Annotated in this window: 48 protein-coding genes and 2 pseudogenes; 17 read left to right on the plus strand and 33 right to left on the minus strand. The window is 68.2% G+C overall.

The window, feature by feature from the left end:
- Positions 1-506: 506 nt before the first annotated feature.
- The 4 genes and pseudogenes from IG65_RS39405 to IG65_RS0130035 form a co-directional block, all read right to left on the minus strand.
- Positions 507-581, minus strand: a pseudogene (locus IG65_RS39405) (SAM-dependent methyltransferase); the annotation flags it as partial.
- Between the two features lie 42 nt (positions 582-623).
- On the minus strand, positions 624-1370 hold the full coding sequence (locus tag IG65_RS0130025) for an SDR family oxidoreductase (protein ID WP_030518322.1): 747 nt from the start codon (positions 1368-1370) through the stop codon (positions 624-626).
- On the minus strand, positions 1367-2389 hold the full coding sequence (locus IG65_RS0130030) for a phosphotransferase family protein (RefSeq protein ID WP_030518323.1): 1023 nt from the start codon (positions 2387-2389) through the stop codon (positions 1367-1369). Before IG65_RS0130030 ends, IG65_RS0130025 begins: the two co-directional genes overlap by 4 nt.
- Positions 2386-3594 (minus strand): acyl-CoA dehydrogenase family protein, encoded by a 1209-nt coding sequence (locus IG65_RS0130035; RefSeq protein ID WP_030518324.1) that lies wholly within the window; start codon positions 3592-3594, stop codon positions 2386-2388. Before IG65_RS0130035 ends, IG65_RS0130030 begins: the two co-directional genes overlap by 4 nt.
- 131 nt (positions 3595-3725) lie before the next feature.
- On the opposite strand from IG65_RS0130035, the gene IG65_RS0130040 reads away from it, so the two are divergent.
- Positions 3726-4619 carry a helix-turn-helix domain-containing protein gene (locus tag IG65_RS0130040; RefSeq protein ID WP_030518325.1) on the plus strand — a complete coding sequence of 298 codons (894 nt, stop codon included), beginning with the start codon at positions 3726-3728 and terminating at the stop codon, positions 4617-4619.
- Positions 4620-4652: 33 nt separating this feature from the next.
- Here IG65_RS0130040 and IG65_RS0130045 read toward each other — a convergent pair whose 3' ends face one another.
- From IG65_RS0130045 to IG65_RS0130070, 6 genes are all read right to left on the minus strand, one after another.
- A complete protein-coding gene (locus IG65_RS0130045; protein WP_030518326.1) occupies positions 4653-6914 on the minus strand; it encodes a SpoIIE family protein phosphatase in 2262 nt (753 codons plus the stop codon).
- A gap of 40 nt (positions 6915-6954) precedes the next feature.
- On the minus strand, positions 6955-7587 hold the full coding sequence (locus tag IG65_RS0130050; protein ID WP_030518327.1) for a SpoIIE family protein phosphatase: 633 nt from the start codon (positions 7585-7587) through the stop codon (positions 6955-6957).
- Positions 7580-7996: an ATP-binding protein gene (locus IG65_RS0130055; RefSeq protein WP_369801617.1), complete on the minus strand. Its 417-nt coding sequence runs from the start codon at positions 7994-7996 to the stop codon at positions 7580-7582. The genes IG65_RS0130050 and IG65_RS0130055 overlap by 8 nt, the downstream gene beginning before the upstream one ends.
- On the minus strand, positions 7996-8370 hold the full coding sequence (locus IG65_RS0130060; RefSeq protein ID WP_030518329.1) for an STAS domain-containing protein: 375 nt from the start codon (positions 8368-8370) through the stop codon (positions 7996-7998). Before IG65_RS0130060 ends, IG65_RS0130055 begins: the two co-directional genes overlap by 1 nt.
- A gap of 12 nt (positions 8371-8382) precedes the next feature.
- Positions 8383-9276: an STAS domain-containing protein gene (locus IG65_RS0130065; protein ID WP_030518330.1), complete on the minus strand. Its 894-nt coding sequence runs from the start codon at positions 9274-9276 to the stop codon at positions 8383-8385.
- Between the two features lie 152 nt (positions 9277-9428).
- Positions 9429-9956: a MarR family winged helix-turn-helix transcriptional regulator gene (locus IG65_RS0130070; RefSeq protein ID WP_030518331.1), complete on the minus strand. Its 528-nt coding sequence runs from the start codon at positions 9954-9956 to the stop codon at positions 9429-9431.
- Positions 9957-10207: 251 nt separating this feature from the next.
- Between IG65_RS0130070 and IG65_RS0130075 the strand changes: the two genes are divergently transcribed.
- A complete protein-coding gene (locus IG65_RS0130075) occupies positions 10208-11884 on the plus strand; it encodes a fumarate hydratase (protein ID WP_030518332.1) in 1677 nt (558 codons plus the stop codon).
- A 47-nt stretch (positions 11885-11931) separates the two neighbouring features.
- Here the strand turns inward: IG65_RS0130075 and IG65_RS0130080 are convergent, their stop codons facing one another.
- Both IG65_RS0130080 and IG65_RS0130085 read right to left on the minus strand, forming a co-directional pair.
- Complete coding sequence (locus tag IG65_RS0130080) at positions 11932-13098, minus strand: zinc-binding dehydrogenase (protein ID WP_030518333.1); 1167 nt, start codon at positions 13096-13098, stop codon at positions 11932-11934.
- On the minus strand, positions 13091-13522 hold the full coding sequence (locus IG65_RS0130085; protein WP_030518334.1) for a tautomerase family protein: 432 nt from the start codon (positions 13520-13522) through the stop codon (positions 13091-13093). Before IG65_RS0130085 ends, IG65_RS0130080 begins: the two co-directional genes overlap by 8 nt.
- Positions 13523-13615: 93 nt before the next feature.
- Between IG65_RS0130085 and IG65_RS0130090 the strand changes: the two genes are divergently transcribed.
- Complete coding sequence (locus IG65_RS0130090) at positions 13616-14209, plus strand: TetR/AcrR family transcriptional regulator (protein ID WP_030518335.1); 594 nt, start codon at positions 13616-13618, stop codon at positions 14207-14209.
- Between the two features lie 51 nt (positions 14210-14260).
- On the opposite strand, the gene IG65_RS0130095 is transcribed toward IG65_RS0130090, so the two are convergent.
- Complete coding sequence (locus IG65_RS0130095) at positions 14261-14566, minus strand: putative quinol monooxygenase (protein WP_030518336.1); 306 nt, start codon at positions 14564-14566, stop codon at positions 14261-14263.
- A 56-nt stretch (positions 14567-14622) separates the two neighbouring features.
- Positions 14623-15417: a helix-turn-helix domain-containing protein gene (locus tag IG65_RS0130100; RefSeq protein ID WP_051757228.1), complete on the minus strand. Its 795-nt coding sequence runs from the start codon at positions 15415-15417 to the stop codon at positions 14623-14625.
- Positions 15418-15504: 87 nt separating this feature from the next.
- Between IG65_RS0130100 and IG65_RS0130105 the strand changes: the two genes are divergently transcribed.
- A complete protein-coding gene (locus IG65_RS0130105) occupies positions 15505-15870 on the plus strand; it encodes a nuclear transport factor 2 family protein (RefSeq protein ID WP_036526145.1) in 366 nt (121 codons plus the stop codon).
- 226 nt (positions 15871-16096) lie between these two features.
- On the opposite strand, the gene IG65_RS0130110 is transcribed toward IG65_RS0130105, so the two are convergent.
- Complete coding sequence (locus tag IG65_RS0130110; protein WP_036526148.1) at positions 16097-17311, minus strand: FAD-dependent monooxygenase; 1215 nt, start codon at positions 17309-17311, stop codon at positions 16097-16099.
- 344 nt (positions 17312-17655) lie between these two features.
- On the opposite strand from IG65_RS0130110, the gene IG65_RS0130115 reads away from it, so the two are divergent.
- A complete protein-coding gene (locus IG65_RS0130115) occupies positions 17656-18054 on the plus strand; it encodes a PPOX class F420-dependent oxidoreductase (protein WP_030518340.1) in 399 nt (132 codons plus the stop codon).
- A gap of 337 nt (positions 18055-18391) precedes the next feature.
- A complete protein-coding gene (locus IG65_RS0130120) occupies positions 18392-18655 on the plus strand; it encodes a hypothetical protein (protein ID WP_030518341.1) in 264 nt (87 codons plus the stop codon).
- Positions 18656-18735: 80 nt separating this feature from the next.
- Here the strand turns inward: IG65_RS0130120 and IG65_RS0130125 are convergent, their stop codons facing one another.
- A complete protein-coding gene (locus tag IG65_RS0130125; protein ID WP_030518342.1) occupies positions 18736-19947 on the minus strand; it encodes an FAD-dependent monooxygenase in 1212 nt (403 codons plus the stop codon).
- Between the two features lie 93 nt (positions 19948-20040).
- Between IG65_RS0130125 and IG65_RS0130130 the strand changes: the two genes are divergently transcribed.
- The gene (locus tag IG65_RS0130130; protein WP_030518343.1) at positions 20041-20802 is read left to right on the plus strand and encodes a TetR family transcriptional regulator; all 762 of its coding nucleotides are present in this window, start codon (positions 20041-20043) and stop codon (positions 20800-20802) included.
- Positions 20803-20913: 111 nt separating this feature from the next.
- On the opposite strand, the gene IG65_RS0130135 is transcribed toward IG65_RS0130130, so the two are convergent.
- From IG65_RS0130135 to IG65_RS0130145, 3 genes are all read right to left on the minus strand, one after another.
- Complete coding sequence (locus tag IG65_RS0130135; RefSeq protein ID WP_197039980.1) at positions 20914-21258, minus strand: helix-turn-helix domain-containing protein; 345 nt, start codon at positions 21256-21258, stop codon at positions 20914-20916.
- Complete coding sequence (locus IG65_RS0130140) at positions 21255-21638, minus strand: hypothetical protein (protein ID WP_030518345.1); 384 nt, start codon at positions 21636-21638, stop codon at positions 21255-21257. The genes IG65_RS0130135 and IG65_RS0130140 overlap by 4 nt, the downstream gene beginning before the upstream one ends.
- 117 nt (positions 21639-21755) lie before the next feature.
- Complete coding sequence (locus IG65_RS0130145; protein WP_030518346.1) at positions 21756-22511, minus strand: class I SAM-dependent methyltransferase; 756 nt, start codon at positions 22509-22511, stop codon at positions 21756-21758.
- A 237-nt stretch (positions 22512-22748) separates the two neighbouring features.
- On the opposite strand from IG65_RS0130145, the gene IG65_RS0130150 reads away from it, so the two are divergent.
- Positions 22749-23645, plus strand: a complete 897-nt coding sequence (locus tag IG65_RS0130150) for an LLM class flavin-dependent oxidoreductase (RefSeq protein WP_030518347.1) — start codon at positions 22749-22751, stop codon at positions 23643-23645.
- A 163-nt stretch (positions 23646-23808) separates the two neighbouring features.
- Here the strand turns inward: IG65_RS0130150 and IG65_RS0130155 are convergent, their stop codons facing one another.
- The 3 genes and pseudogenes from IG65_RS0130155 to IG65_RS0130165 all read right to left on the minus strand — a co-directional run bounded on the left by IG65_RS0130155 (position 23809) and on the right by IG65_RS0130165 (position 25796).
- Positions 23809-24540: a dienelactone hydrolase family protein gene (locus IG65_RS0130155; protein WP_030518348.1), complete on the minus strand. Its 732-nt coding sequence runs from the start codon at positions 24538-24540 to the stop codon at positions 23809-23811.
- 219 nt (positions 24541-24759) lie between these two features.
- Positions 24760-25461 (minus strand): annotated as a pseudogene (locus tag IG65_RS0130160) (cation transporter); the annotation flags it as partial.
- A 2-nt stretch (positions 25462-25463) separates the two neighbouring features.
- Entirely contained in the window at positions 25464-25796 is a 333-nt protein-coding gene (locus IG65_RS0130165; protein WP_030518350.1) for a helix-turn-helix transcriptional regulator, read from the minus strand.
- Positions 25797-25911: 115 nt separating this feature from the next.
- On the opposite strand from IG65_RS0130165, the gene IG65_RS0130170 reads away from it, so the two are divergent.
- Positions 25912-26247 carry a hypothetical protein gene (locus IG65_RS0130170; protein ID WP_030518351.1) on the plus strand — a complete coding sequence of 112 codons (336 nt, stop codon included), beginning with the start codon at positions 25912-25914 and terminating at the stop codon, positions 26245-26247.
- The gene (locus tag IG65_RS0130175; RefSeq protein WP_030518352.1) at positions 26244-26663 is read left to right on the plus strand and encodes a MerR family transcriptional regulator; all 420 of its coding nucleotides are present in this window, start codon (positions 26244-26246) and stop codon (positions 26661-26663) included. Before IG65_RS0130170 ends, IG65_RS0130175 begins: the two co-directional genes overlap by 4 nt.
- A 286-nt stretch (positions 26664-26949) precedes the next feature.
- On the opposite strand, the gene IG65_RS0130180 is transcribed toward IG65_RS0130175, so the two are convergent.
- Positions 26950-27162, minus strand: coding sequence for a DUF397 domain-containing protein (locus IG65_RS0130180; RefSeq protein ID WP_030518353.1), 213 nt, complete (start codon positions 27160-27162; stop codon positions 26950-26952).
- On the minus strand, positions 27159-28028 hold the full coding sequence (locus IG65_RS0130185) for a helix-turn-helix transcriptional regulator (RefSeq protein ID WP_030518354.1): 870 nt from the start codon (positions 28026-28028) through the stop codon (positions 27159-27161). The genes IG65_RS0130180 and IG65_RS0130185 overlap by 4 nt, the downstream gene beginning before the upstream one ends.
- Positions 28029-28365: 337 nt before the next feature.
- Here IG65_RS0130185 and IG65_RS0130190 point away from each other — a divergent pair, with 337 nt between their 5' ends.
- The 3 genes from IG65_RS0130190 to IG65_RS38115 are packed head-to-tail and all read left to right on the plus strand — an operon-like array spanning position 28366 to position 29275.
- Positions 28366-28719 carry a hypothetical protein gene (locus tag IG65_RS0130190; protein WP_030518355.1) on the plus strand — a complete coding sequence of 118 codons (354 nt, stop codon included), beginning with the start codon at positions 28366-28368 and terminating at the stop codon, positions 28717-28719.
- Between the two features lie 3 nt (positions 28720-28722).
- Complete coding sequence (locus IG65_RS0130195; RefSeq protein ID WP_030518356.1) at positions 28723-29070, plus strand: hypothetical protein; 348 nt, start codon at positions 28723-28725, stop codon at positions 29068-29070.
- Entirely contained in the window at positions 29063-29275 is a 213-nt protein-coding gene (locus IG65_RS38115; RefSeq protein WP_156055846.1) for a hypothetical protein, read from the plus strand. The genes IG65_RS0130195 and IG65_RS38115 overlap by 8 nt, the downstream gene beginning before the upstream one ends.
- Before the next feature lie 6 nt (positions 29276-29281).
- On the opposite strand, the gene IG65_RS38120 is transcribed toward IG65_RS38115, so the two are convergent.
- Positions 29282-29509 (minus strand): hypothetical protein, encoded by a 228-nt coding sequence (locus IG65_RS38120; protein WP_156055847.1) that lies wholly within the window; start codon positions 29507-29509, stop codon positions 29282-29284.
- 164 nt (positions 29510-29673) lie between these two features.
- Here IG65_RS38120 and IG65_RS0130210 point away from each other — a divergent pair, with 164 nt between their 5' ends.
- Positions 29674-30825, plus strand: a complete 1152-nt coding sequence (locus IG65_RS0130210) for a serine hydrolase domain-containing protein (protein ID WP_030518358.1) — start codon at positions 29674-29676, stop codon at positions 30823-30825.
- Between the two features lie 32 nt (positions 30826-30857).
- Here IG65_RS0130210 and IG65_RS0130215 read toward each other — a convergent pair whose 3' ends face one another.
- Positions 30858-31250, minus strand: coding sequence for a hypothetical protein (locus tag IG65_RS0130215; RefSeq protein ID WP_030518359.1), 393 nt, complete (start codon positions 31248-31250; stop codon positions 30858-30860).
- Between the two features lie 99 nt (positions 31251-31349).
- On the opposite strand from IG65_RS0130215, the gene IG65_RS0130220 reads away from it, so the two are divergent.
- Positions 31350-31808 carry a MarR family transcriptional regulator gene (locus tag IG65_RS0130220; RefSeq protein ID WP_030518360.1) on the plus strand — a complete coding sequence of 153 codons (459 nt, stop codon included), beginning with the start codon at positions 31350-31352 and terminating at the stop codon, positions 31806-31808.
- A 15-nt stretch (positions 31809-31823) separates the two neighbouring features.
- Here IG65_RS0130220 and IG65_RS0130225 read toward each other — a convergent pair whose 3' ends face one another.
- Positions 31824-32291 carry a nuclear transport factor 2 family protein gene (locus tag IG65_RS0130225; RefSeq protein ID WP_030518361.1) on the minus strand — a complete coding sequence of 156 codons (468 nt, stop codon included), beginning with the start codon at positions 32289-32291 and terminating at the stop codon, positions 31824-31826.
- A gap of 10 nt (positions 32292-32301) precedes the next feature.
- Positions 32302-32886 carry an NADPH-dependent FMN reductase gene (locus IG65_RS0130230; protein ID WP_030518362.1) on the minus strand — a complete coding sequence of 195 codons (585 nt, stop codon included), beginning with the start codon at positions 32884-32886 and terminating at the stop codon, positions 32302-32304.
- Between the two features lie 158 nt (positions 32887-33044).
- Between IG65_RS0130230 and IG65_RS0130235 the strand changes: the two genes are divergently transcribed.
- Together IG65_RS0130235 and IG65_RS0130240 are read left to right on the plus strand one after the other, a co-directional pair.
- Positions 33045-33533: a M15 family metallopeptidase gene (locus IG65_RS0130235; protein ID WP_030518363.1), complete on the plus strand. Its 489-nt coding sequence runs from the start codon at positions 33045-33047 to the stop codon at positions 33531-33533.
- Positions 33534-33752: 219 nt separating this feature from the next.
- Positions 33753-33995, plus strand: coding sequence for a hypothetical protein (locus IG65_RS0130240; RefSeq protein ID WP_156055848.1), 243 nt, complete (start codon positions 33753-33755; stop codon positions 33993-33995).
- 43 nt (positions 33996-34038) lie between these two features.
- Here IG65_RS0130240 and IG65_RS0130245 read toward each other — a convergent pair whose 3' ends face one another.
- The 5 genes from IG65_RS0130245 to IG65_RS0130265 all read right to left on the minus strand — a co-directional run bounded on the left by IG65_RS0130245 (position 34039) and on the right by IG65_RS0130265 (position 42785).
- Positions 34039-38259 (minus strand): TIGR02680 family protein, encoded by a 4221-nt coding sequence (locus IG65_RS0130245; protein WP_030518365.1) that lies wholly within the window; start codon positions 38257-38259, stop codon positions 34039-34041.
- Positions 38260-38261: 2 nt separating this feature from the next.
- The gene (locus IG65_RS0130250; RefSeq protein ID WP_051757229.1) at positions 38262-39704 is read right to left on the minus strand and encodes a TIGR02678 family protein; all 1443 of its coding nucleotides are present in this window, start codon (positions 39702-39704) and stop codon (positions 38262-38264) included.
- On the minus strand, positions 39704-41212 hold the full coding sequence (locus IG65_RS0130255; protein WP_051757230.1) for a TIGR02677 family protein: 1509 nt from the start codon (positions 41210-41212) through the stop codon (positions 39704-39706). The genes IG65_RS0130250 and IG65_RS0130255 overlap by 1 nt, the downstream gene beginning before the upstream one ends.
- A gap of 159 nt (positions 41213-41371) precedes the next feature.
- Positions 41372-42136 carry a DUF2127 domain-containing protein gene (locus tag IG65_RS0130260; RefSeq protein WP_030518368.1) on the minus strand — a complete coding sequence of 255 codons (765 nt, stop codon included), beginning with the start codon at positions 42134-42136 and terminating at the stop codon, positions 41372-41374.
- Positions 42137-42194: 58 nt separating this feature from the next.
- A complete protein-coding gene (locus IG65_RS0130265; RefSeq protein WP_231509526.1) occupies positions 42195-42785 on the minus strand; it encodes a hypothetical protein in 591 nt (196 codons plus the stop codon).
- Positions 42786-42919: the final 134 nt, after the last annotated feature.

A 42919-nucleotide genomic window follows, 5' to 3' on the forward strand; every position in this document is an offset into this window, starting at 1 on the left:
GCGACCACAAGACCTACCAGCCCGCCCCCGCAACCTGACCCCATCAGCAAACCCGGAAATCACCAGTAGGACTTGACAACCTCATTGAGATTCCTCCTCGCGTCGTCCGCAATCGGAACCACCGGCGAGCTGATGCCCGCCCGCCGGGTCGTTCCGCCGCTGTACCTCTCGCGGACAGACCCGCGAATACCTAGCAAACTCAGAAGGTATTTCCCGAGCGCTGAGGCGGGCAAACCCGTGTCCGGGGGTTGACAGGCGCGCTCGTCCGGTGCTGTTTGCTGGGTACGACGGGGGATTCAACGACGTCATCGCGGGTTTTCGGATGATCTTGATGTCGTTCGTGTTCCCGCGAGTGGGGCGATGAGGTCATCTACATCGCCGCATCATGTCCGCCCCTGAGCCGAAGTGAGTACCCACTTCCGAGAGCGATCGTCGGCGCGTTGCTCGCCGGAATGTCGAGATGTACGGAGGCAGCCGCAGCTAATTCTTGGCGAACTAGCTAGGTGATCCGGAACGATCCAGATCACCTTGCGCAGAAAGTAGGCGACCGCGCCGATATCGAAGATTTCCATCCGCAGTCGCGGCTTCTGCCGCCGGACCGGAATCCGGCGGCAGCGAGGTCGCTATGCGCGGTAGGCGTCGGTTCCCGCGCGGGACAGAACGATGTTCGGGACCACCGCTCGCGACGACAACCGCAGCAGGGCATCGACCATTTCGACGATGTCGCTGACGGCGAGCATCTGCTCGGGCGGGATGCGGTCGTGGATCCACGCGCTCATATCGGTGTCGACATAGCCGGGGGCGAGGGTGGTGGCGCTGATGCCGTTACCCGATTCCTCGGCGTTGAGGGTGGCGATCAGGGAGATGAGTGCCGCCTTGGCCGCGCCGTAGACGGCGAGTCCGGCTTCGGCGTAGACACCCGTGATCGACGACAGCGCAATCACTTTCGCGCCGCGGTCGGGCGCGGCCGCGGCGGCGGCGCGCAGCATCGGCAACGCGCCCTGGATGAGTTGCAGCGGCGCACGCAGATTGACCGCGAGGGTTTTGTCGAAGCGCCGCATGGACGTGTCGGCGACCGGACCGGCGGTGCCGACCCCCGCGTTGAGAATCAGCGCCGACAGGGTGCCGAATCGGTTCGCATGCTCGGCCAGCACCCGCTCGACGCCGTCGGTGTCGGACATATCGGCGGCCACGGCGACGACGTCGGTGGCGCCGGCCGCCCGCAGCTGCGCGGCGACCTCGTCGAGGCGGGCGGCGTCACGGGCGGTGACGGTGAGCGAATAGCCTTGTTCGGCAAGCCTGTTCGCGATGCCGAGCCCGATGCCGCGGGACGCCCCGCTGATCAGGGCGGATTTCCGATTTCCGGTCACTTCCGGACTCCTTTCAGTGCGCGCAGGCCGGCGGCCATGAATTCCGGTGTCGCCTCGGCCGCGCGTTCGGCGGCGGAGCCGGCGTCCGAGCCCCGCAGCGCGCGGTGGGTGATGCCTTCGCCGATGACGCCGAGCTTGAAATTGGCCAGGGCGAGATAGAAGCCCCAGTCCCCGAGATCGCGGCCCGACGCGAGGGCATAGGCCTGGGCGAGATCGTCGGCGCCGGGCATACGGTCGCTGGTCCACGCGGCCGGCGAACCGAGCACCAGATCGAAGATCGGCGCCCGGTACACGCACATCAACGCCACATCGGTCAGCGGATCGCCGAGGGTGGACAGCTCCCAGTCGACGACGGCGCGGACCCGCCCGGGATCGCGCGCGTCGAGAATGGTGTTGTCGATGCGGAAGTCGCCGTGCACGATCGAGGCCGCCGACCGGTCGGGCACCGCCGCGGCCAGCGCGGCGTGCAGGGCCGCGACGTCGGGAAGTTCGCGGGTCTTGACCCGTTCCCACTGCGAGGCCCACAGATTCACCTGCCGGGTGATGAATCCGTCCGGGCGACCGAATTTCTCGAGTCCGACCGCGTTCGGATCCACGGCGTGCAGCTCGGTCAGTACACGCACCAGCTCGTCGACGGCGGCGTCGATCTGGGTGTCGGTGAGGGCGGCGAGATCGTCCTGATCGCGGATGACGGTGCCGTCGACGAATTCCACGACGGTCATGGGCGCGCCGAGTGTGGCGCCGTCGGCGTCGAAGGCGACCGTCTTCGCCACGGGCACAGCCGATTCGCGCAGCGCGTGGGTCACCGTGAACTCGCGGGCCATATCGTGTGCGGACGGGGTGAGACCCGCGACCGGCGGGCGGCGCACCACCCACCGCGACGCCTCGTCTGCGGCGACGAAGGTCAGATTCGAACGGCCGCCGCTGATCAGCTCCACGCGCAGCTCACCGCGCACGTCGACGCCCTGCTCGCGCAGGAACCGCTCGAGCGCGGCGACATCCATTCCGGGCAGGCTCATTCGGCTGCTCGCAATGCCCGCTTCGCGGCGCCGACCGCACGTTTGGCGATCGCCCACCGGTGGACCTCGGATGGTCCGTCGTAGATGCGGAAGGGGCGCACCTCACGCGAGAGCCGCGCCAGTGGGAGATCATCGGACACGCCGAGACCGCCGCACATCTGCATACTGCGGTCGACGATCCGGAAAATGGCTTCGGCCGCAAAGGTTTTCGCGATCGAGGTGGCGTTGGCGGCCGGTTCGCCGCGGTCGAGTTCCCAGCACGCGCGGGTGAGCAGTGCTCGGGTGGCGGCGATATCGATCTCGTTGTCGGCGATCATCTTCTGCACCATGCCGAGATCACCCAGTCGCGAGCCGAAGCCCTCGCGCCGGGCCACGTGCGTTACCGCGACGTCGTGTCCGCGGCGGGCGGCGCCGAGCCAGCGCATCACATGCGTCATGCGGGCCGGGCCGAGGCGGACCTGGGCGTATTCGAAGCCGCGGTCGACCTCGCCGAGGACGGCCTCATCCGGAACCAGCAGATCCTCGAAGAACACCTCGCAGTGCCCGCCGACCATCGAGCGATCCAGCGTGTCGATATGGCGTCCGACCCGGATGCCGGGAGTCTCGGCCGGCGCCAGGAACATGGTCGCGCCGCCGCGCTGGCCCGGCTCTCCCGAGGTGCGGGCCATGATGATGAAGAAGCCCGCGCCGTCGGCGCCGGTGATGAACCATTTGCGGCCGTTGATCCGCCATCCGCCGTCGGCGCGGACCGCGCGGGTGGCCAGCGCGGACGGATCGGAGCCCGCGCCCGGCGCCGGTTCGGTCATCGCGAAGGCGGAGCGCATATCGCCGTGCGCGAGGGGCGCGAGGTACTGCTGCTTCTGCTCCGGGTTCGCGATATGCGCGAGCATGTGCACATTGCCCTCGTCGGGGGCGGCGATATTCAGCGCCGTCGGGCCGAACAGCGAATAGCCGGCCTCCTCGAAGACAGGTGCGCGGTCCGACATCCCGAGGCCGTGGCCGCCGTATTCGATCGGCGCGTGCGGCGCGAACACACCCGCCTCGCGGGCGGCCTTCTGTAGTTCGACGCGGAAGGTGTCGCCACCGGCGGCGGTGATGTCGCCGTCGTGCGCATCCTCGAGCGGCAGCACCCGGTCGCGGATGAAGGCGCGGGTACGTTCGGCCAGCTCGTGCACCTCGGGCGGCAGGGACAGCTCGATCGCCACGGTCCACTCCTCGATCTCAGTCGCCGAACGATCGCTCGGCGATCACCTGCTATGCAGACTCGCATGACACGATAAAGCCTGTCAATTCGGTGTTCTGTGCCAGCTCGCGCTGTTCAGGTATCCTGAACATCATGGATAGTGCCGAGCAGGATCGACAGGGTGTGGGCGGCCGGGTGCGGCAGGCGAGAACCGCTGCCGGGCTCTCGTTGCGCGCGACAGCGGAACGGATCGGCGTCAGTCCGGCCACGCTCAGCGCCATCGAGAACGACAAGACGGGCGTTTCGATCGCCCGGCTGCGCGCGTTGGCCGCGGCGCTCGACACCACCGTCGCGTGGCTGATCGGCGAAACTCCCGCACCGGCGCCACGCCCGCGCGCTCAGACGGCCGGCGTTTCCGAAGGGGGCGCGGCCCGCGCCTGGCGCGAGTTCCCGCCGCTGGACATCGATCCCGTCTTGGCCGCCGCGATCGATTCCTTCGTCGAGACCGGGTATCACGGCGCGACCATGCGGTCGATCGCCCACCGCGCCGGGATGAGTGTGCCGGGCGTCTATCACCACTACCGGGACAAACAGGAGCTTCTCGTCCGCGCCCTCGACCTCACCATGGACGAATTGCATTGGCGCACAGGGGCGGCGCGCGGCGAGGCGATCGGTGGCCGCGAGCGGCTGCTCCGCGTGGTCGAGGCTCTCGCCCTGTTCCACACCCATCGCCGCGAGCTGGCCTTCATCGGCGCCAGCGAGATGCGCAGTCTCACACCGGACAATCGCCGTCGAATCGCCGCCTCCCGCAACGAGATTCAGTATCGCCTCGACGAGGACATCGATGCCGCGCTGGCGGAGGCGAACCTGACCGCCGCCCACGCGCGTGTGGCCGGCCGCGCCATCGCCACGATGTGTACGTCACTGCCGCAATGGTTCCGGCTCGAAGGGCCCGCCACTCCCGAGCAGATCGCCACCGACTACGCGGATTTCGCCCTCGGCCTGCTCGGTATCGAGACGCGGAACGCGGTGCGGGCCATGGGCTGATCCGCCACGGTCGGTGCCCGCGGACCGGCCTGCTCAGACCCTGCTCGCCGCCGAGAACGTCACCAGGGGCAATTTCGCGGTCAACCGCACTCGCGTGCCCGACTCGGTCTGCTCGATCTCCACGTCGTCGGCGAGAGCGCGCATCATCGACAGGCCGCGTCCGCGGGTGCCCGGATCCTCGGGCTGCGGCCGCCACGCCCCCGAATCGACGATCTCCAGGCAGACCGCGCCGCGCACATGGGCGGCGGTGAGTGTCACGTGGCCGGAGGTGCCCGGGGGATAGGCGTGCTCGATGCTGTTCGTGCAGGCCTCGTTGGCGGCGGCGACCAGATCGGCGGCGAGGTCGTGACCGACGGCAGCCGCGGACAGCCACGACGTCAGCGCGCGGCGCGCACCCGAGAGCCGTGCGGGTTCGGCGGGTATGTCCAGGTGCAGTGGCCGGGGCGGCTGGCGGTAGACCACCATCGCGATATCGTCGTCGTAGCCCGCGTCGGGGCGCAGCCGCGACAGCACCGCGTCGGCCACCTCGCGCGGCAGTTGCGATGCGGCGCCGGACAATTCGTCGGCGATCTGGTCGAACCGGATGTCGATATCGATGCCGCGCTGCTCGACCAGGCCGTCGGTGAACAACACCAGCGTCGAGCCGGGTTCGAGCGCGGTCGTCGCCTCGGGCCGGTTCGGGATGTCGAAGGTGGCCAGCGGTACCGCGCGGCCGCCTTCGAGCAGCCGGCCGGTGTGCCCGGGCGCCGCCAGCACGGGCGGCATATGCCCGGCGCTGGAGTACCGCACCAGCCCGCGCGCCGGATCGAGGATGGCGGCGCAGACCGTCGTGCACATGGCGCCGGGAATGCGGGCGGCCACCGCGTCCAGTTCGGCCAGCAACTGAGCGGGCCCGGCGCCGCGCAGCAGCAAAGCCTGTGCGGCGGTGCGCAATTGGCCCATCACCACCGCCGCGGACAGACCGCGGCCGACGCAGTCGCCGACCACGATGCCCAGGGTGCCGTCGCGCAACTGCACCACGTCGTACCAGTCGCCGCCGATCTCGAGCGGGGGCAGCGCCGGTTCGTAGTGCACCGCGAAACCGGGCGGCAGTTCGATCGGACCCAGCATGGCGCGCTGCAGCGTCAGCGAGGTCGAGCGCGCCTGATCGAAGTTGCGAGCGCGCTGCACCGCCAGGCTGAGATGGCCGACGAGCAGTGAGAACAGCGCCCAGTCACCGGAACTGATCGCCCGCGGCGCGGCGAAGCGCACCCACAGTGCGGCATCGCCGGTTTCGCCCAGCGGCGCCACGATGCCCTCGGAACTCGCCGCGCCCTCGGGGATGGCGAACATGGCGCGATGCGGCCGCATCCGGGTCCGGTCCAGCAGCGCCCGCGCCCGCGCGTCGATCACCTGCCGGGAGACGGCGTCGCCGCCGGCCACCGGGCCCGAGACGTACAACTCCGGCGCGGTCTGGCGATTCGCCCACATCGACACCACGGCGGTTTCCGCGCCGATGGCCCGGCGCAGTTCCTCGAGACCCACCGACAGCACCTCGGCGACCGTGGTGGCGGCGCCGACGGCGGTGGCCAGCCGCGAGACCGCCTGGTCGCGGGCCTGTGCGTCGTGTTCGGCGGTCACATCGCGGATGGTGCCCACGAAGAGTCGCTCGTCGTCTTCCGGATTGCGCAACGAGTTGGTGCTGACCGCCAGCCACACCCGCCGCCCGTCGCGGTGGCGCGCCGGCATCACGAAGCGCGCGGCCTCGGTGCCCAGCGCCGGATGGTCCGCCGCGGAATCGCCGTCGGCCCACGGATGCGGCAGCGGATAGGGGGCGAAGTCGGGCCCGTATCCGGTCAGCGCGCCGAAGGACGAATTGACCTCGGTGATGGTTCCGTCGTCGGTGGCGACGAAGAACCCGTCCTGTAGCGACTCCACCAGTGCGGTGCGGAAGGCGTCGCGGCCCTCGAGGTCCTCGGCCCGCAGCCGCTGCAATTCGTAGCTGCGGGTGCTGTCGAGAAAGCCGCGGGTCGCGACATCGAGCGCGGCGAGAGTTTGCAGCAGGAATTCCAGCGCGGCCTGCGCGCGCTGGGCGGCATCACCGTCGAGGTGCTGCGCGGCGGCACCGGCGATCAGACCTTGTTCGTCGAGCAACCGGAAGTGGTGCTCGGTCAGATCGAGAATGCTCACGCCCTCGACGAGTGCGCGCCGGCCGAGTTCGTACCCTTCGGCGAGGGTGTTCTGGGTGGGTGAATCCATGTGCAGCCGAAGCGCATTCGCATACGCCTCGCGGAATGCGGCCAGCACCGCGCTCATGGCCGCACCTGTGGTGCGCTCGTCGGCCGGCTCGGCCGGCTCACGACGCACCCGCGATCGGACCGCGGTGGCGCGCGGCCAGGACCAGCGCGTCGTCGGTGTCCTTGACGTGATGGCGCAGGATGTCGTCGGCGATATCGGTGGTCGGCCGCGCCAGATCCAGGGTGTCGACGAAATCGCTGACGATGCCGTCGGTCGACATCACCAGCACATCGCCGGGCCGGATCGCCACGGTCTGGGTCTGCAGATTCGGCGGCAGCAGATAGCCGACGATGCCCCCGGTCAGCAGCGCCGTCGCCCGCACCGCGGGCTTGCCGGGGCCGATGGCGACCACCCGGGATTCGACGTTGCCGACCCCGAGCCACTGCAGTTCGTCGTCGCCGGTGAACAGCACCAGCGAGACCGCCGCACCCCGGGTGTCGGCCATCGCGCGATGACACAGCACCATCAGCACGTCGAGCGGTTCGGCGCGATTGTCGGCGAGGACCTGCGCGGCCCGGTCGGCGGCGTCGGCGGCCGCGGCCCCGTGCCCCAGCCCGTCGAGCACCGCGAACAGCACCGAACCGTCGCCGGCGTCGAGTACGACCGACCGATCACCGGAGACGCGCTGTCCCGGCAGTGCGCGGCCCGCCACCGCCCATTCGACAGTGCCGACGGATCCGTCCTCATGCACCGGTGGGTACCCACTTCCACATCTCCACCAGCGTTCCCTGTCCGGGCGCCGACTCCACGATCAATCCGTCCATCAGCCGTCGCGCGCCGGGTAATCCCAGCCCGAGTCCGCGGCCGGTGGAGTAGCCGTCCTCCAGCGCCCGGGGGATGTCCCGGATACCCGGCCCCTGGTCCTGGGCCTGCACGACCAGTGCCCGGCGGCCGTCGCGCTCCTGCACCGCGACCCGGATCTCACCGGTTCCGGCGTAACTCGTGATATTGCGGGCGATTTCGGAGATGGCCGTGGAAATCATGGTGATGTCGGTCAACGTGAAACCCAGCTCGGTAGCCAGCTCCCGCCCTGCCTGTCGCGCGGTCACGATGTCGCCCGACACCTTCACCGCTATCACCACGTTGTCGGAGGCCACGATCACCGACCGCTTCGCCGGCCGTTGGGCAGCTGTCTGTTGAGCCAGGCCAGCCCCTCCTCGAGGTCCAGAGCCGTGTGCATGCCTTCGAAGGTCAGACCCAGCTGGACCATCGCGAACGCCACTTCGGGCTGCAGACCGACGATCACCGTCTCCGCCCCCCGCAGCTTGGTCATGTGCGCGATGGTACGCAGGGAGCGCGCGGCGAAGGAGTCCATGACGTCGATGGCCGTGACGTCGACGATGATTCCCTGGGCACGGTACTTGCTGACGTAGGTCATCAAGTCGTCCTGCAGGCGTTCGGTATCGGCGTCGGTGAGAGCCGATTGCACGGACGCGATCAGGTAGGTGCCCTGCTTCAGAATGGGTACCGGCATGAGACGCCTTGACTACCGTCCGTCGCGGTCGGTGAGTCTCGAGATCTCGTAGCCGAGCAATCGCTCGGCCTCCTCGATACCACCCTGTAGGTCACCGACCGCGTTCATCTTCGTCAGATCGAGGCCGATGGTGACCAGCGCGAGCGCGATCTCCGACGAGAGGCCGGTGATGATGACGTTGGCACCCATCAGATTCGACGCGTCGACGGTCTGTACCAGGTGGTTGGCGACCGTGGAGTCGATCATCGGGACACCGGTGATGTCGATGACGACCACCTTGGCGCGGTTGGCGCGGATCGCGCGCAGGAGCTGTTCGGTGAGCTGCCGGGCGCGCTGGCTGTCCAGCACGCCGATGATCGGCAGAATCAGCAGCTGCTCACGCACCTGCAGCACCGGCGTCGACAGCTCGCGGATGGCTTCCTGCTGCTGGCGGATGACGCGCTCGCGCTCCTGCACGAACGAGATGGCCACGGTGTTGGCGATCCGGTTGGCCGCGGGCTCGTAGGCGTCGAGCACCCGCTTGAGCAGTTCGAAGTCGGACTGGTACTTCTCGAACAGGCTGCGCGCGAGCACATCTCGCAGCAGCAGCACGATGCCGACGACCTCGTCGGTTTCGACGCCTCGCGGGATGATGCGTTCGGACAGGTCGCGGGCGTAGGCCTGCAGCGCCTCGACGCTACCGGTCTGCAGCGCCTCGACGTAGTTGTCGTAGATGGAGGTGGCCTCGGAGAAGATCTCCTCCGGGGTCATCGCGGTCAGCAGTGCGGCATCCCCGATACGACGTGCCCATTCCTCACGTAGCTCAGTGCGATTCTGGCGCAGATGTTCGACCAGTTGCGGCAGCAGATTCTCGACCGGACCCGCCGGTATCGAATCCGGAGAGAGGCCGATGGACACGTCGGACATGAAAACTCGTGCCCCTTTCCTAAGGGAGGTCGGTTCGTCGGGGTCGCTCGCGCGTGGCTGCCGTCGAGAAGCCGCAGTCGAGCCTAGTCTCACTCGATACCCGCTGGCGAACAATCGAAACATGTCGCGGAGGTGTGTGCTCGGCCACCCCATCAGCCCGGCTGCGGACTGGGTTCGCGCGGCAGGGCGCCGCTGTGGTCGATGCAGGCCTCGACGCCCGGGTCCGGCGCGCGATGATGGGTGAGCAACGTGTCGTAGATGTCGGAGAGTGCGGCCAGCTGGTCGCGGTCGAGGACGTCGATCATATGCCGCCGCACGCTCTCGACATGGGCGGGAGCGGCGGTGGCCAGCACTTCCGCGCCCTTCGGGGTGAGTACGGCGGCGGTGCGGCGGGCATCGTCGGGGATGGCCTCGCGGGCGACCAGCCCGCGCTTCTCCATGCGGGTGATCTGGTGGGAGAGCCGGCTCTGCGACCATTCCAGCACCGAGGCCAGTTCGGCGAAGCTGCGCCGGTGGTCGGTGGCGTCGGCCAGCCGGGCCAGCACCGTGTACTCGACGTAGGTGAGATTCGAGGCGCGCAGCGAGTCGCGGCCGACGGCGGCGGCGATGAGATCACGGGTGAAGACGAAGCCGAGCCACGCACGCGTTTCGAGATCGTCGAGCCAACGGGGTTCGGTCACGATTCCTCTCCAGGGTTCTGCGTCGGTCATGGTATTGCCTTCCCGCTGTCGGCGATACCCGAGATCGCGGTATCGGATCGACACCTACACCCACCGCATTGAAGGTGCAACCTTTGTGCTCGGCAATGAAGATTAGGCTGGCCTGACCTCGGTGTGACGCGGTGTGCTGATTAGAGTCGGAGCGTTGTTTCGGCCGCGAGCGGTTCTCCCGCCGGCCGAGTGCACCCGCAGACACACAAGGAGTGCGATTCGTGACCGCGCCTGAGTTCCGCTATTCGGATCTGCTTCCCACCGGAGCCGACGAGACCCCCTACCGGTTGCTGACCACCGAGGGCGTCAGCACATTCGAAGCGGGCGGACGCACGTTCCTGCAGGTCGACCCCGACGTACTGCGGATGCTGACCGCCGAGGCGATGCACGACATCAGCCACTACCTGCGCCCGGCGCATCTGGCCCAGCTGCGCAAGATCATCGACGATCCGGAATCCTCCGGTAACGACCGTTTCGTCGCGCTGGACCTGCTCAAGAACGTCAACATCTCCGCGGGCGGCATCCTGCCGATGTGCCAGGACACCGGCACCGCCATCGTGATGGGCAAGAAGTCCGAGGGCGTGCTCACCGGCGCGGACGACGCGGAATGGATCTCGCGCGGTGTGTTCGACGCCTACACCAAGCTGAACCTGCGGTATTCGCAGCTGGCGCCGATCACGATGTGGGACGAGAAGAACACGGGCTCGAACCTGCCGGCGCAGGTCGAGTTGTATTCCACCGCAGGCGATCCCGCGCATCCGGCCTACAAGTTCCTGTTCATGGCCAAGGGTGGCGGCTCGGCGAACAAGTCGTTCCTCTACCAGGAAACCAAGGCCATCCTGAACCCCACCCGGATGCTGGAATTCCTCGACGAGAAGATCCGCTCGCTGGGCACCGCCGCCTGCCCGCCGTACCACCTGGCCGTCGTCATCGGCGGCACCAGCGCCGAATTCGCTTTGAAGACAGCGAAATACGCCTCCGCGCACTATCTGGACACCATGCCGACCGAGGGTTCGATGGCCGCGCACGGCTTCCGGGATCTGGAGCTGGAGGAGGAGGTCTTCAAGCTGACCCAGTCCTTCGGTATCGGCGCGCAATTCGGCGGTAAGTACTTCTGCCACGACGTGCGGGTGATCCGCTTGCCTCGCCACGGCGCGAGCTGCCCGGTCGCGATCGCGGTGTCGTGTTCGGCCGACCGCCAGGCACTGGCCAAGATCACGCCCGAGGGCGTGTTCCTCGAGCAGCTGGAACGCGAACCGGCGCAATATCTTCCGGAGCAGACCGACGAGATTCTCGGCGGCGACGTGGTGAAGGTCGACCTCAACCGGCCGATGTCGGAGATCCGCGCCGAGCTGTCGAAGTACCCGGTGAAGACCCGGCTCTCGCTCACCGGTCCGCTGGTGGTGGCCCGCGACATCGCGCACGCCAAGATCAAGGAGCGCCTCGACGCCGGCGAGCCGATGCCGCAGTACCTGCGCGATATGGCCGTCTACTACGCCGGCCCCGCCAAGACTCCCGAGGGTTACGCGTCGGGCTCGTTCGGCCCGACCACCGCGGGCCGCATGGACTCCTACGTCGACCAGTTCCAGGCCGCGGGCGGCTCGTTCGTCATGCTCGCCAAGGGCAACCGCTCGGCGCAGGTGACCAAGGCGTGCAAGGAGCACGGCGGCTTCTACCTCGGCTCCATCGGCGGCCCGGCCGCCCGCCTCGCTCTGGACTGCATCAAGAACGTCGAGGTCCTCGAATATCCGGAACTCGGCATGGAAGCGGTCTGGAAGATCGACGTCGAAGACTTCCCGGCCTTCATCGTTGTCGACGACAAGGGCAACGACTTCTTCGCCGAAACCCAGAAGCCGATCGCGCTGCGCGTGCGGACGCGCTCCAAGGAACGGGTCTGAGGTTCGGCCCGGGCCGCTGCCGATAGCGGCCCGGGACCGAGGTCCGGTTACGCTGCCGGACCACCGTGCGCGGCTCCGCCGGCCGCGGCATGGAGCGGTGCGCGGTGCAGGACCAGTTTGGTGGTGTGCGCGGTGTACGCCTCGGGCGCGTCGTCCCAGTCGGCCGTGAGCGTGGTGACCGTTTCGGCGGGAAAGTCGTGCCGGGCAACGAAATCCAGGAGGTCCGGCAGGATCGGCCGGACATGGGAGACGCCGATACTCACGGTGGCGTCGTTGGCGTACATGTGCATCAGCGGAACCTTGGTGCCGACCGGTAGGTAGTAGCCGACGGGCCGGCAGAAGCCGCCCGGTGCCAGTGAGCGCAGCGCGGCGTCGACGCCCGCGGCCGTGGATGTGCCTTCCACGGCGATGTCGTAATCGCGGCGGGGGATGTCGGTGCGCCGGATCTTGCCCTTTGCCGTCGTGGAATGCGCTCTGGCGCCGAGCTTTTCGGCGATGTCGAGCCGCTCGCGCCGATGATCGACATAGTCGACGACCTCCGCGCCGTGGCGGACCGCCAGCCCGGCCGCGTACAGTCCGATGCTCTGGGCCGCGCCACCGAGCACCAGGACCTTTCCGCCGGGCCGAATACGCAGACCCGGAATCACACATCGCCAGGCGTCGGCGAGGTTGTCACTGGCGGCCGCGACTCGCAACGGGTCGACGCCGGCCGGAAGCGGAACGAGCATGTGGTCGGCGAACGGAATCCGTAGCAGGTCGGCGACCATCCCACCCCAGGGGCCGCTCGCCGGGCCGAATCCGAATGCCGCCAGGGTGGAGGTGCGCGTGGTGGAGCATTTCGCGGTCAGTCCCAGCCGGCATTCACGGCATTCGCCGCACGATATCGCCCACGGGACTACGGCCAGGTCACCGCGACGTAGGGTCGTGATGTCCGCGCCGACCTCGACGACCTCGGCGACGCATTCGTGCCCGATGCCGAACGGGCCCCGGAACGGGACCGGCCCGCAGATACTGCCCACGACCGGATCGATCAGCCCTGCCCGGATGCCGAACTGCATGGCCCGGGACACATGCCGGTGAATCGGCAGGGTGTCGCCGTCGCATCGGCCCGCCACGATCGGGCGCACCAGCGCGTCGCGCGCATCGCGCAGCACCGGTGCGGGCCGTTCCCGCCACTCCAGCCGCCCGGCTCGAATGAACTGCAGCTCACGCATTGTCGCGCTGTCCCTGTGCGAGCGCGGCCAGCTCCTTGAATTTCACGATGCTTCCGCCGGCGCCCCAGGTGCCCTCCGGTTGCTCGTGGATCAGCACCCACACCCGCCAGGCGTCGCCGTCGGCGAGACCGGCCGCGGTGAGCACCTGCTCGGTGACGTCGGTGACGAGTCCGGCTTTGCGGCGTGGCGACAGGCCGCCTTCGGGAACGGTCACATCCACCCGGAAGCGCGGCAGGTCGTCTTCGAGTGCGGCGAATCCGCCGGCGGCCACGTCCTCGACACGGCACCACGCCTGCGCCCGGAAGAACGCGGTGTCCGGCGCTCCTTCCCACTTCAGCAGCGTTTTCGGGAGTGATCGCAACAGCTCGTCGCGCGCCGGGCCGGACAAGGCTCCGGCGGGCGCGGTCAGGTGAATCATCGGCATCGATGTGCTCCTTCGCTTCGGGTAGCGGCTTATAACGACCGTTATAATCGGCGCACGCTACTATATGACGGGCGTTATAGACAAGGAGGTAGGGTGGCGGAATCTCAGGATGCACGCCGGAAGTTGGTGGCCGGCGCGGCCGATATGATCCGGCGGCGCGGCCTCAACGCCACCAGTGTGCGCGAACTGGCCAAGTACGCCCACGCGCCGCTGGGGTCGACGTATCACTACTTTCCCGGCGGCAAGACGCAGCTGGCCACCGAGGCCGTCACCTTCGCCGGCGACCTGACCGCCATGCTGTTGGTACGCGAGCTCGGCAACGGACCGGTCGAAGGATTGCGCGCGTTCCTCGCCACGTGGCGAAAGATTCTGGTGGACAACGACTTTCAGGCAGGGTGTCCCGTACTGGCGGTCTCGGTCGAAGAGCTCGCCGACGTCGAGGAAGGCCCTCGCGAAGCGGCGGCCGCCGCCTTCGCTCGATGGACCGAACTGCTGAGCGCATCGCTGCGCGACCATGGAGCCGATGAGGCCGACGCCGAACGTATCGCCACGCTGACCGTCGCCGCCGTCGAGGGAAGTGTGGCGATGTGCCGCGCCGAGCGCAGCACCAGAGCGCTCGACCGCATCGGCGCCGAGCTCGAAACGATCGTCGCGGCTGCGATAGCGGGGCCCCGCAGCGAGGGGTGAGCGCACGACAAACGCCGCGCGGTCCGGTCACCGCGCGGCGCGAGGGAATGGTTAGAGGGCGCCCTTGTCCGGGTCGCCCGCGGGGATTGCTTCGAGGACCTGGACGTCCAGCGAGCCGGTGACCAGGCCTTCGAGTCCTTCGTTCAACGCTTTGAGGCTCGGCCCGGCGCCGTGTGCGCCCAGGGCCGCCATGTCGCGCCACTTCTCGATGAACACGAAGCGGTCCTTGCCCCGGTGCAGGGCGTAGAACTCACACCCGTCCTCGTTGTGGACTTCCGGGATGAGACGGGTCAGGAGTTCCGCGACCTCGTCGAATTTGTCGGGCTTCGGGGTGATGGTGGCAACGATCACAGGCATGAAGCGGAGAGTATCAGCCGGCCTCGGCAGGCGGGCCCGAGTCTCGGGCGGGCCTGCTATCGCGGATCGTCGGTTGTTGCGCTCGTCTGGAAGAACCGGCGGGTCGCGAGGTCGGCGGGGAAATAGGCTTCGACGGCGATCTCCTCCAGCGTGATGTCGAACGCCGCGCCGAAGGTTGTGACCGTGTTGATCAAGCACAGCTCTGTCCCGCGATGCGCGAGCTGGATGTGCAGGGCGATCTCGGTGGGGTCCGGAGGCTGAGGTTCGTGCGCGGGGCCGAACTCCGCCAGTTCCGCGTACAACGCGTGCAGCTGCGGATCTCCCGTGCGTGCGGCCTGGTGGGCGAGCCGGGGCAACAGATGCCCGCGCACCTGGTCCAGATTGCGGATCCTCGGCGCCAGCCCGTCCGGATGCAGTCCCAATCGCATCATGTTGATCGGCGGGCCCAGCAGCGCCGGGTCGGCTCCGTGCAGGAATACGTCGACGGCACTGTTGGCCAGCAACAGATTCCATCGACGGTCCACCGCGAGCGCCGGATAGGGTTCGTGCCCCAGCAGCACCTGCTGGACGGTCTCCCGAGCTCGGGCCAGATCGGGGTCGTGCAGGGGTTGCTCCCGGAAGACCGGTGCGTGCCCGGCGGCGACCAGCAGTCGATTGCGTTCCCGCAACGGCACCCGCAACTGCTCGGCCAGATGCAGGACCATCGCGCTGCTGGGAATCGTCCGTCCCGTTTCGACGAAACTGATGTGCCGAGGCGACACCTCCGCCTGAATGGCCAGATCCAGCTGGCTCAACCGGCTGCGGTGCCGCCATTCGCGCAGCAGTTCCCCGATCGGCCGGTCGCTCGTCATGCTCAGAGTCTGCTCGGTCACCGAGCGTCGTCGCCATTACACCGCATGTAATCGACGCGCCCCGCGCACCTGAGCAACAGTCGTCGCATGGACAAGACCGACAAACAACTCGTCGTCGACGGCTTCCGCGAGTTCGCGGCAGGAAACATCGATGTCCTCCGCGCTCTGCTACACGAGAACTTCATCGAGCACAGCCCCGGAAACCCCAGCGGCCGAGACGATTTCATCGAATTCATCACCACCGCCCCTGTCGCCGGCGCACACCTCGAACTCGCGCGGGTCATCGCCGAGGACGACTACGTGGTACTGCATTACCGCATGTCCCCCGGAGGCGATGAGCCCGATGTCGCCGTCGTGGATATCTGGCGGCTCGAGAACGGGCAGATCATCGAACACTGGGATGTCGTCCAGCCCGTCCCCGAACCCGATCAGATCCCGAACGGGATGTTCTGAACAGCGCCTCATCGCCAGTCCGGCCGGCATGCTCCAGCGCCGCAGCCCCAGTGCCACATCGGCTTTCGGGGTAGTCGACTCGCGGGACAGCGGTCCGCGGATCGAGGAGTCCGCCCTGATTCCGTTGTGCGAGCGCCTGTCCGCCCATTTCGGGCCGGCCGCAGAGCCGACCCAGTCCTCCGATGCGGGGGAGCGGGCGGGAGGGCGTACTCGACTCGGCAGGGGCCTACCGGGGTTTCGCTGCTGAGGTGATCCGCACTCCGGAGTCGGGCACCCCCGCGTAGTCGGGCAGGTCGACGCCGTTGAGCGCGCGTTCGATCAGGTCGGCGAACCATTCGCCGGTGAAATCGGGGCTCGGCTCGGAATCGGGCGTCGGGACCTCACGGCTGCGCGCGTGCAATCGGCCGATTTCCTGGTTGGCCTCCACGTACGGGCGCATCTGTTCCTCGTAGCGGGCGAATCCGATTTTCGGGTCCCAGTCGGCGGCCGCCAGTTCTCCGGCCAGCAGGTAGGCGCCGACCAGGGCCAGCCCGGTGCCCTGCCCGGACAGCGGTGAGGAGCTGAACGCCGCGTCCCCGAGCAACCCCACCCGACCGCTGGACCATCGGTCCATCACGACCTGGGCGACCTGGTCGAGATAGAAGTCCGGGGTGTCGTCCAGATGCTCGAGGATGCGCGGAGTCAACCACTCCATGCCGGCCATCCGTTCTCGGAGCAGGCGCTTCTGGGCCTCGACGTCGCGGTAGTCGACGTCGAGGTCGGCGGCGGTGAAGGAGAACATGGCCATGGCCTTGGTGGCGTCGGGGATTGGTCGCAGACCGGCGGACCGCCCGGACTCCTGATAATCGATCAGCCAGCGCTCGAGCCCGAACTCGTTGGGCACGGTGTAGAAGGCCAGTGCCTGCCCGAGGTGACGGATGAACTGCTCGCGCGGGCCGAAAACCATGGCGCGCAACGCCGAGTGCAGTCCGTCCGCCCCGATCACCAGGTCGAAGCGCCGCCGATCGCCGCCCGCGAAGACGACGTCGACCCCGTCCGCGTCCTGGGTCAGTTCGGCGATCCGATCGCCGAAGAGGTACTCGGCACCGTCGCGGGTGTCGTCGTAGAGCACCCGGGACAGGTCCCCGCGCAGGATTTCGATCTCGGAGATGTATCCGTCGCCGCCGTCGTCGTCCGCCCGAAAGGTCTCCAGCACTGTGCCGTTCGCGTCCACGGTGTACGCGCCGGCGGTCTCGGTGCGCGCGGCGCGAACCGCCGCGTCGAGTCCCATCCGCCGGATGACCTCTTTGGTCACTCCGCGCGCGTCCACGGCCTGACCGCCGGGTCGCAGTCCGGGCGCCCGCTCCACCACGGTCACCTCGGCGCCCCTCCGGACGAGCCAGTGGGCCAGCGCGGGCCCGGCGATGCTCGCCCCCGTCACCAACACTCGGGTCACGCTCACAGCGCCTCCTGCGCACCCGTGCCGGTCACTGAGCGGTTCCTCTGCCCCCGCTCGGGTCCGTGAGTGTCCATCGTTGCCTCCCTGTGCTTGTTCCGGCGCTGGGACGGGCCCAGTGCTGTCGGTATCCAGTGGTGTCGACGGCGGGGCCGCGGAGAATTCATCGGTGCTGCCGAGGTCGTTGTGTTCGCTCGGGCGGAACAGCCTGTCGAGCTTGATGATTCGAGCGTAAACCTCTGCTCGCGGACTGGAATCTAGCAATACTAGACAATCTATCGAGCGAGATGTTACCGTCGCTCTAGTCGCTAGCGCTGATAGATATTCGAGTTCACCGAGGAGTAATCGACATGACCTTCACCATCAAGGAGCAGAAGTTCCTCGCCGAGGCCGGAATCGGCCGTCTCGCCACGGTGTCGCCCGACGGCGTCGTGCAGAACAACCCGACCAGCTATCGAGTGAACGCCGACGGCACCGTCGACATCGGGGGTATGCGCATGCGCGCCAGCCGGAAGTATCGCAATGTCGAGGCGGGCAGCCGCGTGTCGTTCGTCGTCGACCAGCAGGTGTCGTTGGAGCCCTACGAAATTCGCGGCATCGAGGTGCGCGGCACGGCCGTTGCGCTCGACGACGAGGAGCCTCCGTTCCCGCCCCAGGAACGCGCGGTCATCCGCATCATCCCCGAACGGATCATCTCCTGGGGCATCGACAGCGGATCCTTCGACTTCACCAGTCGCAAGCCCGAGTAGTCGATACGGTGCGCGCGTTATGCGTCATCGCAGGACGTGCGCAGTATGGTCCGGCCTTTCGAGTCGGCTCGGCGCCCTACGGGACCGGGATCATGTGCGGGTGCAGCACGGTGCCCGGGGCTCGCGAGAGGTCGTGCCGGCGCGCACGCGGCGCCGCGATGCCTGCACAGGCTGCGGGTAGTACGACGGGGCACCTCGCCGGTCGATGTCGCGGACGGGCCCGGTCGCGAGGTTTCGGGCGGATGCCACACGCCGCGCCACGCGGACCGATGTCGAACGCCGACCCCGATGATCGCAGAGCCTGTGTAAGAGCGGGACGGACGGGAATCACGCCACTATGACGGAGAACACATCGGATGCCTCGGAGTCGACCGCCAAGCCCGCCGAGACGGCCGCGCCGGAACCGGATCGGGAAACCCGCGAGCGGGCCAAGAAGGAAGCCGACAGGCTGGACAAGATCTACGAGCCCGGCGCCCGGGCCAGCGTCGTCGTACCCGGTACCGACGGCATGGTCGCCGGTACCGCCTTCGCCGACTCGGTCGACGAGCAGGTCACCGAGAACAAACCACCGGACGACCTTCGCAAGGACAAAGATTCCTGATTCCGGCTGAACACGGCCGGCGTCGACGAGGGACCAGCGGGCGCGAGGCGAACCGCGATGGCACTGTGCGCCGAATCGGTTCATTCCGCGACCGTCGCTGCCGGCGGCCTGTAGTCCGGGAGCTGCTCGACGGACTTGGGGGCCATGATGCGTTCCATTCCGGCCATCGATTCCAGGAGCGGCAGGCGTGTGATGAGGTTGCGCACGGCGATGCCGACCCGTGTTTTGGGGGCCATCAGTCGCAGGTTGGGGCCGATTTTTTGTTTGCGGTCGACCAACGGCCGGTGGGCCCGCTCGTACCGGTGGAAGGCGATGCGATGGTCGCCGCCGGCGGCTGCGAGCTCACCCGCGAGCCGATAGGCCCCGATCAACGCCAGTTCGGCCCCGGCGCCCGAGGCCGGAGACGCGCAGTAGGCGGCGTCGCCGACCAGCGCGACCCTGTCGATCGACCAGGAATTCATGCGAACTTGGCCGAGCGTGTCGATGTAGGCGTCGGGATCGGCGAGTACGCCCTGCAGCAATTCCGGTACGTGCCAGGCGTTTTCGCCACGGAACTCGGTGGCGAGCAGCGTCCGCGCTGCCTCCTGGTCGCGCGGGTCGATATCGCGCCGCGGACTGCGGAACATGAGATACGCCTTGGCCTGTGTGTGGTTGCCCGAGCGGTAGATCCCGGCGAAGTGTCCCGGCGTATTGAAGACCGTCATCGACCGATCGGGTCCCAACGCCGAGTCGGTGTTACCGAAGGCGAAGTAGTGGTCCATGTGCCGCACGTGGTCGGACTCCGGGCCGAAGGCCAGTCGCCGGACCGTCGAGTGCAGGCCGTCGGCTCCGATCACCAGGTCGAAGCGTCGCGTCGGCGCATGCTCGAAGGTGACGGTGACACTGTCGTCATCCTGCTCTAGCCCGCGGATGGAGTCGCCGAAGATGTACTCGACGTTGTCGGCGGTGATGTCGTGCAGGATCCGGACGAGATCGCCACGCATGATCTCCGCCTCGGTGCTGCCGTACTTCTCCTTGATTCCCTGCATGTCGATCCGAGCGAGGTCGCGTCCGTCGGCGCGGACGAATCTCATCCCCGCGACGTCGGCGGCGGAATCCCGCACACGCGCCATGATCCCCATTTTCTCGGCCACGTCGATCGCCTGATCGCGGATATCGACCCCTTGGCCGCCGGTCCGCAACCGGGGTGCTCGTTCGACCACGGTGGGCCGAAATCCATGCCGTGCCAGCCAGTACCCCAACACCTGTCCGGCGATACCGGCGCCGGAAATCAGAATCCGCTCGTTCTTCACCGCGTCCTCCTTGTCGCAAAAATACTGACCATTGGTCAGGTCTCAACGATAAGGTGCTGACCGTCGGTCAGTCAAGGGATAGGATCGGGGACCGTGACCGACGATTCGCGTGCTCGAATCCTGCGCACCGCGCTGGTGATGTTCGCCGAGCGCGGCTACCACGCCGTCTCCGTGCGGGAGATCTCGGAGCGGGTCGGCCTGACCAAAACGGCTGTGCTCTACCACTTTCCGAGTAAAAGCGACATCGTCGTCGCCTTGGTCGAGCCATTGCTCGCAGACACCGAGGCCATGCTCGAATCGGTCCGATCCATCCGGGATGCGGACGCGCGACGGTGGGCAGTGGCCGAAGGGCTCATCGATACCTGGCTCCAACATCGGCCATTGCTGCGGATACATATGCAGGACCAGGCGCTGTCGGCCGATACTGCCACCTACCGGCGGCTGCGTGACATCGCCCTGACCGCGCAGGCATTGCTCGCCGGGCCCGACGCGGATTTCACCGCCCGGGTACGGGCCGCGCAGATCTACGCGGCGCTCAGCGATCCGGTGGTGTTCTTTGCCGACCAGAGCGAAAAACGTTTACGCGCGGCCATTCTCGACGGGGTGCGGCGACTGCTGGGTGGGGCGCCGTCCCGTGTCACTGCTCGCACGTCCGGGCGGCCCGCCGACCCCTCACGGCGCCGGACCGGTCGCGGCCGACCGGGTGCGATGACCGCCGCGATGGTCGAAACCGCTCGGCGAATGCGCGATTCCGGCGAATGTACCGTCGACGAGATCGCCGCGACCCTGGGTGTGTCCCGTGCGACCGTCTATCGGAATCTCACAACCTCCGGCGACGGCCCACCCGTCTCATAAATTGATTTTTGATACGTGAAGGCTGCTTTGAGGATTCCGGCGCGATGTCGACCTCGACGGCCCGGTGCGGTATCCGAATGAGCGTTACCGCTGCCCTCTGGCCCGGAGTGGTTACTCGTCCATCGTCATGCGCCACTCCGTCGCCCACTGCGTCAGCGGTGTGAGCCGCTCGACGAGCGTGCGCCCGGCGCGGGTCAGCCGATAACCCTCCTGGTGTTCGACCAGGCGCGCCTCGGTGAGTTCGGACAGCCGGCGGGTCAGCACGCTCGAGGAGAGGTCGCCGCATGCGGTGCGCAGTTCGCGGAAGGTGAGCGGACCCGAGGCCTGATCGAGTTCCCAGATCACCCGCAGCACCCAGCGCCGCCCGAGCAGATCGAACAGCGCCATGATCGGACGCCCGGTGGTCGATCCGCGCACCGGATGCCCCGGACGTGGCGTTTCGGCCGCCACGGTCATGCCGCCTGCGGTGGGGGTGAATCTTCCAGTCGCCGTGCCATTTCCGCGATGGCCGCGCGCAATGCCCGATACGGCCGCAGGAACAGTGTCACATGGGTCAAGCTGCCGGTCTCGGAGAGTTCTTCCCGCAGCACACCCTGGAGTTCTTGGTCGGCGAATCGGGCGGTGAAGGCGAACATCCGTTGCTGCCCGTCGGTCCACTGCCGCGTCTGCTGCACCGAGTCGAGCACCGTCGCGATCGTGGCCAGCAGATGTGCCGCGCGGGCCCGCCCGTGGTAGTCGGCGACCGGGCTCGAGAAGGTCACGCCTTCGGCGAGCAAGGCCGGCAGTTGCGTGGTGTCTTTCGATTGCCACACCGGCAGGATGAGACTTTCGGTCATGCCTCTATTTTAGAGGCACGCTGGAGCGGGTGCCAGTCCCTGCGCCGGGGGATCCTGGTCGGGAATCCGGGGCGTCGTCCGGACATCCAGGACTGGCCGCGCCCGAGGCTGCGGTTGTCAGTCGGCGTGCAGGACGAAGAACAGGAAGCACAGGAATCTGTTGTCGGTGCTCTCGCCGAGCACCTCGGGGATCAGGTCGCGGGCGGCGGGCAGGGCCGGGGGTTCGCTGATGACGCCGATGCGGAATCCCGCTGCGGTGAAGGCGTCGGTCATCGCGTGTAATGGCCGGTCCCAGAAGCTCAGCCGGGCGGTCCGGCCGCCCATGGTCCATTCCTCGATCCGGTTGCGGACCTCGAAGTAGTTGGTCGGGTCACCGGCCAGGCGCTGCCCGAGGAAGTTGGCGAAAGGATGCTCGACCGAGACTATGAGTCTGCCGCCGGGGACCAGCACTCGTCGCAACTCGGCGAGAGTCGGTCCCCAATCTCGCAGATAGTGCAAGACCAGAGACGCGACGACATCGTCGAACGCGGCGTCAGGAAAGGGCAGCGGATCGGCCAGGTCGGCGACTCGCACATCCGCGTCGGCGCCGAGGTGCTGCCGGGCCTGCTCCAGCATCCCGGCGCTCGCGTCGATGCCGGTCACGACGGCGCCACGGTCGCGCAGCGCGGCGAACAGGAGACCCGAGCCGCAGCCGGCATCGAGGATCCGCCGCCCGGACACGTCCCCGGCGAGCTCCAGGATCGCGGGCCGGTTGTAGTGCGCGTGCAGGAGGCCGGTCTCGTTTTCGGCCGCATACCCCTCGGCGATGCTGTCGTAGCCGCTCACCGCGGCCGGATCAGCGGTGAATGCATGGCCTTCCGGAACCGAAGTCATGCGCTCCATCCTGACATGTCAGGAGTATGCGCTGTAAAGCCCTGTGAGCCAATCACTTCGGATGGCCTACTATCCCGCGCGACGCCGCGGAAGAGCGCCTTCTGCCGGGATCGGTCGCGTGAGTCGTGTAGCGAACGCCATGGCGCCGGGCGCGGTCGAGGACGAACCGCATGTGAAGCTCTGAGCGATATCGGGGATCGCGTGACCGGGGCCGGGTGGGTCTGAGAGGGTCGCCCCATGAAGATCGGTGTCGCACTTCCGCAGATGGCTCCCGGCTACGGACCGGGTACGACGCTCGACTGGGCCCGGCGAATCGACGCGGGCCCGTTTTCGAGCGTCTCCGTGGGTGAGCGGGTGACGTTCTCGAATCCGGAGATGGTCGCGACGCTGGGCGCTTGCGCCGCGGTCACCGAGCGTGTGCAGGTCCTGGCGAACCTCTGGGTGCTCCCACAGCACCCGATGGCGATGGTCGCACAGCAGATCGGCACCCTCGACCAGCTCGCGAACGGCCGTCTCGAGGTAGCCGTCGGTGTCGGCGCTCGCGAGCACGACTACCGCGCTCTCGGCGCCGAATTCGAGCGACGACACCAGCGACTCGACGACAAGGTCGCCGAGCTGAAGTCACTGCTGGCCGGCGAGCCCCCGTTCGAGGGCGCGGACCCGATCGGGCCGGCGTGCGTGCAGCCGGATGGGCCGGTCATCCTCGCCGGCGCGATGGGGCCCAAGGCGATGCGCCGGGCGGCGCGGTGGGCCGACGGCATCTCCGGCTTCAGCATCTCCGGCGACGCCGAGGAGATCGCCAAGGTGGGCGGGCTCGCCGACCGATGCTGGGCCGAGGCCGGTCGTACGACGCCCCCGCGCAAGGTCAGCGGCTGCTTCACTGCCTTGGGTGTCACCGACGCGTCCGAGGCGCTGCGTTCTTTCACCGCTCGGTACCTCGGGTTCCTCGGATCCGACCTGGCCGACATGGTCGCCGCGTCGGCGCGGGCGTCGAGTCCCGAGGCGCTCGCCGGCATTCTCGACGGCGCGCAGCGGGCCGGGTGCGACGAGTTCATCCTGGTTCCGGCCGTCACCGACCTGAACTTCCTCGAGGTCGCGTCCGAGGTGGTCGCCACACGGGCTCGTCCTTCATGACACCGAGCGATCTCTTCTTCCACCTGGGAGCTGAGCAGAGACGACAGGTTCATCTGTCGCTGTGTGAGGATGCCCTGCCGATCTGGACCGGATACGTCAGGAGGGAAGGTGCTGCACTGAACCCGACCGGCCGGCGCCTGCCGGTCGGGTCAGCCGCACAGCATCACTTCATATGCCGTGCGAAGAATTGGTCTCCGTAGTCTCCCTCGAAGTGCGGGACGCCGGTATGCCCGCCCATGTTGGCGTGCAGCGTCTTCTCCTTCGAGCCGAAGGCGTCGAACAGGTCGAGGGCCTGCTGCCGGTCGTTTCCTTCGTCGTCCCACTGCAGCAGGACCAGCAGTGGGATGGTGACCTGCCGGGCCTCGTCGAACATGCTGCGGGGCACGAAACTTCCGGCGAACAAAACGGCAGCCACGATGCGTGGCTCGACGACCGCCAGCCGGAGCGCGATGGCGATCACCCCTCCCGAGAACCCGACCGGCCCGCCGATCTCGGGCAGCGACAGGAGGGCGTCCAGGGTGGCCCGCCATTCCGGTACCGCCTTGTCGGCCAGCGGTAGGACGAGCCGGTCCACGATTTCGTCGTCGACCGGCTCGCCGGCCTGAACCGCCCGGCGCAGATCGGCGCGGGCCTGCTCGGCGTCGGGGGAACGGGGCCGGTCACCGCTGCCGGGGAGTTCGATCGTGGCCGCGGAGTAGCCTTGCGCCACGGCGCGCCGGGCCCGGCCTGCCAGACGGGGATACATCTTGTCCAGTCCGCCGGGATGGCCCAGCAGGATCAGCGGTGTGGGTGCGGGGGCGGATGTCGGCGTCCACAGGGTGCCGGGGATCTCGCCGAGGGTGAACCGGCGTTCGAGGACGTCGTCGTCGAGACGCTGTTCCGAGGTGAAATGCATGGTCGTGCCTTTCGGGAGTGCTTTCGCGGCGCTCCCGGACGACCTATCGCCCGACCGTGACCCCTGAGGGGAGCACCCATGTCGATACTGCGTTCACGGGTACCACCTCCTCGTTCTCTTGCACGGCTCCGGGAAAGGTAGCAATGGTCCCGGTTGTCCGGCAACAGGTTTTCGCGCCGATGTGCGGCTACGTACACGCGCGATCAGGGGTGCTCGGTCGCAGTCGCAGGTGTGGTCGTCGCTCTGCTGTGGGCCGAGGGGGGCCGGGGTGGGGCAGCAGGTGTCGCCGCGCCAGGCGTTCGCACCCTCCTTCACCGCGATCAGGGCGATGACCAGTGCGGCGATCGGATCGGCCCACGACCATCCGAACAGGGCGTTGAGTAGTAGACCGACGAGCAGGACCGCGGACAGATAGGTGCAGAGCAAGGTTTGTTTGGAGTCGGCGACCGCGGTGGCGGAGCCCAGTTCGCGACCGGCGCGTCGCTGCGCGGCCGACAGGATGGGCATGACAACCAAACTGACTGCGGCCAAACCGATTCCGATGGGGGAGTGGCGAGCTTCACCGATTCCGAGTAGGCCGCGGACGGAGTCGACGGTGACGTAGAGCGCGAGTGCGAAGAACGAGAACGCGATGATGCGCAGCGCGATCTTCTCCCGGGCCTCCGGGTTCGGTCCGGCGAACTGCCACGCCACCGCGGCCGCGGAAGACACCTCGATCACCGAGTCCAGTCCGAATCCGATCAGCGCGGCCGAGGACGCCCGGCTGCCCTCGGTGAGCGCGATGATCGCCTCGATGACGTTGTAGGAGATGGTCGCGGCCACGAACCAGCGGATCCGCCGCGCCAGCACGGCACGCCGCTGCGACGACGGGCCGACCGCCACGGCCGACGGCACACCCGGTATACCCAGCGACTGCGACATCATCAGCAGCCCTCGGTCTCGGCGGCGAGGCAGCAGGCCGGATCGACCGCGAGCACCAGCCCGAGCAGGTCTTCGAGGGCGGCGGCGATGCGGTGGTCGGCAAGTTCGTAACGGTTACGCCTACCCTCGGGGACAGCTACGACCAGCCCGCATCCGCGCAGGCACGCAAGATGATTGGACAGAATCTGGCGAGATACCCCGATCTGCTCGGCCATCTCCGCCGGATAGGCCGGGCCGGTGCGCAGGCTCAGCAGGATCCGGGTGCGGGTCGCATCCGACAGGGCGTGCCCGAGGCGGGCCAGCGCATCGGTGTGGGCCACAGGCAAGGTCTGCATAAGGCAGACGGTACATCGAAATCTGTATACAGAAAAGAGTGAATTATTGCTGGGTGGTCTCCGGGTGAATCTCGAGCTTGCATCCGGTACCGGGGTACAGGCTTACCGTCGAGATATGACGATTTCTCCGGTTAAGGACGACTGGGTGCCGCCGGCATGCACCCTGCCCACGGCCGAGCAGCCGATCCGGGTGGCCGAGTTCGATCGGTTTCTCGTTGAGGCGGTCCGTGCTGTTCGTCGACCGGGCCCTCACCGGCTCGACCTGATCCTCGCCGCCGATGCCGCGCCGCGGGCCCGGGACCTCGCGGCGCGGGAGAGTAGCTGCTGCTCGTTTTTCACGTTCGACTTCGGCGCCACCGAAGAAGGGCCGGTGCTGAGTATCGTTGTCCCACCGGCCTATACGGCGGTGCTCGACGCATTCGCCGCCCGCCTCACCGGCGGTGCGCGGTGACCGGGCTGCGCACCGGGGAGCTCGCGGCCGCGGCCGGAGTGAACACCCAGACCCTGCGGTACTACGAACGCCGCGGCCTGCTGGCCGAACCGCAGCGCACCCTCGGTGGGCACCGCCTGTATCCGGAGGATGCGGTGACGGTGTTGCGGGTGATCAAGGCCGCCCAGCGGCTCGGATTCAGCCTTGACGAGGTCGCCGACCTGCTCTCCGGTACCGGCCACCACCGGCGCGACGCCGGATTGCGCACCCGTGCGCGCGTCAAGCTTGCGGAGGTCGATGCCGAACTGGCCGAACTCGGCGCGGTCCGCGACACCCTGCGTGCCGCGTTGGCCGCCGGGTGCGAGGACCTGCTCACCTGCAGTGAGACACCCTCCTGCCCAGTGCCTTTCGAACTTCCGTCCGACTCCGGTACTTAGCGGATCGGTAGGATCGACAGTCGCGAATGCCGACACGACGATGCCGCGCTGAACCACCTCCATCGGCGCTGGGGCAGTGTTACGTCTAGACCGTCCGAGCGCTCCCGCGGTGGTATTGGGCGCCGGATCGGCCTGGAGCTCGCCGAGAACCGGTGCCGGTGGCAGCCCGCCCTGCTGTGCCAGCAGGACTGTGGCGCAACACTTTTCAGACTCGCCGATTCCTGAAACAGGAATCGTGCGGAATCACCGACTGCGAGCCGCCCGGCCGATTCGCTGCGCCGGTCGACTACGCCTGTGATCCGTCGAGCCCGCCGTTGCCCACGATGCTGGTGAAGGCGTCCCACTCAGCGGGGGTGAACACGAGGGCTGGGCCACCTGGGTTTTTGGAGTCGCGGACGCCGACCGCGCCACCGTCGAGGAATGCGACCTCGACGCACTCCTTCGTGCCCCCGCTTCGCCTGCTCTTGAACCACTTCGCCCCGGATAGATCAGCGCTCACCCTAGATGCTCCTTCGCTATCTGCCGTAACGTGATCCTGCTGCGTGCCGCATCCAGTGCGGCGGACTGCATGACCTCGTATGCTCCAGCGTACCGACGGAGGCTAGCGGGTTTCTCCAAATACAGGTCACCCGTGTAGGTTTCCGCGTACACGACGTTGTGGTTGGCGTGGCCGAAGCGCAGCATCACGAATGGACCGATCGCTTCGCCTACCGGTACGCCGGCGGTGAATGGAAGAATCCGAATGTCGATATTCGCGCGCGTACTTATATCTGCCAGGTAGCGCACCTGGGAACTCATCACTTTGCCGCTTCCGACGACGCGACGAAGAGCCGCCTCATGAACGATGAGCTGCAATCCAACCGGCCGGACCTTGCGAGTGACGAGTAGTTGCCGTCGCATTTTGAGGTGGACATGCCGTTCGATCGTGTCATCCGTGCCGCTCGGCAACGCGTTTCGCGAAAGGACCCGGGCATAGTCGGGGGTTTGAAGTAGACCAGGGATCAGTTCGGGCTGGTATGTCGCAATCTCCTGTGCGGCGGTTTCCAATCCCACATAGATGTCGAAGTCGGCCGGAATCAGATCGTCGTATTCGTGCCACCAGTTCTGTGTATCGGCCTGCTGGGCAAGACCTTTCATCGCCTTGAGCTTCTCCTCATCGAACTCGTACAGCCGGCAGTACGCCTCGATCTCGGGAACCGACAGTTTCTGGGTGAGCCCCTTCTCGATGCGCATCAACGTGGGTGCCGAGCGTCCGATATGTGCCGCGGCCTCGGCCAGGCTCATGCCGGTTTCCTCCCGGGCCTGCCTGAGGTAGTAGCCGAGCTGGCGTTTCGGCAGGGACAGCGGTTCCCCGCGTTCGGCCATCGAATGCCCCTTTCTATGCGTTGCGAAGTGAAATGGTGCCTCTGGATTCCTGTAATCCGTCCTGGCGCTTTGCGGCACTTCCGGCGGGATTTCATGTCGCGCACGCGGACCAGGCCGGTCGATGGTGTTCTGTTGCTGCGACCACGACCGACGCGAAAGCATGACCGCTCCTGCGGTCGGCACAAACAGAGGAACCTGACGAATCGCTAGTGCGGCTACAGGTGGAGTGCGCCCCCTGTGCCACGGCTACCGCACATGATAGCCGAGTCGTATCCGCCCGGCGAGCGCCGGTCGTGAATTGCGTTTCAGCCCAACGTCTTCGAAGGAGATGCCACCAGTGCCGTACCCGCCGATCGACGAGGATGCTCTCCTCGCGCTACCGGATATCTGCGACCTCTCGCAGATCGAACTGGCCCACGATCTGATGCAGCATCACCGGAACTGCCGTATCGAACTGTGCGCGTGGAAACAGGTGGCCTATCGGACCCTGGTGCATGTCCGGCGGATCGAGCCGCCGCGGTTGAGCCCGCGCGAGCGTGCGCATCGGCGCGGCATCGAATTCCCGGTCGGCAGTGACGTTTCCGGTCTACCGCGACAGCGCGACGTGCCGATCGAAACCTTCCAGCAGGTGCTCGCCGGGCTGAACGAACTCGCGAACGATCTGTACCCCAACACCATTCGTGACCGGTGAGCGATGGGAACGTGGAACGCCCTGTCGAGCGTCGTCACGGTGCTGGCGGGGTGCGGCGTCGTGCTGCTCGCCGTCGGATGCTTCTGGCCGAGCGATGATTCTCCGCGTACCGGGCACGTCGAGCGATGGAACGGCGCGAACTCCGGGTCGCCGATCGCTCGGCTCACGGACTGGAGCTGTGCCCCGCCCGCCCGGTCCTTCACTACGGCCGAGGCTCACCACTGGATGCAGATGCATCGCGATCACGACTGCCCGCGCAAACGTGAGGCCTTCGCCGCGCTGGTCGCGGCCGGTCGCATTCGTCCCGATTCCACCCGCCCGAACACTTTCAGGAGCGAAGACGATGAGTGATAGTGAGACGAATACCTCGGCATCGCAAGCAGATCCGATGCCGGAACGCATTCCCGAGCTCACGGCGCGCGCCGAAACCGCCGGCTACTGTCTCCTCCGTAGCGTCCGCCCGCAACCGGAATGGAAACTGCTGGACAGGGAAAGCGGGGAAGAGGTCTTCTGCACCGCTGAACTCGACGCGATCGAACAATGGCTCGAGTCGTGATCCGTACTATCGCGACGTCGATGTGGCCGCACGCCGCCGACCACGCCCCGCGCGGTGGCGGCCGGAAGGTGCGACCCCGCCCTGGCGCACCAGGCGCCGCCGGGTCACCTCGTCGGTCCGTGTGGGGATTCTCCGGGTTCGTCCCGGCGCCAGGGAGGCGACTGCGACCAGTGCGCTCGCCCCCAGTGCGGCGGCCAGCGGCACCAGGGTGTTCGCGGTCAGCGGAAGAGCCATGACTGCCTCCTCGTCGTCGGGTCGGCAGAGCACACGACCGATTCGCACGCTATCGGGTGATTCGGACTCGCGGCAGAGCGACACGCCGCCGCGCATTTCGCCCGGTGCGCCGGGTTCGGCGGCGAACACCGACGCCAGTCTCTGTAACGTGTTCTAATTCTGTGATGACCGGCCTACAGGGATGGGTGGATCCGGCCTTCGAGGCGGTCCGCGAGGTGTTTGCCGCCAACCTGGGCGAGGGGCGCGATCTGGGCGCCTCCGTGGCGGTGTGTGTGGACGGGCGCGCTGTGGTGGATCTGTGGGGTGGTGTCGCAGACGAACGCACCGGGCGGGCGTGGGAGCAGGACACGGCCTGCGTCGTCTTCTCCTGCACGAAAGCGGTCACCGCGACGGCGGCTCTCGCCGTCGCGCACGACCTCGGCATCGACCCGGACGAGCCGGTCGCGGGGTGGTGGCCCGAGTACGCGGTCGCCGGCAAGGAATCCACGACGCTCGCCGACATGTTGACCCATCGCGCCGGGCTGCCCGTCTTCGAACAGCCGATCACGGTGGCCGAGGCCGCCGACGCGGAACTGATGGCACGCACCCTCGCGGCGCAGCGCCCGATGTGGCGGCCGGGTAGCGAACACGGTTATCACGCATTGACTTTCGGCTGGCTCGTGGGCGAACTCGTACGCCGCCATACCCAGTCGACGGTCGGTGAGTATGTGCGCGGCCACTTCGGTGCGGATCTGCGTATCGGTGTATCCGCCGACGAGGCCGCCCGAGCGGCACGCCTGGCCCGCCCACCCGCCGCCGAGATGGTGTGGACCGACGACAGCGGGCCGATCGATGCGGACGCGGCGGCCCGCGTGGCGGAGGCGTATCGTGATCCGGATTCGCTGCTGATGCGCTCCTCTTCCAATCCCACTGCGGCATACAATAATTCGGATGTGCTGGCGGGTGGGTGGCCGGCGTCGGGTCTGGTCGTCACAGCTCGCGCTCTCGCCGGCTTCTATCGCGACCTCGTCGCGGGAACGCTGCTGCCGCAGGCGGTCCTCACCGAGGCCACGCGGGAGCGGGTGCGCGGGGTGGACGCGGTGCTGCAACTCGAGACGGCGTTCGGCTGGGGATACATGCTGCCGTCGCAGAACTTCGTCCTGCCGGACACCGCGGCACCCACCGCGTTCGGACACCCCGGCGCGGGCGGCTCGATCGGCATTGGTGATGTCGCCAACCGGGTGGCGATCGCCTTCGTTCCGAATCTGCGCCGCGACTGGCTCGCCGGTGACCGGCGAGCCTACGACCTGGTCGCCGCCGTCTACGACTGCCTGTGATCGTTGCCGGAAGGCTTGGCCGCCGGCAGGATTCAGGCGAATGCGGCCGCTCTGCGGAGGGCGTCGAGGGTGGTCTCCGGTGAGGTGTTGAAGCAGAACCGGATTCCCGGCGCCGCCTCGGCGAGGAGATTGACCACGCGCTCGAAGAGCAGGGTGTGCTCGGGTATGGCTCGCACCGCCCCGCCCACCATGACGAGGTCGAACGACCGGGTCGCCAGCACTGCCCGGATGTCGTTCTCGGCCTCGTCGGGCGACGCGGAGACCAAGCACGGTGTGATGTCGAATTCGGTGTCGCGCAACGCGGCGTTGGCGGCGTCGACCCTGGCGGTGAGTTGCTCCTCGTCCAGATCGGGAAGACGACTGTAGTCCAGCGCTCGTGGATGCAATCCGATGGTCAGCGCGCGGAGCCGGGCGGGATCGGTCATCGTTTCTCCTCCGAGAAGGGGTGAGAGCGTGTCCACGTGGGACGATGGGCCTGTTCGGCAATTTAGCTTTGAAAGCAAAGGTATTTGAGGGAGAAGGGTATGTCAACGGAGCACGACGGGCTGTCCCTGGACGAGAGCGTCCGGGCGATGGTGCTGCTCATGCCGCGACTGGTCGGCCGGGCGAAACGCCTGCCGGTGCCCGACGCCCTGCGATCGTTCGATCTGGCGCCGCGCCATCTGTCGTTGTTGACGTACGTGCTGTTCGACGGGCCGCTCACGGTCAACGAGCTGGCGAGGCGACTGGAGGTGGCGCCGACCACCGTGAGCCTGATGATCGGCGACCTCAGCCGCCAGGGCGTCCTGGAACGCCGCACCGACGACAACGACCGGCGGCGCACCCTCGTCGCGATCGCCGACGCGCACCGAAAGGCGGTGGCGGACTGGCTCGGTGGCGCGGATCGGGGGTGGCGCGCCGCGCTGGGCCCGCTGACCGCGGAGCAGCGGGCCCTGGTCATCGCGACACTGCGCGCCTACGAGGAAGCGGTCTCCGCCGGCTGACGTCGAAAGGGCCTGTCAGGGCTCGAGATCGACGACCCCGGTGCCGCTCGCGATGTCGAACGGCACCGACACCTGGTCGTGCACGATCAGCCAGGTGCCGTCGATCTTGCGCATTCCGTAGGTGACCCGGACCCACATACCGCTGTTGGCCACCCCGTTCTTCATCGTGCCGTGCAGCCGGGCGAAGGCGTGCCCGAATGCCACGTCCTCGCCCACGGTGAACGTCAGATCGCGAATCTCGTAGTCCACGTTCTCGAAGAACAGGAAAACCTTGGCCCAGTTGTCGAGTTTCGCGGCGATCCCGACGTGCTGGAGTGGCGGTTCGACATCGAAGGACACGACGTCGGTCGCGTACGCCTGCCGCACGGCGTCGAGATCCTTGGCGCGCAGTCCGTCGGCCACCCGGTCGATTTGGCGGCGGATCTCGGCTTCGTCGGCCGCGAGCCGGTCGGCGCGGGACTGAAAGTCGTTGGATACGGTCATGTTCGGCTCCTCAGGAATTGGCGAGAGTGGTTTCGGCGCCGGCCCGCAGCGGGGCCAGTGCGGTGCTCCACGCGACGACTTGGTCCAGTGTTTTGTCCAGCGCGGCGGCGTGATGGTCACGCGGGGTGAACGTGGTGTGGTTCTCGAAATCGGTGAGCACCGAGATCGAGACCTGGTAGCCCACATCGGCCATCCCCAGCGAGCTGCAGACCGCCCGCAGCTGCACGACCGCGCGGGCGCCGCCGTTCGCGCCGTAGGAGACGAATCCGACCGCCTTGTCGACCCACTCGGCGAAGACGTGATCGAGGGCGTTCTTCAGCACCCCCGGCATCCCGCCGTTGTATTCGGGGGTCACCAGCACGAAACCGTCCAACGGTGCGATCCGCTCGGCCCAGGCCCGGGTGTGCGCGTGCACCGAGGGGCCGAACACCGGCGGCACCGGCTCGTCCAGATGCGGCAGCGGGTGATCGCGCAGATCGATCAGTTCGAACTCGGCATCGCCGCGACGCGATGCCGAGTCCAGAACCCACTGCGCGATCTGGGCACCGTTGCGGTTGGGGCGGGTACTGCCGAGGATGATGCCGATTCTGGTCATGTCCGGAGCTCCTGGATGGCTGAAAACTGGTACGTCCTTTCGACGACGCAGCCGTCCGGAATGTCAGGCGATGGTTGTGCCCGGCGGCTCGCGGGCGTGACGGTGGGCCGGGACCCGGTTGCGCGGTGTGGGGATCGGCGCTGGTTACGATCGGCTTCATGCTGCGAGGACTTGCTGGTACAGCCGTGGTGGTCGGTGTGGCGCTGGGCGGTGCCGCCGGACCGGGTCTGGCCGAACCTGCCCATACCGCGTTCGCCGCCGGCACCGAGGGACTGGATCCGCTGCTGGCCGCCGCCTACACGATGGCCGAAAGCCAGGCCCACCAGCAGGGTGTTCCGCTCGAGATCGTGTCCGGGCACCGCACCCGCGACGAACAGGAACAGCTGTGGGAGCAGGGCATCGCCACCTACGGCGGTCCCGACGCCGCGCGGCGGTGGGTGCTGCCGCCGGACGAATCCACGCACGTGACCGGTAAGGCCATCGACGTCGGCCCGCAGCAGGGCGCGCAGTGGTTGCAGGACAACGGAAATCGGTGGGGGCTGTGCCGGACGTTCGACAACGAGTGGTGGCACTTCGAGTTGCAGACCTTCCCCGGCGGCGCCTGCCCGCCCCGGTGGCCCGACGCCAGTGTCCGTCCGCATCGGTAGCGCGAAACTCGCGAATCGGATAGCTACCAATCGGTATTCAGCAAACTTTCGGAGACACGCCGATTGTCCTGTCCAATACCGGTGTGGCGCACTCGCGGATGGGGCACTGTAAATGTCTGGCGGTTTCCCGGCAGACGGGCCGGGACGCTCGAAGCGATGGAGGTTCGGGTGCAAGGGCGGGTTCCGGTACGGCGGAGCGGTGCGATACGTGGCAATGCGGTGCACAGCGAGACCGGACCGGACATACCCACGGTCCAGCTGATCCCCGAGACCGGTCTGGCCTCCATACCGTGCGGATGGCTGCTGCCGGAACTGCCCACCGCCCTTCTGATCGCGGTCTTCGTCGGCACCGGCTGGGTCGGCTACGCCGCCTCCGACCGGCCGATTCCCGATCCGCCGCTGACCGTCGTGGTCGCACCCGGCGACCGGGATACGCTGTCGGTCACCTTCGGCGACCGGTGAGCCCCGCCGGGTGCGAATGTGCCCGGCGCGCAACGAATCCCGTTCAGCTGGTCGGTTCCAGCGCCTCGTCGAAAGTGATGCCGCCCTCGACGGTGTGCGGGGTGCGGCGCCGGTTGGGCGAGCCCAGGGCGGTGGTCAGATCGGAGCCGTCGTGTTCGGCCAGCAGCGCCGAGGAATCCCATACCAGCAGCGTCGCGCTGACGGTGTTCTCGGCCGCCGAATGCGCGAGATCGTAATGCGCGCACGCAGGCACGTGATCGTAGGTGATCCACAGGTCGTAGCCGGTCATGAACAGGTCGAGATCGAAATCGACCGACAGGCCGAGCAATTCGCTGCGACCGTTGTCGTCGACGCCGGCGAACGCCTCGTCCAATGCGAGCAGTCGCGGCGCCTGCGGATCGGCCGAATCCAGCATCACGTGCGCGGCGGCGAACAGCGGAAGATGCAGCGACACCGACTGTTCGCCACCCGAGAGCGCGCTGTGCCGCGCGACGGTGAGCCGATCCTCGGAGCCGTCGGCGGTCACCAGAGTGAATGAGAACACCCGCCAGGTCCGGTAGTCCAGCGTGGTGGCCAGAATCTCCGGATAGGACCGTTCCGGATGCGCCGCGCGTGCCGCCCGGATCTCCGCAGCGAAATGCGCACGCACAGTAGCCAATTCGTCGGGACCCAGATCGGCAGCGGCGCGGTCCAGCAGTTTGCACACCGCGCGCGCCGACTCCGACAGATTGTCCGCCAGCACCCAGTGCACCCCGATGGTGTTGCCCGAGGACATGCGCCGCTGCTTCATCTCCGCGCCCATCCGGCCGATGAGATCGCGGGCGTCGCAGGTGCGTTCGTGGATCTGCTGCGCCAGCCCGGTCAGCAGCGCGTCCTCGAGAATGCGCCGCTCGGCATCGGTCAGCAGCAGTTCCTGATCGGTGCGGGCGGCGGCGATGCGGTCGGCGAAATCGGCCAGTGCCGCCATCCCGTTGTCGTCGTGCACCTGGACCACGGTCAGGCCGTCGGCCGCGTCCCATTGCAGGCGGTAGTCCTGGCGCGCGGAGGCCAGGGCGGCGTCGAATTCCTGCAGCGCCGCGGTCACCGCGCTGCGCGTCGACTTGCGGGCGGACTCCCCGGCGCGCACGGAAGTGGTGGCGGCGCAGAGGTTGTCGAACAACTCGTGCACCTCGACGGGCAGGACGGCGGTCTCGTTCTCCGGCCCGCCGGATTCGATCCGATACAGCAGCTGATCGGCGGTCGACCAGGCCGCCGGCGAACTCGGCCACCGGCTCTCGGTGGGCGCGCCCAGCAGCGAGAGCAGATCGGGCCGCGCGTAGGGCGCGAGTTGCCGGACGTCGGTGAGCAATTCGGTCAGCGCGGTGCCGAGCGACTCGTGGGCGGCGCGATAGGCGCCCTCGGCCGAACCGACCGCTTCGATCGCCTCGGCGGCGGCCTTGCGAGCGGCCCGCTGTTCGGCGCGGGCGGCGTCGATGCGCTCACGGGCCTGCTCGAGTTCGCGGTCGATATCGGCGGTGTCGGCGCCCAGCGCCTCACGCAGCGTCTCGAGTTTGCGCAACTGCTCCTCGTACCCGGCCCTCGCGGCTTCGGCCTCCTCGGCGAAAGCCTCTGCCAGATCCCGGGATTCGGCGAGCCGGTCGCTGGCCTCGCGGGCGCGTTCGGCCTCGCGCTGCTGGTCGCCGCGCAGCCGCAGCAGGGCGGTGCCGGTGTTCTCGAAATGGCGGACGGCCGCGGCGAGCGCGTCCAGCTCCGCGGGATCGCGAGGCGCGTTGCGAGAGGCGGCGACCGCGCGCACCTTCTTGTCGGCCGCGGTGAACGCCGCGACCGCCTGGTCCAGATCGTGTTCGGCCTGCGCCGCCGCCTCGGTATGCGAGCGCAGGACTCCCGCCGCCTCGGACACCGAACGCAGCGCGGCGATCACCGCACTGCTGCGCGGCAAGTCCTTCGCGGCGGCCGCCAGCCGGGCCAACTCGCCGGAGGCCTCATCGGCGTCCGCACGAGCGGTCTGTTCGGCCTGTTCGGCGGCGGCGATCTCCTCGGCCAACTCGGCCAGGCGCCGCTCCCGGCGTCGGGCCCGGGCGGTGGCGCCGATGAATTCGGCCTGCTGCTTGTGGTGACGGCCGAGCTGCACGCCCTGCCGGAAACCGCCGTCACCGCCGACGGCGACCAGGTCGCCGACATGGGAGTCGTTGTCGCTCAGTGCGATAGAGGCCAAGATATCGGTGAGGTGGGTGCGCGAGACCGCGGCGATCGGCGAATCGGCATCGTCGCTGACACCGTCCTCGACGACCAGCACCTGCGCGAGAGTGGGACCATCGGGACGGGCGGTGTGCGGGAGCGGCGTCAGGTAGATGTCCGAATCAACCTGCGGCGCTTCGTCATTCGTACCGACCCAGGCGTCGAGCAAGCCCGCGGCCTGTAAAGCCGCCTCGATCCCGGCGGCGCGCTCGGCACCGATGTCGTCGGCGAAACGCACAAGCCGCCACAGCGGTGCACCGGGACGCGTCGCCCGGGCCTCGGTGCGGCTCTGCGGCGCCGGGGGCGCGTCGTCCTGTTCGGCCGCGACCCGCTGCTGTTCGGCACGCAGCGCCGCGGCGCGATCGCGAGCCTGATCGGCGCTCGCGCGGGCCTGACGGCGGCGATCCCGCAGCGACTCGGTGAGCGATTCGGTGTGCTCGGCCAGCACCTGCGGCAGCGGCGGCGCATCGTCGCCGCCGGCCTCGGCGAGGGCGGCGTCGAGCGCCTCGAACAATCCGGCGGCCACGGGGGAGTACAGCTCACCGTGCGTGTTCCACCAACTACGCAGGGAGGCAGCGGTATTCGCGCGTGCCAGCGCCACCGCGGCCTCCGCCTCGGCCAATTCGGCGGCCGCGGTGTCGCGCCGGCGGGCCGCACGCTCGAGGGCTCGTTCCGCGCGGGTGCGGTCGGCCGCGGCGGCATCGGCCACCGTCATCGCCTGGCGCACCGCGCGCACATCGGCGTCGCGTTCCTCGGCGTGGCTGCGCACGGTGGTGGTGAGTTGTTCGGTGCGCGCCTGTTCCGGCAGGGCGGCCCAGGCGATTCCGGCCTCCTCGGCCGCCGCGCGCAGTTCGTCCTCACCGCGGGCCAGAGCCGCGGCGGCGGTGGTGACCGCGGCGGTGGCGCGTTCGTATTCGTCGCCGCGCTGGTCGGCCGCCTGCTGGGCCTTGGTCGCCTTGTCGCGGTGGACCGCCGCCGAGGTCTCGAGCCGTCGCACGGCATCGGCCAGATCGTCGAGCTGCTGCTTGCCCTCGTAGGCGCTGGACCGCTGCAGCGTCTCCCGATCGGTCAGGGCCTGCTCGTAGGCGCGATCGGCCTCCTCGGCGCGATGCTCGGCGGCGTTGCGCTCGGTCTCGCGCCGCTGCCGCAGTGCCGCGGCCGCGAACAGCGCGGTGCTGCCGTGGGTCACCGCGTCCAACCGCGAGCGCACCTGATCCACATCCGACTTCGCCTGGACCGCAAGGTATTTGCGATAGACGTCGACGAAGGTGCGAGTGGCGGAGTCGGCGGCGACCAGCCCCTCGAGCGTGCGGCCGACCTCCTCCATATCGCTGAACGAGCGGGCGGCGTCGAGGATCAGCTGATCGTCGAGCGGGCGCAGGCCGTCGGTGAGGGCCTGCGACAGTCCGCGCGGATCGAGGTTCTTGGCCAGCTGCGGTCGGCGCAGCGTCAGGATCAGATTGATCAACTGGTCGTAGCGCTGCACACCGAGGCCGAACATGCGCGCGTCGATCGCGGCGCGGTAGTCGACGGGGCGGTCCACGATCGCGTCGGTGCCGATCTGCTCGGCCAGCTGTTTGCGGGTGAAGGGCCGGTCGTCGGGTCCGATCAGCGAGAAGTCCACGCCCACCCGGCCGTCGGCGACGAAATACCACCGCGTCACCTTGTCCGAGGACCGGGTCGCGCGCATGCCGATGCCGACGGTGACCACCTCGGGGTCCGACCAGCGCCCGCGCGCGAATTCCATCCAGACATAGGAATAAGCCGAATCCTGTTTGCGATAGAGCAGATTCGACTTCATCGTGCGCTCTTCACCGGCGAACGGATTCAACCGCCGCGGTTCGATGCGGCCGTCGAAGACGAAGGGGAACAACACCTCCAGCGCCTTGGTCTTGCCGGAGCCGTTGGGCCCGCGCAGCACCAGCCGCCCGTCGGCGAAGCAGAATTCCTGATCGCGGTAGTCCCACAGATTGACGATTCCGGCGCGGGTGGGAATGAAGCGGACACCACCGTGAATGAGGTCCATGGTTACTCCGTCCCCTTTCCTGAGGTACTGGATCCCGCGGCGCCGGCCGGTGCGGTCGCCGGTTGCCCGGTGGCGTGCGCGCCCAGCGATCGTGCCGAGGCGAACAATTCGGTTTCGGCCCGCGTGCGCACGGTGACCACCGCGCCCCGATAGCGGGCCAGCGCGGGCAGTGCCAGGACACCGCCGTCGACTATCTCCACGAGAGACAGCCGCGCCAGCAGACCGACCACCTCGGTGGTGAGCCCGCCCACGTCCGCTTGCCATTGAGCGGCGAAGGTCGAACCGTACCGCTCGGTGAGCGCGTGCACCGTCGCGCGAATCCACTCGTCGTCGACGAACGGATGGGTGATCGGCTCGGGACCTTCCTCGTCGGCCGGATCATCCGCGTCGCCGGGTTCCTGCGGCGCCGTGACCAGCGGCGCGAAGACCGTGGCCGCCGGAATGGCGGCATCGAGACCGTCGGCGATGCCGGTGGCGGCGGGCGGGCGCGGTTGCCGGGGCAGCGGATTGTCGATGTCGAGGACCCGGTCGGCGATCTCGCCGATCAGCAGCAACGCGACCTGCGCGAGGGTTCCGGTGCTGGGGAAGCGCACATCGGAGAACCGGCCGGAGGTGTCGATCAAGGCCACGCCCTCACCGCGGCGTTCAGCGCGCAGCCCGGTGAGCAACTCCACTTCCGCCACGATCTTCTCGCTGCCCAGCGCGGATTGTTCTGCCGCACCGAGGGTTTCGGCGTAGACGACCGGCAGTTCGATCAGCGCCCGCCGCACCCGGCGCGCGGCCGCGGCGCGCGATGGCACGGAAGCCGTTGCGGCGGAATCGGTGTCGTCGGCGAGCAGGGTGCGCACACTGTGCAGGTGCTGCAACGCGCGCGGCGGCCGGAAGATCGCGAACACCACCGAGCGGTCGATGTCGTAGAGTGCCTCACCCGCTTCCGGGTCGGCGGCCCAGCCACCGGCGTCGCCGTCGGCGAGGGTCAGGGCGCCGCGGGCGGCCAGCCAGGCCACCGCGTCCACGAACGCATCCCGGTCGGCAGCGCGTTCGGTCGACAGGTCCAGCCCCTCCACCCGCACGGCGTAGGCCGCGACCTGATCGGCCAACTCCGACAGCGTGATCTGATCACCGGCGCGACCGAGCGCCGCCAGGGCGAGCGAGAGATAGGCGTAGCGGCGACGGTCGAAGACACGATCGGCGGGGGTACGGGCGGGACGGCCGGTGTCGAGTCGGTCGGGGATCGGGAACAGCCGAGCCGTGGTCTCGGTGACCTCGAGCCGGTAACCGAGCACCTCGGTCATGTCCTCGCGCAGTTCGGTGGCCCAGCGCCGGATCAACGGCAGCGCAATGCGATCCGGGAAGGTCCGGGTCACCAGATGATTGGCCAGCAGGACCCGCGCGGCGCGCTGGTAGCTGTCCAATGCCAGCGGGTCGATGGTTTTCGCGTGCATCACGACCACCCGGAGGCGGTGCGGGCGCGGGAATTCTCGCGCACCTCGAGCCGGCGGTGATCCAGATACAGCAGACCCTGGGCCGTGCGCACCACCGTGGAGCCGGGATGTTCGCGGACCGTCAGCGTGACGCCGCTGTCGGATCCGGTCGTGCTCACCCGCCCGCTCACGGGCACCCACGCGGTGGAGGCGGCGTCGAGCAGCCGCAGGAGGACCTCGGTTTCACGTTCGTCGAGGACCCGGTCGTGCACATCGGCGGCGGCCAGCGACATCGCGGCCGCCGCGCGGGCCCGCTGCGTCTCCAACTGCGCCTGGCGCAGCCGCCGCACCCCGGCATCGTTGCGCACGAGCCGCGCGGGCGCGCCCGGGGTGGGCTGACGGCCGGTTTCGGCGAGCGTGCGCGCGATCTCCAGCGGCGCTGCCTCCCACCAGGATCGGTGGGCGGGAATGATGTCAGCGTCGGGATGTTCCATCGACAGGTGGCGGGGTTTGCCCAATCCGAAGACGACGTCGAACAGGGCGTGCGCGCTGTCGGTGGTGGGCGCGGCGGCGAACCAACCGGCCAGATGCCGCAGCGCCGACTCCCGGCTCACCCCGCCCTTGCGCGTTTCGGTCACGCGGCGCAGCAGCGACAGCACCGCCGCGATCGCGCTCATGGTCGCCTCCCGCAACCGTTCGGCCTCGGTCGCCGGGGCGGCTTCGCCGCCTTGGTCGGGCGCGCCGCGATCGCGGACCGCGACGAACCATCCGCGCAACCCCTGCCAGCGAGCCCGCCAATCGGCTTCGCGCGCTGCGACGTCCAGCAGCACCCGCTCGTCACAGGACGCGGCGCGGGCGATCAGCGCCTCGGCGCCGGTGTCGTCGACCTCGGCGATCGCGGCCGCCAGCCGGGGCGCGTAGCGGGCCAGATCCATGCTGAATTCGCGCATGTGCGCCAGCAGCGCATCCTTGTGTGCGAGAAAGGCTTCCGGCGTGGCCTCGGTCGTGCGGACCAGATCGCCGAGGGTCAGATAGAAATGCGCCGCGCGGTCGGCCAATTCGGACAGCGCGGTGTCGAGTCGCTTCAGAATTCGGTACACCCGCTCGGCGTCCCCGTCGCGATTGGCCTGCGCCAGTGCCTGCAGATCGGCCAGCAGTTCCGGGAGCACCAGCCGCGACAGCGAGGCCTCGTCCAAGCGCGCGCCCAGGACCTCGTTCACCGCCCGGTACGCCTGATATCCGGCCTGCGAGAACTGATACACGTAGTGCCGGTTGCGATATTCGGCGAGGGTCGCCGCGCGGGTGCCGTCGTAACTGCGTTCCAGCACACCCCAGGTGTGCAGCTGTTCGAGCAGCGGCCCGATCTCGGTGGCGGTGGGATGCGGGACATCCGGCATCCGAGCCAGGGTGTCGGCCACATCGGAGGCATGCAGCAGCACCACATAGGCGGCACGCGCGTGATCGAAGGCGCGCAGCACCCACAGATAGTCGTTGCGCTTGTCGGCGGTGGCGAAGGAGAACAACCGCAGCCGATCCGCGCCCTCGATCACCGTCTCGTCCCGGGTGGGGGAGACGCCGTCGAACAGTGCGGGTTCGGCGGGCAGCAATCGGTCAGCGGACTCGGTCACCGGCACGAGCGTAATACCTGCCCATGCGCCGCGGCGGCGCACCCGGGCCTCGGCGTGCCGTCACCCCGCCTCGGTGGCGACCGCGGAGCGTTCCACGGTCAGCAGGCTCTCCTCGCTGTGCTCGCGATGGTAGGCGGCGCCACCGCCGTTGAGGCCGAACAACCGCTTCGACCACAGCAACCACAGCACCGCTGCGATATTGATCACGAGGGCGCCGGCGCGGACGACGGTGATGCGCTCGGTGAGCTCGTAGATTTCGAGCGGCAGGAACAGCGAGGTGGCGATCACCGCGAAATACTCACCCCAGCGCTGCACGTACCACAGGCCCACGGCCTCCACGAATTCGATGACGGCGTACGCCAGCAACCCCGCCGCGATCCAGGTGAGCACGGTCGGCGACAGCGTCCAGCCCTTCTCGATGAACGCCACGATCTTGGAATTGTCGGGATTCCAGCCGATCTGGTCGGCGAGCGGACGGATCAGCGGCAGCTCGCGATCGAATGCGGCATGCAGCTGCTCCTGCGAATTGCGCACCTTGAACACCCCGGCGGCCAGCACCACGAACACCAGCCCGCGGATCACCCGTTCGGTGGCCAGCAGCCGCATGATCAGCCGGTCGCGCAGCAGCCGCCCGCGCGGCACCTCGGGCGCCGCGTCGGCCGGGCCGCGCCCGCGCGGCTCGCCGATCACGAAGTTCCCGCAGCGCAGACACCGCCAGGCCTCGCCGGCGGCCGTCGAAACATGCAGGCGCGCAGCCAGTTCCGCTTCGTCGGGGGCGTAGGTGGCGTGCCCGTGCCACGAGCAGCTGCGCAGACTGAAGTCCATTCGTCGCAGCGTACAACCCCGGCGGTATCGTGCAATTCAGCGGCGCAGGCGAATCCGCTCAGCTCATCGACAGAACCCGCAGCTGCTCGAGATAGGTGCGGGTGCGGGGATCGGACGGATAGCGTTCGATCATCTCCCGCGCCGCCTCGCCCGCGATCCACAGCAGCGAGGGCAGCGAGCGGCGCTTGCCCTCGAACGCGCGCATCGCCTCGTCGACCGCGAGCTCGAGATCGCGATCGCGGACCGCTACGACGGCCAGGGTCAGCTGTGCCTCGGATACGCGCATCGGCTGACGGACCGAACCGTCGAGGCCCGTGGCGCTGCGGATCACCTGGCGGGCATAGGCTTCCGCGGGGCGGTTGTCACCGGCGACCCGGCAGCAATCCATGGCGTAGAAGTCGAACTTCTGCGCGTCGACCACGAAGTGGTTGTCCAGATTTGCCGGATTGTCCAATAGCCGCAAGATATCTCGGCCGCGTTCGAGGGCGCGTTCCATCGCCTCGCGATCGCCGATGCGGGCCCACGCCTTGGCCTGCTGCGCGGCCAGCTGCACGCCGACGCCCATGCCGCGGCAGTTGTCCAGGGCGGACTCGGCCACCTCGATCGCACCGCGGTAGTTGCCCTGCGTGATGGCGAACCAGGCCGCCATTTCCGCACCCCAGCCGACGATTTCGGGATGGTCGGCCTTACCTTTCTTTCGTGGTGATAGAGCCCGCAGCCATCGGGTTCCGAATCACCTGGGAGCGGTGGGTTTGGCTTCATGGTCGTTGCCGAGGTTCATGG

Source organism: Nocardia sp. NRRL WC-3656 (genome assembly GCF_000720265.1).
GTDB lineage: Bacteria > Actinomycetota > Actinomycetes > Mycobacteriales > Mycobacteriaceae > Nocardia > Nocardia nova.

Bases quoted from the DNA above. Each gene is read 5' to 3' on its own strand.
- IG65_RS0130030 (WP_030518323.1), bottom strand. From the start codon at position 2,389: ATGAGCCTGCCCGGAATGGATGTCGCCGCGCTCGAGCGGTTCCTGCGC.
- IG65_RS0130040 (WP_030518325.1), top strand. From the start codon at position 3,726: ATGGATAGTGCCGAGCAGGATCGACAGGGTGTGGGCGGCCGGGTGCGG.
- IG65_RS0130045 (WP_030518326.1), bottom strand. From the start codon at position 6,914: ATGAGCGCGGTGCTGGCCGCATTCCGCGAGGCGTATGCGAATGCGCTT.
- IG65_RS0130060 (WP_030518329.1), bottom strand. From the start codon at position 8,370: ATGCCGGTACCCATTCTGAAGCAGGGCACCTACCTGATCGCGTCCGTG.
- IG65_RS0130065 (WP_030518330.1), bottom strand. From the start codon at position 9,276: ATGTCCGACGTGTCCATCGGCCTCTCTCCGGATTCGATACCGGCGGGT.
- IG65_RS0130080 (WP_030518333.1), bottom strand. From the start codon at position 13,098: ATGCGTGAGCTGCAGTTCATTCGAGCCGGGCGGCTGGAGTGGCGGGAA.
- IG65_RS0130085 (WP_030518334.1), bottom strand. From the start codon at position 13,522: ATGCCGATGATTCACCTGACCGCGCCCGCCGGAGCCTTGTCCGGCCCG.
- IG65_RS0130095 (WP_030518336.1), bottom strand. From the start codon at position 14,566: ATGCCTGTGATCGTTGCCACCATCACCCCGAAGCCCGACAAATTCGAC.
- IG65_RS0130100 (WP_051757228.1), bottom strand. From the start codon at position 15,417: ATGACGAGCGACCGGCCGATCGGGGAACTGCTGCGCGAATGGCGGCAC.
- IG65_RS0130105 (WP_036526145.1), top strand. From the start codon at position 15,505: ATGGACAAGACCGACAAACAACTCGTCGTCGACGGCTTCCGCGAGTTC.
- IG65_RS0130115 (WP_030518340.1), top strand. From the start codon at position 17,656: ATGACCTTCACCATCAAGGAGCAGAAGTTCCTCGCCGAGGCCGGAATC.
- IG65_RS0130120 (WP_030518341.1), top strand. From the start codon at position 18,392: ATGACGGAGAACACATCGGATGCCTCGGAGTCGACCGCCAAGCCCGCC.
- IG65_RS0130135 (WP_197039980.1), bottom strand. From the start codon at position 21,258: ATGACCGTGGCGGCCGAAACGCCACGTCCGGGGCATCCGGTGCGCGGA.
- IG65_RS0130140 (WP_030518345.1), bottom strand. From the start codon at position 21,638: ATGACCGAAAGTCTCATCCTGCCGGTGTGGCAATCGAAAGACACCACG.
- IG65_RS0130145 (WP_030518346.1), bottom strand. From the start codon at position 22,511: ATGACTTCGGTTCCGGAAGGCCATGCATTCACCGCTGATCCGGCCGCG.
- IG65_RS0130150 (WP_030518347.1), top strand. From the start codon at position 22,749: ATGAAGATCGGTGTCGCACTTCCGCAGATGGCTCCCGGCTACGGACCG.
- IG65_RS0130155 (WP_030518348.1), bottom strand. From the start codon at position 24,540: ATGCATTTCACCTCGGAACAGCGTCTCGACGACGACGTCCTCGAACGC.
- IG65_RS0130165 (WP_030518350.1), bottom strand. From the start codon at position 25,796: ATGCAGACCTTGCCTGTGGCCCACACCGATGCGCTGGCCCGCCTCGGG.
- IG65_RS0130170 (WP_030518351.1), top strand. From the start codon at position 25,912: ATGACGATTTCTCCGGTTAAGGACGACTGGGTGCCGCCGGCATGCACC.
- IG65_RS0130185 (WP_030518354.1), bottom strand. From the start codon at position 28,028: ATGGCCGAACGCGGGGAACCGCTGTCCCTGCCGAAACGCCAGCTCGGC.
- IG65_RS0130195 (WP_030518356.1), top strand. From the start codon at position 28,723: ATGGGAACGTGGAACGCCCTGTCGAGCGTCGTCACGGTGCTGGCGGGG.
- IG65_RS38115 (WP_156055846.1), top strand. From the start codon at position 29,063: ATGAGTGATAGTGAGACGAATACCTCGGCATCGCAAGCAGATCCGATG.
- IG65_RS38120 (WP_156055847.1), bottom strand. From the start codon at position 29,509: ATGGCTCTTCCGCTGACCGCGAACACCCTGGTGCCGCTGGCCGCCGCA.
- IG65_RS0130210 (WP_030518358.1), top strand. From the start codon at position 29,674: ATGACCGGCCTACAGGGATGGGTGGATCCGGCCTTCGAGGCGGTCCGC.
- IG65_RS0130215 (WP_030518359.1), bottom strand. From the start codon at position 31,250: ATGACCGATCCCGCCCGGCTCCGCGCGCTGACCATCGGATTGCATCCA.
- IG65_RS0130220 (WP_030518360.1), top strand. From the start codon at position 31,350: ATGTCAACGGAGCACGACGGGCTGTCCCTGGACGAGAGCGTCCGGGCG.
- IG65_RS0130225 (WP_030518361.1), bottom strand. From the start codon at position 32,291: ATGACCGTATCCAACGACTTTCAGTCCCGCGCCGACCGGCTCGCGGCC.
- IG65_RS0130230 (WP_030518362.1), bottom strand. From the start codon at position 32,886: ATGACCAGAATCGGCATCATCCTCGGCAGTACCCGCCCCAACCGCAAC.
- IG65_RS0130235 (WP_030518363.1), top strand. From the start codon at position 33,045: ATGCTGCGAGGACTTGCTGGTACAGCCGTGGTGGTCGGTGTGGCGCTG.
- IG65_RS0130245 (WP_030518365.1), bottom strand. From the start codon at position 38,259: ATGGACCTCATTCACGGTGGTGTCCGCTTCATTCCCACCCGCGCCGGA.
- IG65_RS0130250 (WP_051757229.1), bottom strand. From the start codon at position 39,704: ATGCACGCGAAAACCATCGACCCGCTGGCATTGGACAGCTACCAGCGC.
- IG65_RS0130260 (WP_030518368.1), bottom strand. From the start codon at position 42,136: ATGGACTTCAGTCTGCGCAGCTGCTCGTGGCACGGGCACGCCACCTAC.
- IG65_RS0130265 (WP_231509526.1), bottom strand. From the start codon at position 42,785: ATGGCGGCCTGGTTCGCCATCACGCAGGGCAACTACCGCGGTGCGATC.